The organism is Serratia sp. Je.1.23.a (assembly GCF_051129805.1).
Taxonomy (GTDB): domain Bacteria; phylum Pseudomonadota; class Gammaproteobacteria; order Enterobacterales; family Enterobacteriaceae; genus Serratia; species Serratia liquefaciens.
Genome location: NZ_JBCPSR010000003.1, coordinates 516529 through 574199 on the forward strand (window position 1 = coordinate 516529; position 57671 = coordinate 574199).

Consider the following 57671-nt stretch of genomic DNA (forward strand, 5'->3'; position numbering starts at 1 on the left):
ATCCAACAACGGCTGGGCGTAATAGACATTAGCCACGCTAAAAGCGCTGGCACCGGCCAGCAACAACACCAGCGAAGCCGGCAGCCGACTCAGTCCCCCCGCCTGAGATACGCAGATCGGATCCAGCGTTTTGTCACTCATCGTTTTCTCCAAAGTGGTTTCATTATTAAACCCAATGGACATTACGCGCAGAGGTTTTATAATGCAACCAGATAGTGTGGCAGGAGGGATAACGTGAAACGTAAAAGCCTGGAAGATGCGCCGTGCCCGGTGGCACGCACTTTGGATGTGATTGGCGACTGGTGGTCACTGTTGATTGTGCGCGACGCGTTCGACGGCGTGCGCCGCTTCAGTGAATTCCAAAAGGGGCTGGGGATGGCGAAAAATATCCTTTCCACCCGTCTGCGCACCCTGGTGGCACAGGGCATTCTGGAGATCGCACCGGCCTCAGACGGCAGCGCCTATCAGGAGTATATTCTCACCGACAAGGGCCGGGCCCTGTTCCCGGTGATCGTGGGCTTGCGCCAATGGGGGGAAGATCATCTGTTTGCCGAGCAAGAGGCGCATTCAACCTTGGTCGAAAGCGACAGCGGCCAACCGATCCCGCGCATGACGCCGACCGGCAGCGTCGGGCAAACGCTCACACCGCTGAATACCCGGGTGGTAAAGGTGGGTGAAGAGTAAAATCACATTAGTTGAACCTACAGCCGCTGAGACAGATGTTTGGCTGGAACGCGGCTTTGGAGCAAAACTGCAAGAATGGTAATTTCGCTGTTTGCTGTAGCGTAATAAATCATATGGCTGAGATAGGGAAAGCTATAAACACCGGTCCCTGGATCCTCGACTCGATGCTGCCCAATGCCTGGTATTTCCGTCAGGTTGGTTAATCCTTGGCGCAGTCTTACAAGGTAATCTCTGGATTGCTGTATGCCCCAGTTGCTCAATGTGTAGTCGCGAATCTCCCGGATATCGCTTTGCGCCTCACCGGTCAGTCGGTAACTGGCCATTTATCCTTTATCCTGCTCCAGCAGTTCAGAGAAAAACGTCTCGCCATCAACGGTATTGCCGATCGCCATATCATGCTGGGAGCGCTGAATCTTCATTTGTAACAGTTGGAGTTTCATCGCTTCAATTTGCTCGTAATCTTCGGCAGTCACCGCAACGGGCTTGCCATTACGGGTGATTTGTACCGGTTCACGCTGAGCCTTAAGCAGCAAATCGCCAAACTGGGTTTTGGCTTCATTGGCTGTCAGAATATGCATTTTCATTACCTTTCGACTGAATCGTTCGATTCGCTCATTCGATTTCTTGAGCAAAAATTATTCACACGATTTTATTGGGGGCGATCTTTCGGTTTACGCATTACCCCATATGCCCCTTCGCAAGGCCTCAAGGGTTACTGTATAGTCCGCGTTTTACGGGGAAATCATGCTGACTCAATCATCCATTCGCCTTAATAAATACATTAGCGACAGCGGCATCTGCTCTCGCCGCAGTGCCGATCGTCATATCAAACAGGGCAACGTTTTCATCAACGGCAACGTAGCCGCCGTGGCCGCTCAGGTATTTGTCGGGGACGTGGTGCAAGTTAACGGCCAGCGGATTGAGCCACGTAATGCGGAAGATTTGGTGCTTATCGCGCTGAACAAGCCGGTGGGCATCATCACCAGCATGGGAAAGCACGTGCAAAATAACATCGGTGATTTCGTCAATCACAGCAAACGCACCTTTCCTATAGGCCGTCTGGACAAAGATTCCCAGGGGCTGATTTTCCTGACCAATCACGGCGAACTGGTCAATAAGATCCTTCGTGCCGGCAATAACCACGAAAAAGAGTATCTGGTTACCGTCGATAAGCCGCTGACCGACGCGTTTATTCAGGGGATGAGCGCCGGTGTCCCCATCCTGGATACGGTGACGAAAAAGTGCCGGGTGGAGAAAATCGCGCCGCAGATGTTTCGCATCACGCTGGTTCAGGGCCTTAACCGCCAAATCCGCCGTATGAGCAAATACTTTGGTTATCACGTCACCAAACTTGAGCGTGTGCGCATTATGAATGTCGATCTGACAGGATTGCCGCTGGGCGAATGGCGAGATTTGACCGGTGACGAAAAGAACGTGCTGTTTAAGCTGATTGAGCACTCATCTTGCGAGGATGTTCGCCTGCCCGTTTCGCTAGCGCCTGATGTCAGCGAAAATCTCGACACGGAGTGAAGGTTTTCTGGAGCAGAGATATCGCCAGGCAACCAGGTAAAACTGCAAGTTGCCCAACGACATCTCAAGACCAAAGGCCCTTTTCCTCAGTGAATCAGAACGACCATCTGATATTGGCATTGACCGAATTGACCTGGGTATCAGAACCGTACTGCCCCTGATAACCGAGAGCCAACGTAGTGGAACGCGACAGCTTCACGCTCACCCCCACATCCGCCACCAGCAGATTGTCATCTACCGCCTGTCCCTGCGTGATAAATGCGTCGCTGCCGGCAAATGCCATGCGCGATGACGTATTTTTATCGCCGTAAGCGTGCTGCCAGCCTAATGAACCGTAAAGGCTGACGTTTTTCGGCAGTTCGGTAGATCCCCGCACGCCCAACGTTGAATAGAACGTATTCATCGTTTCATTACGGACGCTCAGCGCCGCTGCCCCGCCTTTCTCCTGGAAGTTATCGGTATGCAAACGGATATAACTCAGGTTGACGAATGGCTCGATATTCGCATCCAACTGACCAAAACGGTAACCCGCTTCGGTGAACGCCAGCAGCGAGTCTGCGTCATAGTCCGCCTTGAGCCGATCCGAGTAATTGCCGAAATTAACGTTGCGCTCATTTTCGAGTCGGTGCCAGGTATAGCCCAGCGCACCGCGCAGGGAGAAGGCATCCTGCTGCCCTGCAGCGTACAGACCCAGGTGGTAATTATCGCTGTCGGAACTGGAGCGACGGCTATCGACATCATAGTCGCCACGGCTATAGCCTACGTATCCCCCAACGCGGATACTGTGGTCAGCGAGTTTCCGATCGGCGCCTAACAGGAAACCGCTGGTGTGGCCGTCCAATTTCCCAACGTTGTCATTACCGCTGTTTCTCATCCAGGAGCCGAACGTCTGTCCCCAAACGCCGTTATTTTCAGCCTGAGCCGGTTGAACCAACGTCATCGCCATCGGTGGAACAGGCAGCGCATCATTATCAAATACGCGAAGCATGCGCTGATTCAACACGTTGAGCAGCATGCTACTGCCGGCGATCAGGTTAGACTGAATGGACGGATAAACTTCACCGGACAGTTGATTGAACGCCTCGCGCGCTTCCGGTGCGCTCAACAGCAGCACAGAGTTATACAAGGCCAGCGAAGGACCGCTTTGCGTTAACGTCGAGAGCGCACCGGCGGTATTCCACTGATTGCTGCTTTGCGCGACCGTTTGGAAAATACCAGGCTTGCCGCCTTCACCTGGCTTGCCGCCCTCGCCTGGGTTACCGCCTTCGCCTGGGTTACCGCCTTCGCCTGGGTTGCCACCTTCACCTGGGTTGCCACCTTCACCTGGGTTGCCACCTTCACCTGGGTTGCCACCTTCACCTGGGTTACCACCCTCGCCTGGGTTACCGCCCTCGCCTGGGTTACCGTCCTTTTGTGCAATCGTCAGATCCACGGCATTGGTGCTGTGGTTAAGCGCAACGTCCAAAAATGCAGATTTTGAGACGGCTTCAGCAAACCGACCGTCAATCCCGCCATCTGAAGTCAAAATGCGATAGCTTTGGCCGGTTTGATAGCTGGTTTGCGGATCCAACGCGGTCACCTGCACCTTGGCCTGATCGCTGATGGTGGTTTTGCCTGAAACGACCAGTTTGTCGCTGCTGCCATCACCGGCGATATCGACGTCATAGAAGGATTCACCCAGGAAATTCAGATAGCGTTTCAGCGTCAGGGTACCGATGTTGCCGTCGCCAGGGGAAATATGGCCGCCGGACTGGATTTCAGTCTGCCCCAAGGTGCCGTTGCCGCCCAGCATCCCGCCAGCTTTGATTGACGCGGCGCTGCTGTAACCCAGACCATTGCTGACATCGGAACCGGCAGTGGCGTTCAGGATCAGCGTGCCGCCATTCTCGGCGCTCAGCGTCTGCACATCGAAAACGTTGTCTTCTTGCTGCGTATTGATGTCGCTGGCGATGGTGATTTTGCCGCCGCGTGCGGTGACATTCGCCTGGAGTTGAGTCAGGTCGCCGCTCAGCGTCGTCTGGCCGGCCGTGTTGATGACTTCGCCTTCGCCGACCATCTTGTTGCGGAAATCGTAGTTATCTGAGTTGTGATTAAAGTAAACGTAGCTGCCGAACAATCCGCCACGCAGATTGACCACCGTTTGGGCATCGACAGTACCCGCACCACCCGCCGCGCCGAGCGTAGGTTCGGTCAAGCCGGTGCCGGTATCCATGTTGCCGCGGCTGCCGATAATCAACGCGCCGCGGTTAGAGCCGGACCCGGTATCCCCCAGCCGCAATTCGTTGCTGCCGGCAGAGAATGAGCCGCCATCAACAACCGACAGCACCCCGTTGCCATAATCCCCAACGTTGACATTGCCCGCACTGGTAAAGCGTGAGCCGTTGCCGGCGATGTAAAGCTCTGCGGTTTTTCTTGAGCCTGAAACACCGGCAATCTCCGCGCTACCAACGTTGACCGCACCGCCGTTCAGCACGTCCACATCGCCATTGGCGGTGAGCGACTGGGTGATATTCCACAGAGAGTTATTACCGGTCACCGTGGCTTTGGGGTTGAGCTTGTCAGCTTCATCGGGGCGAAAACCGCTGTCGATTCTGGCGGCGGCCGTGGTGGTCACTACCCCGCCATCTTCAATCAGCAAGGTTGAACGTGCGCCCTGTCCGAAGCCGAGACCGAGTCTCTCACTGATCACCTGGGAACCGGCCCCTTTGACATTAAGATGGCTGTCATACCCCCCGGTGGTGCCGACGATAATCTCTTCCGCCGTCGCCAATCCTCCCTCTTCTACCCGTAACGTCCCCAGCCCCAGATTCAGACTGCCGTGCATAACGGATTGGTCATTGATCGCATTTAATACGGCATTTGGTCCTTTGACCGTGACCAGGCTTTCGTATATCTGGCCATTAGCACGACGGCCAATATTGACGTTATAGGCATTGATTTGGCCATTATCGATCAACAGGTTTCCACTTTGATTACGGCCGACGTAAACATCCCCGGTGTAAGTCAAAGATTCGGTAATACGTGATTCACCATCAAAAATAGCATCATCGGCACGCGCCACGTCGGCTGGGCCAATCAATATCAACGGTGCGGAAAAAAGTGCGAGGTAAACTTTCGAAAGCGGTTTTCTTACCGCTAAGTTATGCGATGTTTTATCTTTCATGTTTTCTCTCCGGCCCAATTATCTGATGCCATCAAAGTTATTATTTATATGAAAAACTCAATGCATTAGAGGATGCGCGGCGCGTTTTGCGAGAACACAGGCTGATTTGTCATCGAGACACTAGCTTATTGCCCCCCAGCGCTAACGTCTCGATGCCAAAATTATGGGGACTGCGGATCGGTATTGATCATCCACCCTCGCTAAACGCGTCAGGTGAATTATTTATGCGTAACGACCGGGGTACAGCTTGGTGTGCTTAACGACGGGGCTGAACCTAAAATACCCGGCATCATCATCGAGGAACAGTCAAAGATTCGTCCTTTCTCCGTAGTGGCACGGTAAGAAAGTTTTTGCCCGCCAAGGGCGTCGGGTTGGGCACCATTAACATTGGTGACGGTAATTTCATCCGATGAACCCAGGCCCAGCATTTTGGCCGTTTCCGCCTGCAGCAACGGTATTGCCTGATCGGTTTTCAATGTGGAACAGCCAGCTACCAGAAGCGTAACGGTTAATGCGATAAGTGGTTTTCTCATAAATTGTCCTTTGTAACCAAACAGTTCCAAATGCTGAATGGCTTTATGTTTTACCTTATCAAAATCCCTGAATAATATATTTCCCTTTCCTAACCGAAAAAACCCTCCTAAAGTAGGGAGGGTAGAAAATAACAAGTCGTCAGACCAATCTGATAGGTTTTAGCAAAAGGAGATACCCTTGGGGCAGGATTATGCGTTGGTCGTTGATGACCATCCGTTGGTGGCAAGTGGCATCGCCAATTTCCTGAATACGCACTGTCGATTTAAACACGCCTACGTGATGACAAACGAGGAGAGTTGTTATCGACATATTCTGGAAAATGGCGCCCCGCGTTTAATCGTCATCGACTTTTGGTTATCCGACGGCACGGCATTAAAATTACTCAAAGAGATCAGGCAGCTTTACCCACAGGTAAGATTATTAGTGGTCAGCGGCGATGAAAATAATGAAATAGGCCAAAAGGTACGTGATGCCGGAGGCCATGGTTTCGTGCTCAAAAATGAGCCGCCAGAATTATTCGCCAAAGCCGTTGCTGCGCTGTTAGAAAATCAAAGCTGGTTTCCTATGGATAATCTATTGGAGGCTTCCAGTGCCAAAAACCATCTTCAAAACTTCAATTTAACGCCGCGACAAATTGACGTTTTGACCATGATGATGCGCGGTTTTCCCAATAAGAGAATAGCCTCTCAGCTTGCTATTTCCGAACCTACGGTTAAAGAGCACATCAGCAATATCCTTAAAAAAATAGGCGTAAACAGTCGGGTAGAAGCTATTACGTTACTGCATGGCAGGCAGGGGCCGTCCGAATGAAACTACTTCAATCTTTACAAGATGATGGCATTTCGTCGCACGCGCAAATCCGATTATTGAACAATACGTTTATTCGATTGGTCTTTAGTTTCAGTGCTGTGCCCTGCGTCGGCATCCCCTTTGCTATTTGGATTTATTTACTGGGTGAACCGCTGTGGCCGATAATCAGCTGGATAATAGTGTATTTATTCTGCGCTTTGGCTATCCGATTATGGCACCAAAGATATCAACGCGAAGCGGAGAAAGAGGATGCGGGCGTTATTCTTAACCGCTGGCTCCCACATATCAACAAAGTCGCCTTCGTACATGGGATAGGTATATCCTCATTATATTTAATAACCCCACAAATAAATAATTTCGATTTTTTCCTGTTATTAAATATCAGCATCGCGGCCATCGTCGCGGCGAACGCGACCCATTTGACGCCCATCATCAGTACCTTTACCCTGTTTTTCTTTGCCTGCTGGGGCATGCTTAACGTTGGCATCATTTGGCGTTTAAACGACGTCATGCTCATTGTGTTGATGCTCAACCTGCTTTACGGGTTCGCCATCTACCGCCACGCATTGAGTTCTCATCAGTTTTTTATTCAGCAAGCCCGTCTCGAAGAGAAGAGCTCTCGCCTTGCGGAGCAATTCCGCCAGGCCAAAGAGGAGGCGGAACAAGCCCTGCTCGATAAAAACCAGTTTCTGACCACCGCCAGTCACGACTTGCGCCAACCGGTACATGCCATGGGTTTCCTGATCGAGGCCATCATCCATAAAAATCGCGATGCCTCTTTAACCCCCCAGCTGTTGGATCTGCAGCAGAGCGTGCGCTCCGTGCACCTGATGTTCAATTCTTTGCTCGATCTCAGCAAGATTGAGTCCGGCAACGTCAGTACGGCGACCACCTATGTCGATATTGGAACCCTGCTTGACTCGGTGATTACCCTGTTCCGTGAAGAAGCGAACAGCCGGGGATTATCCCTGCGGACATGGCGCCCCAAGCGACGCATTGCCCTGATGGGCGATCAATTGCTCATCCGACAATCACTGATTAACCTGATACAAAATGCGCTGCGCTACACCCAGAAAGGCGGCGTATTGATTGCCATCCGCCCACAAAAGGGAGAATGCCTGATCGAAGTCTGGGACACCGGCGTGGGCATCGCCGACGAAGAGAAAGGCAAAATCTTCTCCCCCTACTATCGCCCCGAACTGGCGTGGAAAATCGATAGCGCCGGTCATGGGTTAGGCCTTGCGGTAGTGGCCCGCTGCGCCAAATTGATGAAGGTGAAATACGGCATGCGCTCCGTGGAGGGCAAGGGATCGCATTTCTGGATGCGCTTTGCCCTCTATACCGGCGAAGTCAAAGCGCCAGAAAACCTCAACGCCTATACCCACAGCCAGATCCCTACCCGCTATGAGTCATTGAGCGGCGCCTGCCTGGTGGTGGATGATGATCCGCTGGTCACCTCCGCCTGGTCGAGTTTGATGAGTACCTGGGGGATCACGGTGCGCTGCGCCGCTTCCGCCGAGGAGGCTTTTGCGATTATCGACGCAGGCTTCACCCCCTTCGCCGTGCTTTGCGATCAACGGCTCCGCTCCGGTGAAAGCGGCTTCGATATATTGAAAGCGCTGTTCGAACGCCTGCCGAACACCAGCGGCGCCATGGTCAGCGGGGAATTTAACTCCCCCATTTTGCAAGAGGCCGAACAGGAAGGTTATCTGGTATTAAGAAAGCCGCTGGAACCCGCGAAGCTGCATGCCTTGCTGTCGCAGTGGTCATCCTGCTAGCCGGCGCCAGGCCTGTTCGGGGCTGTACCCTGCCGACGTTGCATTTCCGGCATCGGCAAGATTGCGGCTGAGGCTGCCGCTTAGGCACCAAGATTGCGCAGCAGGCCTTCGAGGTTGCGCTCACCTACCTTGGTTTGGGCGCCCGCCTTCAGTCCGCCCCGAATGCGTCTCTCCGCTGCAGGGCGTTCAAAAAGCCCCGCCCAGGCCTCATGCTCACGATAAAAACCTTCCCGCAGATCTGCCGCCGGCATCGCCTGCTTGGCCGCCGCGATAACCCCTTCGGGCAGTGCCGCAATGTTGTGCGCCAGGCGTTCGACAAAGTCGTCGAGTTCGGATGCGGGCAAGGCGCGGTTAATCCAGCCATAGCGCTCTGCGGTCGCCGCGTCGATAAGATCGGCTCCCAGGATCACTTCAAGCGCGCGACCACGCGTCATGCGGTTCGTCAGGTATTGCGTCGCGCCGCCACCGGGCGTAATGCCCATCAAGGCTTCGCATTGGGCCAGTCCTGCCCGCCCTTCGGCGGCAAAAGCCATGTCGGCCGCCGCAACGAATTCTGCGCCGCCCCCACGCGCCAACCCGGCAAGCTTAACGATAGTCACCTGGGGCTGGCTGCGCAGCAACTCACCGAATGCCTGGAACGGGTTGAGCCCTTCCGGCGCATTACGCGCCAGCTCATCGAAAGCATGCGGTTCATCGATTAAGGTCATGTCGACATGAGCAATGAAGAACTCCGGATCCGCACTCTGGAAAACCAGCACGCGAGTATCCGGGTCGCCACGCAAGGCACGCAGTAAGCGGCTGATTTCCGACATCAAAGCCACATCAAGCACGTTGACCGGCGGATTATTGAGGGTGATCGTCAAGACCCCCTTTGCGTGAGACAAGCTGAGTTTGCTGAAATCGGTATCTTTCATGTCGATGTCCTTGTTTGTCAGGCGTATCGGCGCTGGACTTTCGCGCCGCTGATCGAATGGTATACTTTGCATACCTGGCGTCAATTACGCACTTGAAGCATCCCAGGGATGCTGGAGGATACCGATGGAGACGAATGAAACTGTCTACCGCGCTGACTGCCCGAGCCGAATCATTCTCGACCAGATCGCGGACAAATGGTCAATGATGGTGCTGGAGGTGCTGCGTGAGCCGAGGCGCTTCAATGCGATCAAGCGTCGCCTTGATGGCGTCACTCAACGTGTGCTCACCCAGACGCTGCGCAAGCTGGAGCGTAACGGCATGGTGAACCGCAAGGTTTTGGATGGGCGGGTGCTCGGCGTCGAGTATTCGCTGACGCCGCTCGGCCAGTCATTGCAAGGGCCGTTCTCTATTCTGTTTGAGTGGACTATGGGGAATATGGAGGCTATTCAGGACTGCCGGCGCAGATATGATGAGCAAAACCAGCAGCTTGAACAGTGAGGCTCCTGCCTCACTTTTCCTTGCGATGAATGGCCGCGTACATCCAGTAATCACCCGGCGATAACCGAAACTCTAGAAATGAGAGGGAGGCGATCAGAGGTTGCGGAATATTCCCGAGATCAGCGTCCTGGAAAGCAGAGAAGTCGGGTCAGCCCACTCCATCAGCACATCGAAATGGTTGCAATGGGGCACCTCGAGCAGATCCGTTTCCGCACCGGCCGCTTTATACAAAGAGGCAAAGGCTTCGGACTGCCGCTTGAAGCCGGGCGGATCGCCTTCAGCCCAGGCAACGGTGATGGGGCACCCCGGCGCAGGGATGTGACGCATCGGGCTGTAATCGGCCACGCTGGTGTCGGAGAGTGCCAGCCATGCCTGCACGGGCGTCTTCATCAAAGGTGCGAGTTCAAAAAGCCCGCTGATGGGAAAAGCAAACTTCACCACATCGGTCGGCACGCCAAAAGCTACATGCCAGCCTGGTGCTAATAGTGTTGCAAGCAAATGGCCACCAGCAGAACTGCCACCCAGCGAGATCCGTTGCGGATCCAGCCCAAACTCATGTCCCCGCCGCCAAATGAACGCCACGGCACTGCGTACGGCATGGACGATGTCACCGATGCCGGCTGCCGGCGCGAGTGGATAATCTATAACCACCGTGGCAATGCCATTTGCCGCTAATGTGCCCGCCATCATCGCGGAATCTTCTTTCGACAGCGCTCGCCAGTATCCCCCGTGAATAAAAAGAAAAACGGGCAGCAGCGGCCCGTTTCCATTCACCGTTGGCCCATAAATATCCAGAGCCTGACCACTTTTCTGGCAATAGGTGATATCAAAATGGAGGCCATAAGCCAGTTTCATCTTTTCAGACTGCGAGCGATAACGCGCCATTTCTTTGGCAAAGCCATCGACACCTACCGTAGCGCGTGCATCGTAATCCTCATTGAGGCGTGCCGGATCCATAAACACTTCGTCTGCCAAAAGCGTCATTTTTCAACCTCCCTGATGAATACCGCCATATCCCAGCGGCTGCGGACAAAAAAAGTGGTTAGTCCCGGCCCCGTTTCTCGGGCCGGAGCAATGATCAGGCCAAAGTGCCCGTCGGCAGGCTTAATGCCGTTTTCATACGCTCTGCGCCGATCTGCTCGCAGCGTCCGGTGATACGCAAAACGGCCGATCGAACGTCGTCTGGCCACAGGTTCATATGCCCCATGCGTTCCGCCGTATCTTGGGTATGTTCGGTCAACGGCCTTTCCTGCGCTTCCCAGGCTGCCAGCGCCGCCGGAATATCCCGGTTATTTTCCAGACTGACCGCCAATCCAAGAGCATTCATCAGTGCGCAACCGCCCCCTTGGCCGAGGTAAGGCGGCATCGCATGGGCTGCATCGCCGAGGATCGCCACCTGCCCTTTGCTCCAGGCCTTGAGCTTCAGCACCTCAAACGCATCCCAGCGGCCGGCCTCGCCAAAACGTGCGATCAGGCCGGAAAGGTGTGGGAAGGATTTGCGCCAAAGTGCCGGGGCAATCGGAAGCTGATAGGCACCCACATCGTCCTCAGCGCAGCACAGTGCAACATAAAGATCGGTCGCGCTGGCGGGCGTATAAAGGATCCGCCTCGTGCCTGAAAAGTACTCAATGTAGTTCGAACGATCTGCAGGCGGTACGTCATCGTCATCACGCTTCAACATCATTCTGACCGCGCCATAGTACAGCGGCTTGCGGTACATCAGCAGGTCCAGAGACTCTCTCACCCGCGAGTTGATACCGTCAGCGCCGATCACCAAATCGGCTGACAGCGTTCGCTTGTCCGCCATCAGCAGCTTTCCATCCGGTGTCGCCCCCACCGCCTCGGAATCGCTGACAATTTCAGCACCGGCGCGGCGAGCCGCATTGAGCAAAGACAGCAGCAGCCGCTCGCGCAGGATGGTAACCAGACGTGGGGCACCACTGCTGTTGATCGGTATATCCTCCATCGTTGCGTTGCCGTGATCCCGAGTCTGGAATACGGCCCCTTCGTGTGCCCCCACCATAGCTTCGTCATAGGCTCCAATCGCCTCGAGCACACGCAGCCCATTACTCCAGATATAGATGCCCGCACCAAAGGTGCGCAGGTTTGCCGAACGCTCATGCACTCTCACGCTCCAGCCACGCTGAGCCAGCGCCGCCGCCGCCGTAAGCCCGGCGATACCTGCCCCAGCAATTTCTGCATGCAGTTGCTTCATACCCTCTCCTCAGCCCCGTTTGTTTTTGATCGTACCCGTCGTTAAGAACCCGCCTGTACCGCAAACAGATCCTTTCTCCTGGTCATGCAGAACAACGCCAAAGCGGCAATTAATGCGGGAATCGCCATCCAGTAGAAAAAATTCTGCAAATCACCAACCACGGTATACAGCCAAGAGCCAAGATAAGCCCCCGTGATGGAACCCACATGACCCACGCCGATCCCCCATGACACTCCGGTCGCACGTGCCGTGGTGGGATAAAGGCCAGCGCTCAAAATACTGATGTTGTTCAATGCTCCCGTGAGGGTAAAACCCACGAAAAAAACGCAAACCAATAAATGGGTAGAACTGCCGAGCTGGCTGCCGGTAACCAGCAGCGCGACCGAGGCCAATAAGGCTAAAGGAGGAAGTATTTTGGCGATACCGATTCGATCGATGAGAAGTGCTGTGATGATGCCACCGATCATGCCCCCCAGCGGCAGCATTGCGGCAACATATAAGGCCATCCGAGCGTCAAACCCGCTGCTGCGCAATACCGTGGGTAGCCAATTGCTCAACAGGTAGAACGAGAATAAGCAGCAGAAAAAGGTCAGCCAGAGTAGCAGCGTACGCTCGGTTCGCCCTTCAGAAAATAGCGCCGCCACGGGAGACAGCTGCAGGTTTTTTTCGCCGGGCTTTCTGTCCATACCGTCGGTAAAGATTACGTCCTGCCACTTCCTATGGCCGCCAATCCGCTCGACGATCCGCAGTAATTTAGCTCTCTGTTGCGGCCTGTTGGCCAGGAAACAGATCGACTCAGGGAGCATGAAATACAGCACTGGCAGCATCACCAAAGGAGCGATACTGCCCACAAAGAGCAGGCCTCTCCAGCCCAGCACCGGCAGCAGCAAGTCGGCCACCCAGCCGCCGAGCGCCATACCCAAGGTAAAACCGGAAAAGCTCAAGGTGACCAGCAACATGCGCCAGCGAATGGGCGAATACTCTGACACCAGAGTAATGCAACCGGGCAATACGCCGCCTAGTCCCATGCCAGTCAGCAACCGCAGTGCCACAAGCACGCTAATCGATGAGGAAAAGGCATAACCCAGGGTGCCTAAAGCGACGATAACCGAGCAGATCAGCAACACCGTTTTGCGCCCATAACGGTCCGCCGCGGGGCCACAAATGAAACTGCCGAGTAACATGCCGAACAGACCTGCCGCGAAAGCCGGGCCCAACTCGGCGCGATCAATCCCCCATTCTTGAGCCAATTCAGGGGCGATATAACCCATCGCGCTGGCATCCAGACCATTAATCATCAATACAATAAAACACAAGAGCAGCGTCATTATCTGCAAACCGCCAAGCGGGCTTTGATCGATAATGTCGGTGATGGATTGTTTGTTCATGGCAAAAATCCTCTTTTCTTGTTTTTGTATTACCTTGCATCATGAAAAGCACGCCACCACCGGCAGGAAGGCCCGGGATTAACCGGTGAATGAAATGGCACCAACATACTGATTAGTAATAATTTACCCTCTGCCAGTTCCGAAGCTTATGCATACCCTGGTGTTTTACTGGGTAGCGCTGCAGGAGCAGGTTTTCCAGAGAGCAGGGATTGATCGAGTATAGGGCTGTGCTGATATCAGGGAATAATCAAAAAAGGGATCTTTGGTATAACCAAAATGAATACAAGGAGGCGCGCAAAGGGAATATTTCGTGGGCGTCGGAAAAAAGAAAACCCCCGCACAGCCTAGCCGCAACGGGGGTTTTAAAATCATCACTGATAGTCAGTGATTAGCGGTTCATCATTCCCACTCTATTATCAATAGAAAAACAAAAGTCAATATAATCATATCGATATAAATTACAATAATTTATATACCATGAAAAACACCATCCCTTGAGAGATTTTAACCTCCCGAAAGCCGCTTCCATACTTTCAAATAGTCTTCGCCGGACAGCGAGGAATTATCAGGTTTCAAACGCGCCCAATCGTCCGGTTTCAAAGACTTCAGATATTCGCTGGCTTTTCGAGGTGACAGAGTATTTTCCGCACTAGCTGCAGTTCGAGCCCTAAAGTCTTCACCGGCGCGTTCAGCAATACTGCGCGGAACGCTGTTCATGCGCATCAACACGCCTTCTTCGGTTTTCACACCATGGTAAAGCATCGCTGGGAGGTTATTTAATCTGCGCTTTTCTTCGTCTGTCATGGCTTCAAAATCAAGCCCTGAAGTTGGCATTTTGCTTAATGCCGACAACCCCCAAGCTCCATTATTGGCCAAATCTCTATAAACCGCTCTGCAAGCTTTAGATATTTGATCTGTAAGGCTATCACCTTCAAAGTAAGTCTTCGCTATAGATTCAATGGAGCTACCTGTTACCCAAGCCTGGGTAATATCAGCAAGTTTCCGATGACTATTCCCCTGTCCTTTACTGATCTCTCGTAAACTTTCTTGTAACTGCGGAACCCTAAGCATAATCCCCATCAAGCTTGGCAGCACAGACTTCGATTTATCACCAAATAGACTCGAAGGCTCCCAATCTGCAAACGTTAACTTGTTTTCAAGGTTATTCAAATCCAATAAAGTTGAACGAACCCCCTCAGGAGAGAAGCCTGTAACATCTGCAAGAGAAGCATTTTCTGGATGCTCAGCTAACTTTCTAACATATCCTTTGGTAGCTTCAAGAAGCGCATCAGCTTTCTCTTGCGAGGCTTTATCAGCTTTAGCGCGAAGAGAACCAAACCCGTAGGTATTTCGCAATAATTGTTCTGCTTCACCAATTACAGCGTCCAAGTTACGTTTTTCATTCCATAAATGAGCAATATAGCTTCTGAAGTCTGCCCATTGTTCTTGCTGCATAACCCAAGATAAGTTTACTAATTCCCCCGCAGCTTGAAGATCATCGAGCATCTCTTCCAATCGGGAAACTAACGATGCGGTTGCATCACTAACATATTTCCGGATCTCATTCGGCTGTGCACCTGCTGCAATACCGATTACGCCTACGCTATCATGGCCGATACGCCCAGCTCGACCAGCGAGGTTCCAAAATGCCCGATGCGACATTTCATTGCCGTAAGGCAATTTTCTCGTCGCAAGAAAAACTGATGAAACAGGGAAGTTAAGCCCTTGTGCAATGGTTGTCGTTGCACACATCACTCGAATATGGCCTGCTTCTGTAAGCCACTCGATTAATGAAAGCGCCTCAGCGGGTAAACCTGCATGATGTACAACAACACCTTTTGACAGCATATTAATTAGCTCAAAATCCTCACTAATCTCAGCCGCAAGAAAACGTTGAACCAGTTTAATGTCTTCGTGCACCTGCACAAAAGGTTCAAGCTCCGCAGCAACTTTACGAGCAATACTCCAAGCATCAGGAATCGTCTGTGCTACAGCAATACTGGTACCGCGCTTAGAAAACACTTTAGCCATAGCAACAGCCTGTGTTGCGAGCCCCTTAGCGCTAGAGTACGTCAGTTTTTGCAGAGGGCGGTTACCATCTACATTGTGGATTCCTTTAAGGTGAATCGTACGTTGAGTGGTCATCAACGTTTCAAAACTTAAATTCCAATCACCACGTTTTTCACCTTTATGAATATCAAATAGACCAACAATTCTCTCATTTTGGTTGCCAAGCAGAAGTGCCCAAGCTGATACTTCGGCCACGATCAGCAGCGAGCCATTGAGCTAAATCGTTAGCATTTGGAACAAATGGCATCAAGAGTAAGAAGTTTGCCCGAGGTGATTCTTGCTTAATCGTTGCAAGCAGAAATTCAATACGTAAGCCACGAGACTCATCTTCAATATTGTGAGCTTCATCCATCACAACCAGAGCCAATGGGCGCGCGACTTTTTTGTTTCTCATCACCAACTGAAGTTTCTCAGGTGTTGCAACCAAAACCTGAAAAGCACGTGCTTCACCCAAAAGCGCTTCTTCAAAAGCATCGACTTCAATCGCGCCAGTTAACGGCTCAACTTGAATACCTAATGGGCCAAAATCTTCACGTAATCGTCGGGTAATTTGCGAAACTAAAGCGCGAGTTGGCGCAACATAGGCCACCCAACCATCATCCTGATCAAACTGATTCAGCGCTTGCAACATGCGGAACTGTGCCAGCGCTGTTTTACCGCCGGATGTAGGCAAATCAACAATTACCGCTCTGCTGGCTTGATCGAGTAAACCTTGCTCTTGCAGTGCAGCTCGTTGCGGCGGTAACAGTTCAAATAAGCTCTTGTGCTTAGTCACATGGGAAACAAAGCGTGTCACACGGGAGTTAACCGTATGTGCCACCCACCATAAAGAGCCAGCGACCATTTTTCGGCTTGCGACATGTAACCAGCGTAAAATCATTTCGAGCTGCGGGTCTTTAGCGGCTTGTGCCGCTTTTTGCGCCGCTTCAAAATGCTGATCTAACTGCGCATCGATCGCTACCGGTTCGCCTTGCAGCATGTACACAGCTAAACGCTCTGTTACTTTGGCCCAATGATAAAGCGCCACTAAACGCATGGCGATGCTTTGCGCCTCTGCACCTTGGGTTTGTTCTAGTAACGCTTTTTCGTAGTTTTCTTGATCGTTTCGTAAGCCAAGCACAATCTCTGAAATCTGATCTAAATCATCCCAGCGGTTTTTACGAAGCAGTCGCAACCAACAATCAAAAATTCGGTAAAGCAAACGCTTATCCCAAGTAACACCTGCCACACTGGGTACTGCTACTGTACTGTTCTGCTCTTCAAACCATCGACGTAAATCGGTCCAGCGATCGGCGCAGTAGGCCAAACCCGACACATGCAAAACATGAAACAAGCGCTCCTCATTGTCATCAGGTACGGGTAATACACGATAAAGCCCGAACGCTCGAAACGCGCCAGCTTGTGCAAGCTATCGAATATTTTTATTGTCCTGATTGGCAACAGGGTGCAACAAAGCGCCAATGCCTTCGATCGCGGCCAACTCATACGCCGTTGCTACTTGCTCTAACAAGTCACTGTCAAACTCAGTTGCCGCATGTTCAAGTATATTACCCAGCGCCATATCAACCAAGCGCCGTTCAGCCATTTTCATCGCTGTATCACGCCGCTCAGCGCTAATGGACTGAACAGCCCAATGCTGATCTACCTGTAGTAAGTGCTCTTGTGAAAGCGTCATGACGCCTCCTGCATAGCCGCTTGAGCACGAGCAGACAGCGTACCAATCATGTTAAGGGGAAGGTATAAAGCGTACATTTCAATATCAGTTTGCACTGGACAATCGGCCGCCAGTGCTTTTGCTCGGCCAGCAATATCAGAAGCGCTTGGGGCAATATCGCGCACCAAAACACCATAAACAGCAACGTCTGTCGTGTTCGAGCTCAAATAGCGTTTGGCAGCGCTTTTAAACATTGGTTCCCACGGAGCTCGCACCGCATGGAGTCCTAAATAACGTAAGAGAGCATCTTTTACTTGGCGATTATCTCGTAGCCCAAACAATTGGGTTCCCAAGCTGGTCATCACGCTTGGCGGCGCTTTATTCTCTTCAGACGTTTTAACTTCACCAAATGCAAAACGGTAGGGAAGCTCAGCATCGTTAACAGGCTGAAAACCAGTCAAATCGCAACCAGCCGGACTTGCATTAGGGTTTTTAAGATCACGTCCTGTTGGCCACGGAAAAATACAATTGCCTTTATCTGCCACAAAAGCTTCGGCAACAGCCTCTCCCACTCTCCAATTATCTGGTACGGTTTCATCAATCAGCGCTTGACGTAAACCCTCTTGCTCAAATTCCGTGCTCACGACACTGCCAAGTAATTCCTGAAGCTCATCATTGCCTGCGGTATCTAGCAAAATATGCTTTACGGGGCCAGCTAGCATCTCGCTCACGTGGTCATCCTGATAAGACAAACCATGAGCAATCACGGGCTGGGTGCCAGCATCATAAGCAAGCGTCGGTGCAGGCATAGACATTAAACCAATTCTCCCTTAAAGGCTTTATCTAAAATTGAAGGCATAAGGGCCTCTAGCTCAGTTGCATTTTCTGATTGAGCTTGTTTAATTTTTTCAACATAACTTTGCAGTTGATTAAACCGAAGCTGCTTATCGTAATCGGGTACCGGAACCTCGATATTTTCAAGCTTTTTAAGTCCTAAAGTTCTATTCCTTCCGGCACCTCCAGGGGATGCTGCTTGTATTTTCTCTAGCCCCTCGGTCGTCAGAAAATAAAAGCAAAGGAAATCGGCTGTCACCACTCCTGATTTAGGTAAACATGTTATAAAACGATGCGAACCGACACGGCCTTCATCTTCTTTCTTAACAACCGCAATCGCACCTTCCCAAGCAAAAACATTACTGAACACCAAGTCACCGGAAACCATTTGGTACAACTTTTTGGTGCCAACGTCCATTCCATCAAGAATTGGCTTGTGGAAAGTACCGTTACCAAAACAACGCACACCAAGCTCTGGGTACTCCGCATTGACGTCGATTTCAACTTTACGGCGCTCAAGAGGTGCCACTTTCGACATCGGCTTGTATACAGCGCCTTCAATTAATTTGTGAAAGGTACTACTCAGCATTGCTTGCGCATCTATTAACAAGGACTCTCTTAACTCGCTGATTAAACCTGATTTCAAAGACAGGTTTTCAATCTTGCTAACAATTTCATCCTGAACTGATAAAGGCGGCAAAGGAATATTAATATCGAGAAATTTCTCAGGTTTAATCCTATTTTTTCCGCTGGTACCACGAGATTTCTCGTCACATAAGTTCCAAAACCAACGAGTCTTAGTTATCCAAAAAAACCATTTCGGATTTATCTTTTCTTTATTAGGTAGAAAAAGGGGAAACTCACCAGAGCAATAGCAACCTGCAAGCTCAGGGGTAACGAGACTGACACTACCATTTCTTGCCCAAATTTTATTTACGATGATATCGCCCGATTCCACCTTATTTAGGAATTTATATTTCGTATCACCACCGTCGATGGTTTCACGCTCATAAGCACCTTCACCCCAAAGACGAACACCAATCTGCCTATAGCTTTGACCTGCTATTGGCGGTTCAGGTCTATCAATGCGTTCAGCGATACTACCTATCGGCACACAGTCCCAACCAAATTTCACAGTTTCTCTCCCAAAGAAGACTTTATCTCCTCCATCAACTGAGTAATTCTCTGCTCGGTTGTCAGCATTTTATCTATCAACTCACTAGGCGCTTTGTGCTGCATTGCTTCAAGACTATTTGGGTTCTTAATATCTAAGTTAACTGAAACCAACTTGCCGCTATCGTCATACTGGATAACGTCTTGTGCTTTCACTGACCAAGCTTGGGCATTTTCCACACGGCTAGCCCACCACTGTAAGCAGTCTTCAAATTCGAAATACTCCATTGGTTTAGTCTTGGTATATTTTTTTCTGCCTTCTGGTGTCGATATTTGGTAATACCAAATATCGTCTGTTGGGCCAGAACGATCGAAGAAGACTAAGTTGCCTGCAATATCGGTATAAGGCGCGAATACACCTTCCGGCAAACGAACAATGGTATGCAGATTAAAGTTCTTTAACAGCTCTTCTTTAATGCGTGCGCTGATACCATCACTGAATAACGTGCCATTTGGTACAACAACCGCGGCGCGGCCACCATTGTCAGCACCATGACCAGGGCGCTTGAGTTTACGCATGATCAACTGAAGGAACAGCATTGCGGTTTCGGCGGTTTGCATGTCTTCTGGGAAGTTACCAAGAATGCCTTTCTCTTCCTCACCTCCAAAAGGTGGGTTGGTTAAGATCACATCGACACGATCTTTGTCGCCCATCTCTCGTAGTGGAAAACGCAGGCTATTTTCTGGGTCAATTCTTGGATACTCCAAACCATGCAATAACAGGTTCATTTGTACCAAAAGGTAAGGCAACGATTTGGCCTCACCGCCAAAGATACTGCTTTCTTGCAGTACTTCTCGGTCTTCAACCGTTTTACACTGGCGTTCTAGGTGTTCGAACGCTTCAACCAAAAAACCACCCGTGCCGCAGGCTGGGTCCAATACAGACTCACCCAACTGCGGGTCCATAACCTCAACCATAAAGCGAACCACTGGACGCGGAGTATAAAACTCGCCGGAGTCACCAGCGGCATCACGCATTTCACGCAGCATGGTTTCGTATAAGCGGCTTAAGGTGTGCATCTCTTCAGATGAATTGAAATGAATGCCGTTTATTTTGTCGACGACATCACGTAACAAATATCCGTTGATCATGCGGTTTTGCATACCTTTAAACACGGTCGCAATCACATCTCTGCGATCACCACCGTTGTCACCTTGCAGGCTACGCAAGTAGGCAAACAAACCTATGCCACGGGTACCATCAGGTCGCATTGCTTCATCATTGTTAATAAAGGCAATCAGCTCGTCGCCGGTGATACCACCTTCAATTGCTGCCCAGTCTCGCCAGCGGTATGGCGCCTCAATTGCTGGCTGAAAGCTTTTTCCTTCTAGCACGGCTTCGGTTTCTCGCATTTGTTCTAAGTCGTCGAGAAACTTCAAAAACATGATCCAAGTGAGCATTGGCAGGCGATCGAGATCGCCATTTAAGCCTTTATCTTTACGCATTATTTGCCGAGACGATTTAACAATCGCACCTAATTGTTGGGCGGTGGTCATCGGCTGATCTGCTTTCTTTGTTCGTACCATAAATCGTATCGTCACTTCTGTTATTGCTGGCTATAGAGCAGCGTTTGTAATTGGTCCACGGCGGTTTTCATTTGCAATGCACCGCCAAAGAGATTGGCTATTTCCATCACATTGCCATATTCAGAAATAGGCGGTACCTGTAGCGAATCCGGAATACTGAATTGCTTGGGGCCGTGGTCGGTATATTTATCCAGTAAAGACGTTAAGATCGCGCGGGCCTCTGGGCCGTATTGATCAAAAAAGTCCGGTTTGTTTTTCTTCAAGTACTCAGCGCGCTCTTTTCTGGTTCGCAGCGGTACGTTGAATGCAATATGGCAAAGTAAATCCAATGGATCTGCATCGGTTTTACCCGACTCTGCGACCAAATCCTCAAACTGGATCCCTCGTTCTTGTAATTCGAGAATGATCTCTTCTCTCTTTAACGGATTAGCCCAGCTATCTTTTAGTTCGTCCAGTGAGGAAAAGAGGGTCTTTACCTTTTCTGCGGTGTAGTCGGTATATTGGATGACGCGAAGCTGTTTACCGTCTTCGTCTAGCTCATAGACCAAATGAGACGTAATTTTAACGCTGCCACCATCTACGTAGTACTTTCTCGGTTCGTGCTCCTCTTCATCATCAGCGCCTTCACCTTCAGTATTCACTTCGTATTCGCCCGTCTCTTCAGCAACCTCTAACTCTTCACTCTCTGGTGTTAAAGTGTCATCAACTACTTCTTCACCGTCTTCATCAATCACCACTTCATCTTCAATCTCTGGGTAACCGTCAAAGTCTGGATCAGCAAAATTTTGTGTAGCGGAGCCGGTATAATCAATGATGTTGAACCACAGCTTGCCGTAATCTTCGCGTAGGCGAGTACCACGGCCAACAATTTGCTTGAACTCACTCATTGAGTTCACAACACGCGCAAGAACAACATTTTTACAGGTTGGCGCATCGACTCCTGTTGTTAATAGCTGTGAAGTGGTCAGTATCACAGGTGAACTCGTTTCCAGCTCTTGAAAACGGCTGAGGTGCCCTTTGCCAATTTTCCCTTCTTCTGATGTCACTCGTGCAACGTAATCTGGATGCTTGCGTACAAGGTCAGAATTCAAGTTATTCAGCGCCCGTCGCATTTCATCGGCATGTTCTTGGTCGACACAAAACACGATCGTTTTTGCAAAACGATCGGTTCGCTTCATGAAGTCGGTGAGATGCTTAGCAAACGCATCTGTTCGAGCCTTTAACGCTATAACCCGTTCAAAGTCCTTGGTTTGGTATTCATTATCTGGGATTTCTCGTCCAAAGCGGTCTACATCGCCTTTGCTTGGTCGCCAACCTGCTGCATCGACTTCCGAAATGACTCGATGTACGCGGTATGGTGCAAGAAAACCATCATCAATACCTTGCCGCAAACTGTAGGTGTAGATTGGATTGCCAAAATAACGATAAGTATCGCGGTTATCTTCACGCAGCGGAGTTGCAGTCATACCAATTTGGAAGGCTGCCTCAAAGTACTCTAGAATTTCGCGCCAGTTACTGCTGTCGCGAGCACTGCCTCTGTGGCATTCATCAATGATGATTAGATCAAAGAAGTCTTGCGGAAATTCTTTGTACAAGCCTGGACGACGCTCATCACTGGCAATGGATTGATAGATCGCAAAATAAATTTCACGACTTTTAACGACTTTGCCACCTTCAATTTTGTGCCTTGCATCACCAAACGGGGTAAATGTTTTATCCTTTGGATCATCGACCAACACATTTCTATCTGCCAGAAATAGAATGCGAGGCTTTCTGTAGTCTCCCGTGCGATTCCAACGGGCACTCCACAGCTTCCAACTAATCTGAAAAGCAACGACTGTCTTACCTGTACCCGTTGCCATCGTGATTAATGATCGTTTTTTACCTTGAAGTACAGACTGTACTGCGCGGTTTATGGCAATTTGTTGGTAGTAACGCGGAGAGTAACCCGAAACATGGTGGTAAGGGGACAGCAAGGTATCAATATCTTCGTCCTTTAAGCATTCATCGCCACAAAGCCGCTTGAATAACTCATCAGGAGTTGGAAAGCTCGACAATAACTGCTCTTCACCGGTGGTGTAGTCAAACTCTAAGATCTCATGACCATTGGTTGAGTAAGCAAATTTTAGTCCTAAGATTTCTGCGTAATTTTTTGCCTGTTGCATCCCTTGGCCTACAGGGCTGTTTTCAGGTTTAGCCTCAACTACGGCTATAGGAAAATCGCGAGTGTACTTAAGTAAATAATCAGCTCGTTTTTGCTCTCCACGCTTAACTTTGTTGCCCTTGAACTGAACGCGACCATCGGTAAATGTGTACTGTTCAGTTACTGCGCTAGGATTGTCTTCCCAACCAGAATCTTTAAGTTTTGGCGTCACATAGACTCGGCAAGTATCCGCTTCGTTTAAGCCCATGCTATTTTTGTTCCTTGCTATCATCTGATGCACCACCAGATCTAACCCACTGATCCACCTCATCAGCTTTCAACTTCCAAGGCCGACCAATTCTATGCGCTGGCATTCCCTTTTTACTGATCCATGAGTACACAGTATCTTTGCTTACGCCAAGGTATTCGGCTATTTCTTCAACAGATAACCAGCGGTCTGAAGTCACAAGAGCACCAAAGGTTTGATGGATTAAAGTTAGAATCAAATTCTGACATAAAAATCGCAAGAGATAAATCAGCTCAAGTAAGATTAGAGCTGAACAGGGCTAAGTAAAGCGGCATTCAACAATCCCACCTGATTGGTCCTTTCGGCTAGATCTTTTTTCTCATCAATGCTGACCCAAACCTCAATTCGCTCTCGCCGTGGAAGTGTCCCACGCGAATGTGATAGATAGCGTCAATCACATTTTCACTCGCCATAAACCTTCCCTCTTTGGTGTAAATGTCGCGGAACGCCTGACAGCCTCGCAGAGCAAGATACCGTCGAGCCGTAAGCGAGTAAGGGACGTTGTTGGACTGGTACGAGCTTGCACGTACCGGTACAACACACATCTTGCCATCGAGTTAGGCGCTAAAATATGCATATCTTTGCAAAAGGTTGACACCCAGATTATCTGCGCATATTTTCGCATAAATAACCTAAGTTACGCATATAATATTATCAACATCATGCGTATACTTGCTTAACTATGCTTAAGCAGAGGTTATGATGATGGGAACACCAAAAGAAAAGCTTCCAGGTGCGGGAAGGGTAGCATTTTTAGCTCGCCTCGATGAATTCCGTATTCTAATTGAAGCCGGCTGGCCGATAACGGTCGTTTATGAACACCATGGTGGAGATAATACTGGCCTGAGCTACAGCCAGTTCGCTCGTTACGTCGGGAAATACATCCGCAAAACGGCTAATCGCGGAATCCAGCAGCCCACAATCCCTGAAGAAATAAAAATTCAGGTAGCACCAGCTTCAGGAAAAATTCAGTCCGGCGCCACCTCTACTAAACAAACTCCGATCTTTAAGTCACGGCCTGTATTTCAACATAATCCAAACGGTGGAAACGACCGTGATGATCTTATATAGCGTTTCTAAGAGTTAAGACTTTATAGCTGCATATCTTTTATCCGTGGAAACACGTACTACGAGTAACAGCTAATCTTCGGTTTATTTTATAGCGGATGTTTTTACAAATATCCGCTATATATTGGTTCTCGCCATGATGTAGCTACGACTAATACTTCACTACTGGCAATAATACGTACTATTAAGCTATTTCGTTGCTCTATTGACCAATCTCAATACCCTTTAGATTAATCACAAAGAGAAACCTTAACCCTAGTTAGGCTTCGCCATTAGTAATACGCACGGACTTGTGCCAACTATGAGTAACTACCTTTCAACAATTTTACGCCATTTCAGGAAGGTCATGATCAAGCACTGATTAACGGTTTATAGACTTCTTTGTCAACGGTGGGCATGGATATGCTTCAGACTCGACTGGCTTACCTGCTCGATACCAACTCCGGCGACTCATCCCAAGCGCCTCCCAAGGTTTTTGACGGCTCAAGGACGTACTCTCATAGGTCTGACGGTCTACCGCACCAGCTGCACGTCTACGCCCCTCCTCGCGCGCCCTATGACGCTCTGCTGCTTCGACATGGCTAACGATAGTCTTTAGCTGTCGCTGCTCATCAGCAGTGATTGTGAACAAATTTATCAGTGTGTCATTCTTTGGCGTGTAGAGAGGTGCATACTCTCGACCTCCGAAGCTGACCCGCTCCCCCGACTCGTAGGCTTTGGCCTTGCTGAAGAGAGTCATCAGCTCTTGAGAACGACAATTCCACTGTGGATTTAGCTCGTGGGCCAGTACCGTGGCTTCATGATACATCTGCCTACTGTTCGTCGCCCCGGATAGCAAAAGGAAGTTCAATCGCCAGAACAGATGTTGCATCCGACAGCCTTCGTTGACTCCACCGCGTAGCTCAGCAAGTTTACGCAGGTCTTCAAGACGATCCCATGCAAGCTGGCGGCCAGAAAATCCACGGAGATTGTCACCTTTACCACCGGGTACTAGAAGAAAAGCCTGAGACTTGCGTTTTCTCCTATCTGACTGTTCCTGCCGCTGCTGCTCTATTGCCCAACGGGAAGTTGGCAGCAGGGCCTCGGCCAGATACTCAAAGTTGTAGCGAATAGGTTGACCATTGATATCGTTCGTAATGTGAACAACGCGACAGACTTCACCACTCTTGCTATTGACTGTTTGGATAGTTCGCAGAACGCGGCTTGCGTCCTTTGCCATCGGATCAGCCCCAATATGGGCAAGGCGATCCACTAGGTAGCGCTGGCAAGCATTCCAGCGAGGCAATGCTTGACGCGGGATAGTACCGTTGAGTAGCCATTTCGCTTGAATACCGCGGCCACTGTAAATAAGGACAGAAGGTGTCGGGAGCCCTGCCTCAGTACAGAAATACAGCACCGACGTTGCCAGTTGGTCAGCCGTACGACCGGTAAGAAACGGTATACGGTAAGTGTCAAGATCTGTGAACAATAGTCCCAATCGAGCAAGATTCACGACCCGCCGATTGGGTCGAATAAACTCGGCCTGAGACATCCATGTATCGCGAGTTTTATCTGCCAAATTGAGAATGGTTGGCATGTCCGCTAATCGGTGTGAGGACTGGCGTTTTTCCCCACATACGTCAACCAGCAACGAAAAGAAACCGTTCCTGTTGCTATCATGATACATCTGCGCCTCATCTTGAGAACTGAATAGCGCGAGCTGAGAACATTGGTATTGGACGCAATTCGTTCTAATATGTAGCTGGGGTATGGGCCCTTCGTCGGGCCCTGTCTGCATTTTTCAGACTCCAATTCCGGGCCTGGGAGCAGGTCCGGAGTCCTTACATGCATTAATCCATTCTTCAACCTCAGCCAAATCCCAGACTACTTTTCGGCTGCTTATCGCAATGCGACGTGGGAACTTTCCTTTGAGTTCAAAATTGTAGATCGTTCGCTCACATAGCGGAATCATAGCTAGTAGCGTCTTTTTGTCGATAAGCTTTCTGGTTGTTGATACCTGCATATACTTGCCTCAATCAGTCACATTCGATATGTGCCTGATCGTGCCCGTACTTGCCCCTTGCTTCGACAATATGATTGGCTAAAATGGTTGACATGAAAAATAGATCAACCATCACCATTTGGAAGGAATGCGACCCAACGGTCGCAGATGCAATTCGGCAGTTTCAGGATAGCTGGGAGCCTTACTCCACAACATCGAAACGTTACCCCATCGTACGACTGGTAGAAAAAGTCATTGATCCAGCAGTAGTTATGTATATATCGAAGCTACCCTCTCATTATCGAGATCACATACCTGGAGCAGGTATTGGTATAGCATTTAGTAAAATCATCCGATTAGTCGGTTTTGAGGCAATGCTTCGCATACAGCAGCAATTGCTTAGAATTTTTATCATGACAAACAATACACAGTCTGAAAAAGACAGTCGATATGTCGCTACACTTGAAACGTTGATAGAGCTTATATGGGCTTGCAAGCTCAAGAAACCAGTGGTGCAAAATCTACTTGGTGTGAATGGACGACGCATAAGAGATTTTTGTAGATTTTGTGGCTCGCCTGCGGAATTAGCTTCATTTGCCAAAGCCGCAGAATCCACCAAAGCTTTGAGAGCAAGGGGCGATCAGCTTAAACCTGCATATTTAAGAATCAGTAAATTACGTGGAGTAGATGAAGAATTACACATGAGTAATCTGTACTGCCAGGAACATCGTCCAAGGCTGTCAGATAAAACGTGGAATCCCGTGTATAGAACAGCAAAACGCTCTTTAGTGCAATTCGATCTTGAATTAGCAAGAATAAGTCGACAATGCGCATCGCGTGGTACTCCAAAAGCAAAATCAGGTGACGAACTAGTTGACGGCTACATACACAACTACATGCTTGGCCAGACATTAACACTAGGAGAGGAAACAGAGTTACGGAACCTGGCGCGATTTATGGTGGATTCAAGATTATCTGACAGAAAAAAACAAATGCTCATGCTCAGATGGCTTGGTTACAATCAATCAGAGATTGCACGGAGACTAGGTATTAAACGCCAAGCGGTATCCAAAGCCATATCCTCAATTCCAGAAATATTTTTCTTGAGTCAGCCAAGACACATAATCAATAAAGGCTCACGTAGCTAAATCTGACTCATAAAACAAACATTTACCCATTTTTCTTGCACGTCCATTCGTCAATCATATCTGCCCAATCTTGCAACATTGCCCGACGTTGATCGCGATATTCAGCTTTGTTGTAGACGGCCCGTACTCCCTTTTGCTCATGTGCAAGACACTTCTCAATCCAGTCTGAGTTATACCCCGCTTCATGCAGCAGCGTACTAGCTGTACGCCTCAAGTCATGTGGCCCGAACTTGCTCAGCGGCTGCCCCTCTTTCTGTGCAAGCCGATAGGTAAGTGTCAGCACTTGATTGATTGTCGCTGTGCTCATCGGTAAATCTGAATCGTACCGGGAGGGAAAGACATAATCTGAACCACCGGAAAATGTCTTCAATGCAATGAAGAAATCTAAAGCTTGCTGAGATAAGAAGACTAAATGGGGATTACGACGCTTCATCCGCTCTTTCGGTATGGTCCAAAGGGCCTCACTGAAATTGATTTCGTTCCATGTTGCGTTGGTCAACTCACTTTTGCGAACCATGGTCAGTAATAACAGCTTAGCGGCCACTCTCACAGATGAGGAAGTACCGATGCGCCCTAGGTATTGATACATCAATGCGATTTCATCAGGCTCTAATGCGCGGTCACGTGGTTCAAATTTAGCGATGCTGGCGGGACGTACCAACTCAGCCGGATTATCTACCCTCTGGCCTCGCTCAATAGCCCATCGAAACACCTGCATCACAATTTCGCGAGAGTGTACTGCGGTAGCTGGGGCTCCTCGTTCCACGATTGCATCGGTCAGCGTACGCAGATCCTCATGATTAATTTCCACTAGTTTCTGATTTCCGAAATGTGGTTTGAGTTCGCGTTCGTAAACAGAGCGGCGCATGTCACGGGTCGAGTCAGCCATTTGATAGCCACGCAGCCACTTCTCAGCCCACGCATCAAACGTCTCGGCCCCTTTGGTGCGCGCCTTAGTTCGAGCTTTCTCCCTAGCAGGTGACTTACCTGCTGACACCATCTTTTTCGCCTCTCCTAAGAGCTCTCTGGCTTCAGCGAGTGTGATGCCCCCAACGCCATAACGCCCGAACGTAATAGTCTCCTGGCGGCCGTTGATTGAATAGTTGTAGCGAAATGAAATGGAACCTGCCGCGGTAACTGCCACATACAGGCCATCTCGGTCATTCACCTTATAGAGTTTTTCTTTCGGCTTAAGGTTACGCAGTTTGGTATCAGTCAGCATAGTAGTCACAAATCCCATATAAAAATACCATGCTTAAAAATCAATTCATATCTCATGAAAAACCCAGTAAATACGGGGTTATCGCGAGATTTAATACCATGACAAAACTTACTAAAATGGCATGGTATCAAGCGCCAAGCATGGCATTTTGCTAAATTAATACCCCGTACCATGCCATATATAAATGGTGCTTGGCAATGCATAAGATTGCCAGACACTGCCAGACACAAAAACAAAAAAGCCCGCAATTACGCGGGCCACAGGGAATTTCTTGCTAGTTAGTGCAGGACAATGCCGGACGCTAAATCATTCCCACTCAATGGTAGCCGGTGGCTTACCGCTGATGTCATAAACCACACGGGAAATGCCGTTGACTTCGTTGATAATGCGGTTGGAGACGCGGCCGAGGAAATCGTACGGCAGGTGCGCCCAATGTGCGGTCATAAAGTCGATGGTTTCCACTGCGCGCAGTGAAACAACCCAGTCGTATTTACGGCCATCGCCCATCACGCCAACCGAACGCACCGGCAGGAACACGGTGAATGCCTGGCTGACTTTGTTGTAGAGATCGGCTTTGTGCAGCTCTTCGATGAAGATCGCATCGGCACGGCGCAGCAGATCGCAGTACTCTTTCTTCACTTCGCCCAGTACGCGTACGCCCAAGCCTGGGCCCGGGAACGGGTGACGGTAAAGCATGTCGTACGGCAGGCCCAGTTCCAGACCGATTTTGCGCACTTCGTCTTTGAACAGCTCTTTCAGCGGCTCGACCAGGCCCAGCTTCATCTCTTTCGGCAGGCCACCCACGTTGTGGTGCGATTTGATCACGTGCGCTTTGCCGGTGGCGGAAGCGGCGGATTCGATCACGTCCGGGTAGATGGTGCCCTGCGCCAGCCATTTCACTTCAGTCTGCTTGCAGGCTTCTTCGTCGAACAGTTCAACGAACACGCGGCCGATGATCTTGCGCTTGGCTTCCGGTTCGTCAACGCCGGCTAACGCGCTCAGGAAGCGATCTTCCGCCGCCACGTGAACGATGTTCAGGCCGAAGTGGTCGCCAAACATTTCCAGCACCTGGTCTGCTTCATTCAGACGCAGCAGGCCGTTATCGACGAACACGCAGGTCAGGCGTTTACCGATGGCGCGATGCAGCAGCATTGCGGTCACGGAAGAGTCGACGCCGCCGGACAGGCCGAGGATCACGTGATCTTCGCCCACCTGCTCACGAATGCGCTCTACCGCATCTTCGATGATGGTCGCCGGGGTCCACAGGGCTTCACACTGGCAGATATCCAGCACGAAACGCTCCAGCATGCGCTGGCCCTGACGGGTGTGGGTCACTTCCGGGTGGAACTGCACGCCGTAGAAGCGTTTTTCTTCGTTGGCCATAATGGCAAACGGGCAGGTATCGGTGCTGGCAACGGTCACGAAGTCGGACGGGATAGCGGTCACTTTGTCGCCGTGGCTCATCCACACGTCGAGCAGCGGTTTACCGGTTGGGCTCAGCGCGTCTTCGATGCCGCGAACCAGTGCGCTGTCGGTGGTAATTTCCACCTGCGCGTAACCGAATTCACGCTCGTTGGAACCTTGCACATGGCCGCCCAGCTGCATTGCCATGGTCTGCATGCCGTAGCATACGCCCAGCACAGGTACACCGGCGGTGAACACGTATTCTGGCGCACGCGGGCTGTTGGTTTCGGTGGTGCTTTCCGGGCCGCCGGACAAGATGATGCCGCTCGGATTGAATTCGCGAATTTGCTCTTCGCTAACGTCCCAGGCCCACAGCTCGCAGTAAACGCCGATTTCGCGCACGCGGCGGGCGACCAGTTGGGTGTATTGCGAACCAAAGTCCAGAATCAGAATGCGATGCTTATGGATATTTTTTGTCATGTGAGGCGAATTCCAGCAACAGAGAAAAAGGAAAATCTAAAACGTTAGGACAGTTTCAGTCGGCGAGGCCAAACAGTTGGTGGTCGCCCGCAGCACAGCATGCGCAGTTGACATAAAGTCAATGAGCAATGCGAGCAGCGGACGGCGAACAAATGCGCCGGCCGCAGCCCCTGAAATTAACCCATGCGGTAGTTCGGTGACTCTTTGGTGATGGTCACGTCATGCACGTGGCTTTCCTGAATACCGGCGCCGCTGATGCGAACAAATTCAGCCTTGGTACGCAGGTCGTCGATGGTGGCGCAGCCGGTCAGGCCCATGCAAGAACGCAGGCCGCCCATCTGCTGGTGTACGATCGCTTTCAGCATGCCTTTGTAAGCCACGCGGCCTTCGATACCTTCCGGCACCAGTTTGTCGGCGGCGTTATCGGTCTGGAAGTAACGGTCGGAAGAGCCTTTGGACATCGCGCCCAGTGAACCCATACCACGGTAGGATTTGAACGAACGGCCCTGATACAGCTCGATTTCGCCCGGTGATTCTTCGGTACCCGCCAGCATGGAGCCGACCATTACGCAGGATGCGCCGGCCGCGATAGCTTTGGCGATGTCACCGGAGAAGCGAATGCCGCCGTCGGCGATGACCGGGATACCTGTCCCTTCCAGCGCTTCAACCGCATCGGCGATGGCTGTGATCTGCGGTACACCTACGCCGGTTACGATACGAGTAGTACAGATGGAGCCAGGGCCGATACCTACTTTGACCGCGCTGACGCCGGCGTCAGCCAGCGCTTTGGCACCGGCTGCGGTAGCCACGTTGCCGCCCACGATCTGCAGATCCGGGTATTTGGCGCGCGTTTCGCGAATACGCTGCAATACGCCTTCGGAATGGCCATGCGAGGAGTCGATCAGCAGCACGTCAACGCCGGCGGCGACCAGCGCATCAACGCGCTCTTCGTTACCTGCGCCTGCACCCACAGCTGCGCCAACGCGCAGACGGCCATGCTCGTCTTTACAGGCGTTTGGCTTGCGTTCCGCTTTCTGAAAGTCTTTTACGGTGATCATGCCCAGCAGGTGGAAGCTGTCGTCCACAACCAGCGCTTTCTCAACGCGTTTTTCGTGCATTTTCTGCAGCACGACTTCACGCGCTTCGCCTTCTTTCACCGTAACCAGACGCTCTTTCGGCGTCATCACGGCGGTAACAGGCTGGTTCAGATCGGTGACGAAGCGGACGTCGCGGCCGGTAATGATACCGACCAGTTCGTTCTCTTCGGTGACGACAGGGTAACCGGCGAAGCCGTTACGTGCGGTCAGCTCTTTCACTTCTTTCAGGGTTGTGGCAGGGGTTACGGCTTGTGGATCGGTTACCACGCCGCTTTCATGTTTTTTCACGCGGCGGACTTCTTCTGCCTGACGCTCGATAGACATGTTTTTGTGAATGAAGCCCAGACCGCCTTCCTGCGCCAGCGCGATGGCCAGGCCGGATTCGGTAACGGTATCCATGGCTGCGGACAGCATAGGGATATTCAGGCGGATATTTTTGGTCAGTTGGGTGCCGAGCTCAGCGGTATTAGGCAGAACCGTAGAGTGAGCTGGAACCAGGAGAACGTCGTCAAACGTTAGTGCTTCTTTCGCGATACGTAGCATGGGCAATATCTCACCAGAGTGGGCTGTGAAAAAGATAAAATATTGCCGCGGCATTATACAGAGCGTAATCGGTTGCCTCCAGCACTTTCTCACAAAAACTCTTGATTACCTTTTTCAGCCATGTAGTATCGACCAATTAAGTGCTTGTTTTGAAATTTGATCTGGGTCACATGTCGATACCTGTTTCGCCTTCCATTTTTACCGTAAGCCGCCTGAATCAGACGGTTCGACAGCTGCTGGAAATGGAAATGGGCCAGATTTGGCTCTCCGCCGAGATCTCCAACTTCTCCCAGCCGTCTTCAGGTCATTGGTATTTCACGCTGAAAGACGACCGCGCGCAGGTGCGTTGCGCGATGTTCCGCAACACTAACCGTCGTACTACCTTCCGCCCGCAAAATGGCCAACAGGTGCTGGTGCGTGCCAGCATCACGCTGTATGAGCCGCGCGGCGACTATCAGCTGATCGCCGAAAGCATGCAGCCCGCCGGCGACGGCCTGTTGCAACAGCAGTTCGATCAGTTAAAACAGCGACTGAGCGCCGAAGGCCTTTTCGACCAACAGTTCAAACAGCCGCTGCCCAGCCCGGCCAAACGCGTCGGGGTGGTCACCTCCGCCAGCGGCGCGGCGCTGCACGATGTGCTGCAGGTGCTGCAACGGCGCGATCCTTCATTGCCCATCGTTATCTACCCTACTTCGGTGCAGGGCGCGGAAGCCCCCCTGCAGATTGTACGTGCCATCGAAACGGCCAACCGCCGTGACGAGTGCGACGTGCTGATCGTCGGCCGTGGCGGGGGTTCGCTGGAAGACCTGTGGAGCTTTAACGACGAACGCGTTGCGCGGGCGATTTTCGCCAGCCGCATTCCGATTGTCAGCGCCGTCGGCCACGAAACCGACGTCACCATTGCCGACTTTGTCGCCGATCTGCGTGCGCCAACCCCTTCTGCCGCTGCCGAACTGGTCAGTCGCAATCAGTTGGAACTGCTGCGTCAGTTGCAATCACAGCAACAGCGGATGGAAATGGCAATGGACTACTACCTGGCGCAGCGCCAGCAGCAGTTCACCCGCATCAACCACCGTTTGCAGCAGCAGCACCCGCACCTGCGTCTGGCGCGCCAACAAACGCTGTTGTTCAAACTGCAACGTCGGTTGGAAGACGGCATGCAAAACCAACTGCGTCTGTCTTCGCGTCGCAGCGAGCGGGCTCAGCAACGGCTGGCGCAGATGCAACCGCAGGCGCGTATTCACCGCTACCAACAACGCGTGCAGCAACAGGAATACCGTTTGCAGCAGGCATGGGATCGCCAGCTTAACGGCCTGCGCCAGCGCTTCGGCGTCGCCTGCAGCCAACTCGAGGCCGTCAGCCCGCTGGCGACGCTGGCCCGAGGCTACAGCGTGACGCAAACCCCGCGCGGCGAACTGCTGAAAACCACCAGGCAGGCTCAGGTTGGCGAACTGCTGAAAACCCGCCTGCAGGATGGTTGGGTGGAAAGCGAGGTGAAAACCATCACCGTTGCCAAAAAGCCGCGCAAGAAACGCGCGGCCGAATAATCCCGTCATACTTGAAGCCACATCTGTGTTGGCTTCATCCGCTCACCCGAATCACTTACCTGAGTAAGCTCGTCGGGATGAACGTTCTTGCCGCCTTGATGCCACTCCAATTATTTAGGGTATAACTTTTACTACTCCAGCGTAAAACGGCTGCCCGGTACGCCGTTAATCCACAATTCTCGCGTCTCTCCAGTTGGCAAACTGCAGGCCAACGTCTGCCACGCCGGTTTGAACCGGCCTTCGGCAGTGATGTTCAGCATAATGCGTTGAGTGTCGCTGAGCATCTCCCAGCGCAGCCACAGCGCATCGCCCTGCTGCCAGCCATAACTTTCCCCGTCATCTTCGAATAACAGCCCAGAAGCGCTGCCACAGCCTTTGAGCGGATACAGCTTCAGCTCACGCCGATCGTCCGCCGTCACGTCAACATGCGCCACTCGCGACGACAAAGGTATCGCGGCACCGGCACGTACCAGCAGCGGCAAGCGCTCCAGCGGTGCTTCCAGCAGCACCGCCTGGCCGCCGCTGAACCATTGGCCGCTGTAGAAGCAGTACCAGCCGTCGCCGTTATCCGGCAGATACACCGGCCGCTGACGCTGCCCCTGCTCCACCACGCTGGCCACCAGCAGATCGCGACCCATCATAAAATCATCGGTTTCGTTCAGCGTGCGCTCATCATGCTCGTGGTCTAGGAAGGTCGGGCGCAGCATCGGTTCGTCGTCGACGCAGGCCTGCCACAGCAAGGTGTAGAAATACGGCATCAGCCGATAACGCAAAGCAATCGCCTCGCGCACTGCCGGCGTCACAGCAGGGTACATCCAGGGTTCGTTAACCGTGGCGTCGTCGTTCCAGGAGTGGATGGTGAAACGCGGATGCATCACGCCATTTTGCACCCAACGCACCAGCAGTTCGGCGTCCGGCCTGTCGCCGGAGAACCCCCCCACGTCGTGCCCGAGGTTGTACAAACCGGACAGACTCATGCCCAGCCCCATGCGAATGTTGTAACGCAGGGTTTGCCAACTGGTACGGTTATCGCCGCTCCAGGTCTGCACATAACGTTGCATACCGGCACAGCCGGAGCGTGAAATCAGGTACGGCCGCAGCTCAGGAGCAAAGCGCTGCTGCGCCTCCATCGAGGCGCGCATCATCAGCAACGGCATCACCGGGCGAATATGTTTGATGGCAATCGGCCGGCCAAAACCGTGGCAACGCGCCTCGCCGTCCCACACTTCATATTCGTTATTGTCATTCCAGGTGGAATCGATGCCCATTTCCAGCAGTTGCTGAGTCACGCCCTGCTGCCACCAGTGCACTGCCGCCGGGTTGGTGAAGTCCAGATGTGAGCCTTCGTCGTCCCAAAAGCTCGAACGCTCCGGCCTATCGCTTTCTGAATCGCGGATAAACAGCCCTAACTGCGCCGCCTGTTGATACTGCGGATGATCCTGCAACAGGCACGGCTTGATGTTGGCCGCCAATTTCAATCCGGCATCGTGGAAAGCCTGACTCAGCTGCTTGGGTTGCGGCACCTTGTCGTAGTTCCAGTTGAACACGTAACGCTTGTTGCCGATCGAGGTATAACCCGAGGACAGCTGGAAGGAGTCACAGGGAATGTCATGTTGGTGACAAAGCTCAATAAACTGCTGTAGCTGCTGTTGAGCATCCGGCGCGTCGGTGTAATGCATGGTGGATCCGCTGTAGCCCAGGCTCCATTTGGGCCCGAAGTGTGTCTTGCCGGTCAGGCGTACAAACGCCTTGGTGACATCCAGCACCTTTGGCCCGAGGAACAGGTAATAATCCAAATCCCCCGCCTCGGCCTGATAGCGGCGATAGGCCAGGTGGTAATTGTCGATCTCGTTACCCAAATCCAGCCAGCAACTGCTCAGGTTGTCGTAAAACAGCCCAAAGCTGGCCTCTTCTCCACGGGTGATGGTGAAAGGAATGTGCTTGTACAGCGGGTCAGTGCTGGCGGCGTTGTAACCCATCGCATCCAGATTGCGCATTTCAAAACGGCGGCCGCTGCGCTCCAAATCACCGGCCTTCTCGCCCAGGCCATAATAGCGCTCGGCGGCATGGCGACGTTGATAATGGGCCACGCCGTCACCGTGCGGGTTAAGCAAATAGGCGCTGGTGGGCCGATCGGCTGCCAGCGGACGCCATTCACCGGCGGCGTTACAGTGTTCCCATTCCAGCCACAGCGGCTGATGCACGGTCACGCGCAGCGCAGAGGTGGTCAGCACCAACCGATCCTCATGCTGCTGCAAGTGGTAACCCGGCAGGCTGAAACCAGCGACGCTCAGCCGGTCGCGCCCTTCCCAGGGCACGTCGGTCTGTGGCGCAATGCTCCAGGTACGATCCAGCGCCAGCTCTCCGCTGCGCTTGATCAACACGCGACACAGGTGGTTTTCCAACACGTACAGGCAAAACAGATGGCGTTCATCGACCAGCAGTTCAATACGATCGGCATACTGTCCTGCCAGAGTCCAGTTTTTTAAGGTTTTCATAGGCATCCAACTTAACTATTGAGTGTTTTTTTACCGCCGCGTTCGGCGATCAAAGCAATCAGGAACAGGGCGCCGATCAGGTCGAAGAAGCCCATGGCGATGAATAAGGGGTTAAAACCGACGGTGTCGGAGACCGCACCGATAAGCAACGTAAACAGGAAGCTGGCGATCCAGGCGCTGGAGCCGCGCATGCCGTTGACGGTCGCCATTTGGTTTTTATCGAACGACTCCACCACCAGCGCGCTGAGCATGCAGGAGATCACCTGGTGCCCGAAGCCACCTATCGAGATCAGGGCGATCGCCACGTAGGGATCTTTGGTGATCGCCACAAACGCCAGCGAAACCATCATAAAGGCGCCCGTCACCGAGCTGGCGACCACCGAGTTGACGCGGCTGCAGCCGAACCATTTGCGGTACAGGGTGGTGAGATAGCCGCTGGCGACGCTGCCGATGTCCGCCGCCAAAAACGGCAGCCAGGCAAACATGGCGATGTGCTTTAAGTCCATGCCGCGCTCGGTGGCCAGGTACAGCGGCACCCAGAAACTGAACACTGCCCAGGCCGGTTCGGCGAGAAAGGCCGGAATGGCGATGCCATAGAACTTTTTGTTGCGGCACAAAATCGCCAGCGACTTGAGAAACGGCAATCTGGGCAGTTCCGGCTCATTGTCTTCGCGGATCAGATCCAGTTCCTGCTGGCTCAGATTGGGGTGCTGCTGCGGCGAGTGATAGAACAACCACCACAACACTACCCAGATCAACGCCAGCGCGCCGGAGAACAAAAAAGCGCCCTGCCAGCCAAAGGAAACGTGGGCAATCACGATAATTGGCGGAGCCAGCATGGCGCCAATAGAGAAACCGACGCCCGCCCAACCGGCGGCGATCGGCCGCTCCTTTTTAGGGAACCAGTCGGAAATCGCCTTGGCGTTGGCCGGCGTGGCTGCCGCTTCCGCCCCGCCCATAAAGAACCGCAGGATAGCCAGTTGAACCCAACTGCCCGCGCCGGCATGCAGCATGCAAACAACCGCCCAGATACTGGCGCAGATCAGAAAACCCATCTTCAGGCCAATAACGTCGATCAGCCAGCCGCAGATCGGCTGAAATACCGTATAGGCCAGTTGGAACGACGCCACCACCCAGGAGTACTGCTCGGTGGTCATGTTGAGGCTGGTTTTCAGTTCAGGTGCCAGAATGCCCAACGAATTACGGGTGATGTAGTTGACCGTTACGCCCAGTAAAAACAGCGCCAACATCCACCAGCGCAGCGATTTGAACTTGCGCCGGCCGGTATCGGCGACCCTTTGATTAATTTCAACACTCATCTGTCTTCTCTCCACGACGGCTGCCCGGTGCAACAGCGCGCCTTTTGGTAGGGTACGTTTTGGTATCGAAGGTATGGGCCGTGGAAAACTGCGGTATGTCTGACAAAGACCAACGCATCACGATCACAACCACATGATTTATTTTCGTTTTATTTATAATTCAGTCCATTAATTGGACTGATAAATCTATAAAGTTGATATACCAATTCAGACTAACCAGCCGGAAGCGTGAGCGAAACGAGGTTTTTTGCAAAAATTCTCATGCATAGAATAAAAGCTCGCCATAATGGCGACAGAAGCCTGACAGTACGCTGAAAAAACACCGTGAAAATATTTTCATTACCGAATTTGAAGGAGATCACAGAATGAACGGAAAGCTGAAAATACAGGAAATTGCCCGGCAAACCGGGCTGTCGATCAGCACCGTTTCACGTGTATTAGCCGGTAAGTCCAATACCAGCGTCGAAGCTCGCCAAAAGGTGTTGGCCTGCGCTCAACAGAACGGCATTCTGCAGGGCATTTCCAGCGGCAGGCTGATGCTCAATAACGTGATGGTCTTCGCCCCCCAGCGCGCTTTTGATGTGCGCACCGATATCTTCTACTACAAAGTGATCCAGGGGATCTCCGCCGCATTAGCTGAGCATGAAGTGCGGATCCGCTATTGTGGGCTGGAAGAACTGCACAGCGACGGCGCGTTGTTTCTGGAAAAAATGAGCGATCCGCAAACTCAGGCGGCGCTGATTATCGGCATCGACGACGAACACATTCACCAGTTGGCCGCCGACCTGAATAAACCCTGCGTACTGATTAACTGCACCGACCGCCAGATGCGGCTCGACAGCGTGTCACCCGATCACCAACTGATTGGCGAGTTCTCCGCCAACTATCTGATGCAACAAGGGCACAGCCATATTTTGAATCTGCAATGCCTGCGCCGCCACACCATGGAACTGCGGCTGGCGGGTATTAAACAAGCCTATGCGCGGCACAATATCGCCTTTGACGACGGCCGCCATCTGGTGACAACTTCCGGCTTCGGCAGCGAAGAAGCGGAGCAGGCGCTTACCACCTTTATCAACCGGGTGAGCCACCGCTCGCAGCTGCCAACGGCCATTCTTGCCGGTGGCGACTACATGGCGGTCGGCGCGGTCAAGGCGCTGAACAAGCTGCAGCTGAGCGTGCCGGGGGATATCTCGGTGATGAGCACCGACGGCTTCAATCTGGCGGAAATTCACGACGTGCCGCTCACCTCGGTGCAGGTACCGCGCGACGAGCTGGGTTATGAGGCGATCCAACTGCTGCAACGCCGCATGCTGCGCGCCGATGCACCGCCTTGTAACCTGCTGCTACACGGCAAACTGGCGGTACGCGCCTCTGTCAAACGCATCAGTCCCCATAAAACCAGCCCGGCGGTCAGCACCCATGACCACCGCCTTTACGATGTCTGAACTACACTTAGTGGCAGAATATTTATAAATACCCGATAGCTTGAAAGATGAGGGCTAAATTTTTTGCCTAAGGAGAGCCACTATGCAGACCCTGACAGCACGTTCAGTCATTCCCCCTTATATGCTGCGCCGAATCATTGAACACGGCAGCCTACCGCAGCGCGACTGCGCATTGCACACCCTGAACCATGTCCAGAGCCTGCTCGGTAACAAGCCGTTGCGTGCGCCCGGCGCGAAAACCGCCAGCGCCGGCCAGGTTATTCGCGATATTTACGACGCCGAAAACGGTACCCAACTGCCCGGAAAACAGGTGCGTAATGAGGGCCAACCCAGTAACCACGACGTCGCAGTAGATGAAGCTTACGACTACCTCGGCGTGACCTACGATTTCTTCTGGCAGGCATTCAAACGTAATTCTCTGGACAATCGCGGTCTGCCGCTGACCGGCAGCGTACATTACGGCAAGGAATACCAAAACGCCTTTTGGAACGGCCAGCAGATGGTCTTCGGCGACGGTGACGGCGAAATATTTAACCGTTTTACCATCGCCATCGACGTGGTTGGCCATGAACTGGCGCATGGCGTTACCGAAAGCGAAGCAGGGTTAATTTACTTCCAGCAGGCTGGTGCGCTGAATGAGTCGCTGTCCGACGTGTTTGGTTCTCTGGTTAAACAATTCCACCTCAAACAGACCGCGGATAAAGCCGACTGGCTGATTGGCGAGGGACTGCTGGCGAAAGGCATCAACGGCAAGGGCCTGCGTTCCATGTCGACCCCCGGTACGGCTTACGACGATCCGCTGCTGGGGAAAGACCCGCAACCGGCCAGCATGAAGGACTATATTCAGACCAAAGAGGATAACGGCGGCGTACACCTTAACTCCGGCATTCCCAACCGCGCTTTCTATCTGGCAGCTAAAGCACTGGGGGGTTTTGCCTGGGAAAAAGCGGGCTATATTTGGTACGACACGCTTTGCGACAAGACGCTGCCGCAGGACGCCGACTTCGCTACCTTTGCCCGCACTACGGTAAAACATGCGCAACAACGTTTCGACGGTGACGTGGCGGATAAGGTGCAGCAGGCCTGGCATCAGGTGGGGGTGGAATAATGAAACCCTTGCCGACGCTCAATCAGGACACAGTCATTGAGCTGGCACGTGAAGGCGGCTTCGCCTTTATTCCCAAACTGGCTGGCCAGCGGCGCATTGCGCTGGCCGATATTACGCCGGAACAGCGGCAACGTCTGAATCAACTGTTGAACCAGACGCTGCCCTACGCGCAAGAGGAGGGGCAGCCAGGTTCTCCCGGCTGCGGCGACCAGCGCTACTTCCGCGTGCAAATCAGCTATTACAGCCAAACATTGAGTAGTGAAATCGTGCTGCTGATACCGGAAACCAGCGCCCCGCAGGCATTGATCGACCTTTGGAAAACCGGTCAGGTCGATGAGTGAACGGTTCTAAAGTTAGGGACGCAACGGCGAGTTAATCAGGGCGAATTTATTCGCCCTCTACCCAAGGTATATAGCTGAACAACACGCGCTTTTTCGATATCAGCCCATGACCGTTTTGGCACAGATAATCTACCGCGCCGCAGGCCTTCAATTCTTGCAGCGGCTGCCGGCATTCCGGACACTCGGCCAACTGGCGATAATCGCGGTGACAGGCTTCGCAATGATAGTGACCCTTCACCCACTGCATTGCCTGGTGACATTGCGGACATAGCGCTTCCATAGACTCTCCCGAGTTAAATTACGCCCCATGAGCGTAAGAAATAGATCCCCAGCGCGGTGGTGAAAAACGACCCGACGGTGGTGATGGCGATAATGTTCGCCGCCAGCGTGGCATTGCCGCCCATGGCGCGCGTCATGACATAACTGCCGGAGGCGGTTGGCGTGGCCGAGAACAGGAAGATAATCCCCAATGCCGCGCCCTGGAAACCGCATAGCCAGCCACCCAACGTCATCAATATCGGCACCAGAAACAGTTTGGCGCTGGAGGACAGCGCCGCCACGTTGGACGAACGGAACATGGCGCGCAAATCCAGGCTGGCACCGGTGCACAGCAGCGCCAGTGGCAACGACAACCCTGAGATATAGCTGCCGGTTTGCCGGATAACCTGTGGGATTTCCAGCCCGGTCTGGGCGAACAGCAACCCACACACCAGGCCGATAATCAGCGGGTTAGTGACGATACTGCGCAACAGCGACAGCCGGCTGATCTTCTTACCCTCTCCGCCCTGCAGGCTGCGGGTCAGGGTCACCACCGACAGTACGTTAAACAGGATCACCGTGACCGTCAGGTATAACGACCCCAGCGCAACCCCTTCGCTGCCATAAGCGGTCATGGCATATGCCAGGCCGACGATGGCGGTATTGGCACGAAAGCCTCCCTGTACAAAGACGCCGCGCTCACGCGGTTCTTTCACCAGCCAGACGGCGGCTATCTCCAGCAACAGGAAAGTGGCGACGGTGCCGACCGCACCGTAGATCACCAGCGACAGGTTACCCAGCAGCTGCGGATGATTGGTGGCAATGCTGAAGAACAGCAAGCAAGGCAGCGCCAGATTGAACACCAACCGCGTGGCGCCATCAATAAAGCGGTCGTCCATCATCCGCCAGTGGCGTAGCAGCACGCCCAGCAACATCATTAACAGATTGGGTACGGTGACGCTGAACGCAAAACTCCAGGTTTCCCAGGACATGGTGTTCCTTCAGGCTGACGGCGGTAATCTTCAGATAATAAAACGATTTCGGCGCAATAAAAAAGGGGCGCGGTATGGTTACCGCGCCCCTCGTACTGATTATTTGCTTTTCTTCAGGTGGCTCATCAGGCGTTTACGTTTACGCATCTGGTTCGGCGTCAGCAGGTTGCGCTTGCCGGCGAACGGGTTTTCACCCTCTTTGAACTGGATGCGAATTGGCGTACCCATCACCTTCAGAGAACGACGGAAGTAGTTCATCAGATAGCGTTTGTACGAGTCGGCCAGATCGGTTACCTGGTTGCCGTGGATCACCACAATCGGCGGGTTGTACCCACCGGCGTGCGCGTATTTCAGCTTCACGCGGCGGCCACGCACCAACGGTGGCTGGTGGTCATCGGCAGCCATCTGCATGATTTTGGTCAGCATCGAGGTGTTCACGCGACGCGTCGCGCACTCGTAAGCTTCCTGTACCGATTCGAACAGGTTACCCACGCCGCTGCCGTGCAAAGCGGAAATAAAGTGCACACGGGCGAAGTCGACAAAGCCCAGGCGTAGATCGAGCATCTCTTTGACGTGCTCACGATCTTCTTCGCTCATGCCATCCCACTTGTTGACCGCAATCACCAGTGAGCGCCCACTATTGAGGATAAAGCCGAGCAGCGAGAGATCCTGATCGGAAATGCCTTCGCGCGCATCGACGACCAGCAGCACGACGTTTGCGTCTTCGATCGCCTGCAGGGTTTTGATTACCGAGAATTTCTCTACGGTTTCCGTTACCTTGCCGCGTTTACGCACCCCGGCGGTGTCGATCAGCACGTATTCGCGCTCGTCGCGGACCATCGGGATATAAATGCTGTCACGGGTGGTGCCCGGCATGTCGTACACCACCACACGCTCCTCGCCGAGGATACGGTTAGTCAGTGTGGACTTACCAACGTTAGGACGGCCAACGATTGCCAGCTTGATCGGCAAATCTTGCGGGTTGAAGTCGTCTTCCGGCTCTTCTTCCTCGTCTTCAGGCAGTTCACCTTCTTGCTCGGCCCAATAAGCAGCGTTAGCCTCTTCTTCGGTCAGCTCGACTTCTTCCGGTTTTTCACCGACAAACGGCACCAGCACGTGTTCGATCAGCTGCGCCACGCCACGACCGTGGGAAGCGGCAATCGCATGCACGTCACCCAGCCCCAGCGAGTAGAAATCGGCGGTGGCCATGTCTGGATCCATGCCGTCGGTTTTGTTGGCGACCAGGAAGGTGGCTTTCTGGCGGTTGCGCAGATGCTGGGCGATGCCCTGATCGGCAGGCATCAGACCGGCGCGGGCATCGACCATAAACAGCACGATGTCTGCTTCTTCGATCGCCAATAGCGACTGGCCAGCCATGCGGGTTTCAACGCCGTCTTCGGTACCGTCAATACCCCCGGTATCGACGATGATGAATTCATTGCCCTCAACTTCTGCACGACCATACTTGCGGTCTCGCGTTAGCCCGGGGAAATCCGCCACCAGCGCATCGCGCGTATGTGTTAAACGGTTAAACAAGGTGGATTTACCCACATTCGGGCGCCCAACTAGCGCGACGACAGGTATCATTGTGAAGCCTCATTACTTAATAATCAATGCGTTACTGCACTATGGATAGACACCAGAAGTGCAGCTTATAAAATACGAAACGGCCCCTGAACACTCAGGAGCCGTTTTCCCCTTCATCTTTCGCGCCACAGCGGCGTTGTCTGCGCACCTTCGCCCCGGTCACTTAGTTCACTAAGCTCCCGAGGACTCATGCGCTTGCCGCCTGGCTGCAACCCGAAAGCTTTCGGGTGCAAGAAGGGTCACGACGAGCGGCGTTAGCGGGTGAAAGCGTAAACTTTTCCGCCCTTCGCCTGGATGACCAGCTTATCGCCGGCTACCATCGGCGCAGACAGGAAGCCGGAGCTATCCACTTCCTGCTGGGCAACAAAACGGCCGTCCGTGGTGTTAATCCAGTGCAGGTAACCTTCGGAGTCACCGGTCACCAGGTAACCATTATACATCACTGGCGGGGTCAGGTTGCGGTGCAACAGCTCGCTCTGCGTCCATACGGTGACGCCACCTTCGGTGCTCAGCGCTACCACGCGATCGTTCTGATCGACCAGGTAAATGCGGCCTGCATCAACGATAAAGTCGTTTACCGAGCCCAGTTCACGTTTCCACAAAATCTGGCCGGAACGCAGATCCAGCGCCGTCAGGTTGCCATTGTAACCTAATGCGTAGACAACGCCTTCAACAATCACCGGCGTAGTGTCGACATCGTTCAGACGATCGATTTCGGTCGCGCCGCTAGGCTGGGAAATACGCTGCTGCCAGATCAGCTGACCTTGCTGCATCAGCACGGCACTGACGCGGCCGTTATCACCGCCGACAATGGCTGCGCCAAAGGCAACGGCCGGAGCAGACTCGCCGCGCAACGACAGCGAAGGCATATCCAGGTTAACCGTCCACTTCACTGCGCCATCAGATTCATTCAGCGCCTGCAATTGACCGTTAGAGGTATGGATCAGTACCATGCCGTCGCTGATCACCGGACGCGAAATCGCTTCACCGGCCACCTTGGTCTGCCAGGCGACCTTACCGTCAGCGGTGTTCAGAGCATAAACAACGGCTTTCTCGCTGCCGACATAAACTTTGTCGCCCGCAACAGCCATACCGCCCGACAGCAGCGCCGGCAGGTTGCTGGAGAAGAAGCCGGTCTTCTCGGAGAGATCAACCTTCCATTTTTCGTTACCGCTATCGGCATCCATCGCTTTCACGAGACCGTGGCGATCGGCAGCATAAATAGTGTTGTCCTGGAAAGCAGGACGCAGGTGAGAATAGAACTCACCGACGCCGTCGCCGACCGAGGTACTCCACGCCTTACTTGGCGTGAACTGATTTTCAACTTTCGGCAGCGGCGACATGGTAACCACGTCTTCTTCACTGTTGAACAGTGAGCAACCACTCAACAAGGCAACGGAAACCAGTCCGACCAAGAGTGTTTTACGCAATTGCATGGGAATTCCCCTTAGCTGGACAAGTTATTCAATTTCATGCGCAGCAGAACCTGCAGCGCCTGAGAAGCGTTAGACTCAATGCCTTTGCTGTACGCCTCGCGCGCACCTTTGGTGTCGCCTTTGGCCAACAGCACGTCGCCGCGCGTATCCTGCGCCATCGCCGCCCAGCCTTCGCCTTTCACGCCATCCAGCGTTTTCAGCGCTTCATCCAGCTTTTTCTCCTGCAACTGCACACGGGCCAGACGCAGGTTAATCATCGAAAGCAGGTTTTCATCTTTGGTCTGGCCCTGAGCCAGCACCAGCTGTTGGTCCGCTTTGGCAAAGTCGTTCTGCTCAACAAAATGCTTCGCCAGTTCCAGCGAGGCCAGCACGCCGTAGCTGTTGCTGTTGGCCTGGGCGAACTTCTCCGCAGCGGCCACGTCGTCCGGTTTACCGACCGCCAGACGATCGCTGGCTTCCTGATAAGATTGGGACGCAATCATCATGTTGGAGTTCTCGTGGCTCTGCCAGTAACGCCAGCCGACCAGGGCACCAATTCCGAGCACCACGCCCACTGCCAGCGCTTTGCCGTTTTCGGCAAAGAACCGACGCACGGCGTCGACTTGTTCGTTTTCAGTGGTATAGACTTCCACGGTGTCCTTCTCCTTAACCTAACATCAAAGCCAGACGCACAGCGACTTCGCTCTGCGCCAGCGTTTCTTGTTCACCACTGCGCAGGTCCTTGACGACCACCTGCTCGGCTGCGACTTCGTTCTCGCCCAGGATCAAGGCAACGCGCGCGCCCCATTTATCCGCACGGGTGATCTGCTTCTTAAAGTTACCGCCGCCGTAGTTGGTCATCAGTTTCAACTGCGGCGCGGCATCGCGAACACGTTCAGCCAACTGCATCGCCGCGCTCTGCGTACCGGCACCGGAAGAGATCACGTACACGTCAATGGTCGCCGGAGCTTTAAACTCTGGGTTGACCGCCTGAACCAGCAACACCAAACGCTCCAGACCCATCGCGAAACCGACTGCCGGCGTTGCACGACCGCCCAGTTGCTCGACCAGACCGTCATAACGGCCACCGGCGCACACCGTCCCCTGAGCGCCCAGACTGGTGGTCACCCATTCGAATACCGTACGGTTGTAATAGTCCAGACCGCGCACCAGGCGTTCATTGATGGTATATGGGATACCTGCCTGGGCCAAAAGTTCACACAGGCCTTCAAAGTGGGCTTTGGATTCTTCATCCAAATACTCGGACAGGCGCGGCGCATCGTTCAACAATGCTTGCACTTCCGGATTTTTGGAGTCCAGCACGCGCAGCGGATTGCTGTACATGCGGCGTTTGCAATCTTCGTCCAGCTTGTCTTGATGCTGTTCCAGGAACGCCACCAAAGCATCACGGTAATTGGCGCGAGCTTCCAGTGAGCCGATGGAATTCAGCTCCAGTTTAACGTGATCAGCGATGCCCAGCGCTTTCCACCAGCGGGCGCTCAGCAGGATCAGCTCGGCGTCGATATCCGGGCCCTGCAGGCCAAACACTTCGGCACCCAGTTGGTGGAATTGACGGTAGCGGCCTTTTTGCGGACGCTCGTAGCGGAACATCGGACCGACGTACCAAAGACGCTGCTCCTGATTGTACAGCAGACCATGTTCGATGCCGGCGCGAACGCAACCAGCGGTCCCTTCCGGACGCAGCGTCAGGCTTTCGCCATTGCGATCGTCGAAGGTATACATCTCTTTTTCTACGACGTCGGTCACTTCGCCGATCGCGCGTTTGAATAACGGGGTCTGCTCTACAATCGGCAAGCGGATTTCGCTGTAACCGTAGCCGCTCAGCACCTGCTTGAGGATGCCTTCAATACGCTGCCATAATGCCGTTTCTTCCGGCAGGTAGTCGTTCATGCCGCGAATGGCTTGAATGTTCTTTGCCACGTGAGTTCTCTGTCCGTTGTCTATAAAAATGAACCCGATTATAGGGACTTTGCCGTCCCGTATTCAACGCGAATGCAGAGTTCTGCTCCCGGGTTCATAAACAAGCGGGCTAAAAAGCCCGCCGTATCGGTATAATGCTTATTTTTCCAGCAGGTTGACCGAGATGCGATTGCTCTCATCCATCATCGACGCCTTGGCGCGAATTTTGGCTTCCAGCTGGTCAATCATCTGCTCGTTGTCGAAACGATCTTTCTGGCGCACGCCGTCTTCGTAGAAGCCGCTCTTTTTATGGCCGCCGGTAACACCCAGCGTGGACACCAGCGCTTCGCCCGGCCCATTGACCACGCAGCCGATAATCGAAATGTCCATCGGCGTGATGATATCTTCCAGGCGCTGTTCCAGCGCGTTCACCGTACCGATAACGTCAAACTCCTGACGTGAACAGGTCGGGCACGCGATGAAGTTAATGCCGCGAGCGCGGATACGCAGCGACTTCAGAATGTCGAAACCGACCTTGACCTCTTCCACCGGATCGGCCGCCAGCGAGATACGCAGGGTATCGCCAATGCCTTCCGACAGCAGCAGACCCAGGCCAATCGCCGACTTCACCGAACCACTGCGTGCGCCACCGGCTTCGGTAATGCCGAGATGCAGCGGCTGATCGATACGCGCCGCCAGCAGCCGGTAGGATTGCACCGCCAGGAACACATCGGAAGCCTTGACGCTAACCTTGAACTGGTCGAAGTTGAGGCGATCGAGGATATCAACGTGGCGCATGGCGGATTCAAGCAGGGCTTCCGGCGTAGGTTCACCGTACTTTTCCTGGATGTCTTTTTCCAGCGAGCCGCCGTTCACCCCGATACGGATTGGGATGTTTTTATCGCGTGCGCAGTCCACAACTGAACGGATACGCGACTCGTTACCGATATTGCCCGGGTTGATACGCAGGCAGTCTACGCCGTATTCAGCCACCTGCAGCGCAATGCGGTAATCGAAGTGGATATCGGCGACCAGCGGCACGTTGACCTGTTGCTTGATCAGCTTGAATGCCTCGGCGGCATCCATGGTGGGGACTGAAACGCGGACGATATCGACGCCGACGCGCTCCAGCGCTTTAATCTGATTGACCGTGGCTTCGACATCGGTAGTACGGGTGTTAGTCATCGACTGCACAGCAATCGGCGCACCATCACCAATAGGCACATTGCCGACGTAAATTCGCGTTGATTTTCGACGGATGATGGGCGATTGGTTATGCATTACTTACTCTCCATTGTTGCTCTGACTTAACGACAATGGCCGCGCAATTACTGCGCGGCAACGGTCAGACGAGCAACACGGTTTGACTTAACAAACCGGCTTAAATCAACCGGCTTACCTTGATATTGAATCTGTACTGCGGCCGGTGCGCCAATGGTCAGTTTATAAGGCGCGGTGCCCGCCAGGCTCAGCTTACCGCCGTTCTTCTGGCTACCGCTGTACAACGTTTTGCCGCTGGCGTCAGTCACCTGCAACCAGCAGTCGGCGGTGAAGTTCATCACCAGCGCGTTAGGATCAACCGCCGGTGCAGCTACGCCCGCATCTGCAGTCGGCAACGGTGCGGTTGGCGCCGCAGGCGTTGTCTCAGGCAACGTGGTTTGGCTTGGTGAAACCACCGCAGGCTGCTGCGCGGTTGCACTGCCGGTCACGGCCGGAGTCTGTGATTGCTGTGCTGCTGCGCCCGCACCGGTGTCAACCGGTGTGGAGCCATTTTCAGCCAAAGGTGCGCTGTTGTCGGCATTGCTGTCGGTCAACGGTACGGATTGGCCTTCATTGTTCTGTGAAAGCTGGGCAGAAGACTGATCGGCCATAGTGGCGATCTCTTCCTGTTGGGCCTTGTGATTTTGCCACCACCAGGCACCGGTCAAGCCGACCACCACGAAAACGATCAACCAGGTGAAGCTCATCAGCCAGCCGTCGCGTTTTTTACGGCGCTTGCCCAGAGAGAAGCTTTGCATCGGAGCCACTTTCGCGACCTTCAACGGTGCCTGCTTGGCCAGCATCGGCAGCAATTCATCCTCTGGCAAACGCACCAGCTTGGCATAAGAGCGGATATAACCACGCACGAAGGTTGAAGCCAGGTCTGCGGACAGATTGTCTTCTTCAATATCGCGCACGGTAGACATTTTGAGGCACAGGCGTTCTGCAACGGCCTGTTGACTCAACCCGAGTTGTTCACGGGCCTGACGCAGACGTTCGCCTGTCGTCATTGATACGGTTTTATCTTGGGAGGCTTCAGTATTCATTAGCTAAGAACTGCTGGTACTGTTTGGATTGTGGAAAACTTCGCGATAACTGCTTGCCATAACGTTGCACGCTATCTTGGCGCCCGGCTAACGCGGCGAAACGAATCTGTAACCATAAGCTGTCGGCGCTGGCCGGCAGAACATGTTGATAACTATCCAATAAAAGTTGCGACTGTGCGCGCTTCCCTTCTCCAAATTGCTTTTCTGCCTCCACCAACAGTGGAGTGCCCTTGTCCGGATCGATCTTCAAAGCACGTGTTAACAAAATACGTGCCTCGTCGTTTTGTCCGGCTTTGAGAAAACAGTAACCTGCGTTTTCCAGGCTGTCGGCAACCTGACCGTAATCCGGTGCCACGGCTGCTGCGCTAAACTGCTGTTGTGCCGGTACATACTGCCCTAAACTGCAAAGAAACGCACCGTAATTATTCAGCACTGTGCCATTGTTCGGCGCAAGTTTGAGCGCCTGCTGATAACGCTGTTCAGCCGCGCTGTTCTCGCCAATCCGCTGCTCGTAGAGCGCCATACCCAATTGGGTACGGTAATCCTGTGGGGCGGCGTCTGCCGCTTTCTCCAGATTCTGGCGCGCGGCGTTTAAATCGCCCTGCTTCAGATATTCCAGACCCAGTTGCAATCGCGTCTGACTGGCTTCAGGCAGCGCGTCTTTTTCTTCCGGCGCTGAACCGGAACAACCGGCCAGTAACCCGGCCGCCAGCAACGTACCCCACAGAATCAGCTTCATGCCTGCATTCATTTCCTTGTCAGATGTTACCTTGACGTCTTTTCACATAACAGACTGTAAGATAACAAAAATCATGCTATAGGATTCAGACCGCACGCACGGTGATAGGTTCCCCGGCCATTTTCTTTTTCAGGGTACGCTTGGTGCGGTCGATCACTTCACCCGCCAGTTGCCCGCAGGCGGCATCGATATCGTCACCACGGGTTTTACGAACAATAGTCGTAAAGCCGTATTCCATCAACACTTTGGAAAAACGATCCACGCGGCTGTTGGAGCTGCGGCCGTAAGGTGCGCCCGGGAACGGGTTCCATGGGATCAGGTTGATCTTGCATGGCGTGTCCTTGAGGACTTCCGCCAGCTGGTGTGCGTCGTCGGTGCTGTCGTTGATATGATCCAGCATCACGTACTCGACCGTCACCCTGCCCTGATTGGCGTTGGATTTTTCCAGATAGCGGCGTACCGCAGCCAGGAAGGTCTCAATGTTGTATTTGCGGTTGATCGGCACGATGTCATCGCGGATCTTGTCGTTCGGCGCATGCAGCGAGATCGCCAGCGCGACGTCGATCATATCACCCAGCTTGTCCAGCGCAGGCACTACGCCCGAGGTCGACAGGGTCACGCGGCGTTTTGACAGGCCAAAACCGAAATCATCCAGCATGATTTCCATCGCCGGCACCACGTTGGTCAGGTTAAGCAAGGGCTCACCCATGCCCATCATCACCACGTTGGTGATCGGGCGCTCGCCGGTGACTTTCAGTGCACCGATGATTTTCGCCGCACGCCACACCTGGCCGATGATTTCCGACACGCGCAGGTTGCGGTTAAAGCCCTGCTGAGCGGTCGAACAGAATTTGCATTCCAGCGCGCAACCCACCTGGGAAGAAACGCACAGGGTCGCACGGTCGCCGTCCGGGATATACACGGTTTCGACCTGCTGATCGCCCACCTTGATAGCCCATTTAATGGTGCCGTCGGCTGAGCGTTGTTCTTCCGCCACTTCTGGCGCACGGATTTCGGCGACGCTTTGCAATTTATTGCGCAGGACCTTGTTGATATCGGTCATCTGCTCAAAATCATCGCAGCAATAGTGGTACATCCACTTCATCACCTGATCGGCACGGAAGGGTTTCTCGCCCATTTTGGCGAAAAACTCACGCATTTGCTGACGGTTCAGATCCAGCAGATTAATTTTGGCCACAGCCGGTTTTTCCGCGTTAACGGATTGAGTAGTCAGCGAATTATTTTCAGACACGATGTGCTCGGACGTGATGGGTTCTAACATAATTGATCTCTGGCCTCGTTGTTACACTTTATGGCGCGAAAGAGTGGAAAGTAAGTGCGTCGCTCAGCCCATATAAATCGGGCGACGGCGCTAAAAGCGCGCCCCTGACAAGATGACTCATCAGGGGCGCGGCATTGTACAAATTTTAGTAGTAGCTTTCCACGTCTGAAAGGCATTCAGGGCATTTTTATTGTTTCAGCCAGTGAATGCCATACTTCAGCGTCGAAATGACAGCAATTAACGCGGGCAGATTTCGCTTTCGTTGAAGAAGTAAGCGATTTCGCGCTGAGCAGATTCTACTGCGTCAGAACCGTGCACGGCGTTGGCAGTGAAGCTGTCCGCGTAGTCAGCACGCAGGGTGCCGGCCAGAGCGTTGTCTGGGTTGGTTGCGCCCATGATGTCACGGTTGCGCTGTACTGCATTTTCCGCTTCCAGAACCTGAACCACGATCGGGCCAGAGGTCATGAATTCAACCAGACCATCGAAGAATGGGCGGCCTTTGTGCTCAGCGTAGAAGCCTTCGGCTTGTTCGCGAGTCAGACGCAGCATTTTGGATGCGATGATTTTGAAACCGGCACGCTCAAAGCGAGCATAGATTGCGCCGATGTCGTTGTTAGCTACAGCGTTTGGTTTAATGATGGAAAAGGTACGTTCTACGGTCATGATGGCCTCTGTATAACTTCCAAAACAGGCCGGTCTGAAAACAGGTGCCGGCCTTCTCAAGTGGCGCAGATTATATGTGTGCCGTTAACGCTTGCCTACGGGAAAATCAACATTTCATTAAAAAATTATTATCCTGATTCTTCACTTTGCGGCCCAGAGCACAGGTTGTACGAACTCATACGGACCGAGTCTCAAAACGCGCTGCCGTTACCGACCCTTCCCTGCTTCACAACGAACTGCCATGCCGATCACAGTGCGTGGCACTCTGGGTTGAGTTTATGACTATATTCTTTTAAAACAAAAAGATAATAAAAATCATCCAGACTTGGCTCCGCCCACTTCGGCAGCCGCGAAACCAGCAGGAAATGATATGGCCACCATGAAAGACGTTGCCCGACGCGCTGGCGTTTCCACCGCCACCGTCAGCAGGGTGATCAACAGCACCGCTTATGTTGAACCCGTCACCCGTGAACGCGTTGAAAAAGCCATGCGCGAGTTTAACTATCATCGAAATGCCGCCGCGCTGGCGCTGGCAAAACGCAGCGGCAATATGCTGGGGTTGCTGACCGGTAACCTCGACGATCCGTTTTTCTCGCGACTGGCCCGAGGCGTGGAAGATATCACGCGCAAAGACGGTGTAAAATTGATGGTCTGCAGCGGTGGCCATCAGGCCGAACTGGAGAAAAACGGCCTGGATTTTCTGATCAATCAAGGCTGCGAATCGATTGTTGCCCACGTCACCCGCATGAGCGATGCCGATATTCTGCGCTATGCCGCCCACACTCCGGCGATGGTGGTGATCAACCGTTATTTGCCCGCCATCGCCAATCGCTGCATCTGGCTGGACAACGTCAGCGCTTCTCAGGCTGCCACCCGAATGCTCATCGAGCGCGGACACCGCAACATTGCCTGCATCACCACAGATCTGCCGATCGATGACCGCAAGCAGCGTCTCGAGGGATATCGAACCGCGATGGCCGAAGCCGGGATTGCGGTGCCGGGGGACTGGATCATCAGCGTCCCCTTCAATGAGCAAGGGGGCGAAGCAGCGGCAGAGAAAATCCTCTCCAGTAAGCAGGCTTTTACCGCCGCGCTGACATTCAACGACGTAATGGCCGCCGGCATGATGCGCACCTTTCGCCAGCGGCGGATGAACCTGCCCGAAGATATCTCGATTGTCGGCTTCGATGACGTTGCCCTGGCAAAATACCTCCACCCGCCGTTGACCACCGTGCATTATCCGATTGAGAAAATGGCCCGACGCGCGGCCAATTTGGCGCTGCAACTCAATTCAGGCACCGCCGTTACGCCGCAGAACAATCGGTTTTCCGCTGAGCTGATCCTGCGGGACTCGGTGGCCTTTGTGGAAAAAAAAACCATTTGAAGAAAACAAGGCCGCCAAGTGAGAGATCACTCACATAACGCGTCTTCATGTAACCGATTACATCGCCAATGGCCCGTGCTCACACCTCATTCACTGCAAATTCATTAGGCTTGCGTCACTTCCCCATCCTTAACCGGAGTTGTAAATGAATGACAAAAAGAAGCTCAACCTGGGGTTAGCGATGCTCCCCATTGTGGCCATGCTGTTGCTGCTTATCATAGGCTACGGCCAGTTGGGACTGCGGATCGAACCGCTGCTGCTGGCTTCCGCCGGCATTGCCGCTGCGCTGGCCTACTGGCAGGGCTACCGCTGGGACGACATCATTGATTCCATCGTCGCCAAACTGGCCAAAGCCATGCCGGTGATTATGATATTGATTTGTGTGGGCGGGCTGATCGGCACCTGGATGTTCAGCGGTACCATTCCTTATATGGTTTATTGGGGGCTCAAACTGATCAGCCCTCAATATATCCTGATCGCCGCGTTCTTCATTACCAGCGTGATTTCCGTGTGTACCGGTACATCCTGGGGGGCAGCAGGCACCGTCGGGGTCGCGCTGATGGGCGTAGCCGCCGGGCTGGATGTGCCATTGGCCGCCGCCGCGGGCGCCGTCGTTTCCGGGGCCTATTTTGGCGACAAAATCTCCCCATTGTCCGACTCCACCAATTTCGCAGCCATCGTTGCGGACACCGACCTTTACAGCCATATCCAGCACCTGATGTATACAACGCTTCCGAGCTTCATTTTAGCGGCGGTGGTGTATCTTATTGCCGGACACACCAGCGCCGTCGGCAGCGTGGCTACACCGGAAAAAGTCACCGAGATCGTGACGGCGCTAGAGAGCCTTTATCACTTCAACCTGTTGCTAATCCTGCCCCCGTTTCTGGTGCTGTGGGGCGCAGTGACCAAACGTCCGGTGATCCCGGTCATGCTGGCAGCCTGTGCGCTGGCTATCGCCATCGGCGTACTTCTGCAGGGGTTCAGTCTGCAACAAGGCTTAAATGCGCTGATGGATGGTTTTAACCTTTCAATGTTTGCCACTCAAGGGCACGGCATCAACGGTATCGTCGAAGATGTGCCTCGCCTGCTCAACCGGGGCGGTATGTTTTCGATGATGAGCACCATCCTGCTGGTCTTCTGCGCCTTTTCCTTTGCGGGCGCATTAACCCTGACCGGGGCATTGACCGTCATCATCAATCGGCTGCTGAAAGTGGTTCACACTACCGGCCAACTGATCGCCGCAACGGTTGCAACCACCATTCTGGTCACCGGCGCCACCAGCGACGGCAAATTGGCGCTGCTGATCCCCGCTGAACTCTTCAAAGGCGCCTATCGCCGCATGGGCCTGGACAATAAAAACCTGTCGCGGACCGTAGAAGATGCAGGCACCGTCATCGAACCGTTAATCCCGTGGACCGCCGCAGGCATTTATATGGCGACCACCCTGGGGGTCAGCACGCTGGATTTGCTGCCCTGGGCCATTCAATGCTACGCCGCCGTAGTATTCGCCCTGATTTACGGATTTACCGGTTTCGGCATTGCCAAGATACAGCCACAGCAAGATTTACAGCGTAAGGAAGCCTGACGTGAAACAAACCGATTTTAACCAGATCATCAACCGCCACCACACCGGCTCGGTGAAATGGGACTTTATCGACCGCTATCTGCAGCTCGATGAAACCGATCTTTTGCCGATGTGGGTGTCCGATTTTGACTTTCAGTGTCCGCTGGAAGTCCGACAGGCGCTGCATCACCGCGTTGAACACGGCATATTCGGTTACAGCGAACGCGATGACCAGTATTACCAGGCGGTGATGGATTGGTTCTCAAAACGGCACCAGTTGCCTTTGCAGCGGGAGTGGTTCACCTCCATCGAAGGCGTGGTTCCCGGTCTGGCGATCCTGATCCAACTGCTAAGCCAGCCCGGAGATCCGATCGTGATCCAGGGGCCGTACTACGGATCTTTTGCCAAGATCGTTACCCTGAACGGCAGAGAGGTGCTTGAAAATCCTTTAGCCCTCGGCCCGCAAGGCTATCAATTCGACTTCGATCATCTGGAGGCGTGTTTTGAACAGCGCAAGCCCCCGTTGCTGCTGCTGTGCAATCCGCATAACCCAACGGGCCGGTGCTGGACCCGCGACGAACTGACGCAGTTGATGACGCTGTGCAGCCGCTATGGCGTAACGGTTATCTCCGATGAAATCTGGGCCGATCTGCTGCTGCCTGGCGAGACCTTCACCTCCGTGCTGCATCTGGACGAGAGCTGGCAAGACCATGTGATTTCTGCGACGTCCGCCAGCAAGAGCTTTGGCCTGTCGTCACTGCGCATCTCAAACTTCCTGATCCCCAACGATCAAACCCGAAATGCGTTTGTCGAACGCCTCAATGCCCATGGGTTGGATGTCTTCAATGCGCTGTCGATGACCGCCGCCACGGCCGCCTATCAGCAAGGGGAAACCTGGCTTGCTGCTCTGCAGCAATATCTGGCAGACAACCGGCGCTGGTTTGAACAGGCCTTAGCCTATGCCGCCCCCTGGTGCAAAATGACCCGGGCCGAAGGCACCTATCTTGCCTGGCTGGATTGTCGCGCTTTGGGCCTGGATGACAATGCGCTTCAACAGGCGCTGATCCACCAGTCAAAAATTGCTGCCTCCATGGGCGTCAGCTTTGGCGAACAGGGAAAAGGATTTATCCGCCTCAATCTAGGCTGCCCGCGTCAATATCTTGAAAGCGCCATTGCAGGGCTTGCGCGATTAAAACCGTCGCTTTGAGCAGCAGGAAAAAGCAAGCGCTACCGGCAGAATGCGCGCCGGTAGCGAAAAGCAGGATTACTGGGTTTTATCGGTCGAAGGAATGATATTACGCAGCCAACTGCCCCAACGGCGCTGGTAGAAGGGTTGGGTATGGGTGATCAGGTAATGGCTGACCCCACGCTCCTTTTCAGAGACCAGACAAAAATCTACCGGCTCGTCGTTGGGCGCAGTTTCGCTGGCAACGCTTCCGGCTTCGTTGATCAGCGCTTCAATTTCCGCCGGCTCACCGTCCACTTCCAGTCCGACCAACAGATTTGGTTTTTCGTCGACCGCCTGATCGTGCATCAGTGCCAAAAACGCACGGCGCACCGGCTTGCGTTGACTGAAAAGCGTGGTCAAGGCATCGACCATCGCCGACGGGTACTCCTCCGGCTGACCCAACAGGATCTGGGTATCCTTGTCGATATAACGTTCCGCCGGTTTGGCTACGCCACCGGTAGCCAGCAGCATTGCCACTTCTTCAGGATAAAACTCTTTGCCGTACTCGGCCTTAGGGTTGAGGAACAGATCCGCGCCCTGAGTGATTTCGAACAATACCCGCGCCGGCATGGCGATAAACGGCTGTTCGTCTTCAACGGCCTTTTGCAGCGCTTCTACCGAGCTAAAAAACGGAATGATGCTGCCGCCGTCCTGTTTTTCCCAGTGCTGAATATTCACCGGCGTATCGGCGTTCAGCGTGATGTCACCGCCATGCTGTACCTGTTCGCTGTCACCGAGGATCAACACCGTCGCGTCGAGCAACTCACGGAAAAACGCCGGGCGATGGGCCGGCTCGGTCACCGCCAGCTTCAGCAGGCGTTCAAGTTCGTTTTCGCCTGTGGCGGTATCGTGATGGTGAGAACTCATGACAAACTCCAGCAATCAAATAACGGGGCCCAGCATGCTGGGCCCCGACAATAAAACGACGTTCAAGCCGCCCGCCAAGGCGGGCATGCCATTATTTGGCTTTGCTCAGCAACAGGTTGGCCAGGGCACGCACACCCAGACCGGTCGCACCGGCAGACCATTGATCCACCGCGCCCTTACGGTAAGTGGCGGAGCAGTCAATGTGCAACCAGCCTTTCTGATAATTCTGCACAAAATGCGACAGGAATGCAGCCGCGGTGCTGGCACCAGCAGTGTAGGCCGGACCGGCAATATTGTTCAGTTCAGCAAAGTTGGACGGCAGCTGGCTGCGGTGGAACTCAGCCAACGGCAGGCGCCAGAAAGGCTCTTGCTCGGCAGCCGCGCTGGTCAGCAGTTCCTGTGCCAAAGCATCATCGAAGCTGAACAACGCATGGTAATCGTTACCCACCGCCGTTTTCGCCGCACCGGTCAGGGTCGCGCAGTCGATGATCAACTCAGGGTTTTGTGCAGAAGCATCGATCAGTCCGTCAGCCAGTACCAGGCGCCCTTCCGCATCGGTGTTCATAACCTCAACGGTTTTGCCGTTACGATAACGGATGATGTCGCCCAGTTTGAAGGCGTTACCGCTAACCATGTTATCGGCGCAGCACAGATAGAGTTTCACGCGCTGTTTCAGACCACGGGCCGCCGCCAGCGCCAGTGCGCCGGTAATGGTGGCCGCCCCGCCCATATCCGCTTTCATGGAATCCATAAATGCACTTTGCTTCAGGCTGTAGCCACCGGTGTCAAAGGTGATGCCTTTGCCCACCAGGCAAGCAAATACCGGCGCTTCCGGGTTGCCGGTCGGGTTGAAGTCCAGTGCCAACAGCACCGGTGAACGATCGGAACCCCGGCCCACGGTGTGAATACCGGCGTAGTTTTGCTCGCGCAGATCTTCACCCTTGGTAATACGATAGCTGACGGCATCGCAGCCAACGTCACACATCAGATCAACCGCACGCGTAGCCAGTTGTTCCGGCCCCAGCTCTTCCGCCGGCAT

Annotated in this window: 51 protein-coding genes (2 of these 51 only partly in view); 14 read left to right on the top strand and 37 right to left on the bottom strand. The window is 53.2% G+C overall.

The window, feature by feature from the left end:
- Positions 1 to 141: the 5' end (the start) of an MFS transporter gene (locus AAZT04_RS14680; protein ID WP_129941442.1), read on the bottom strand. 1092 nt of this gene lie to the left of the window's left edge; the window shows 141 of its 1233 coding nt (coding positions 1–141); it begins with the start codon at positions 139 to 141; its stop codon lies off the left edge, out of view.
- Positions 142 to 234: 93 nt separating this feature from the next.
- On the opposite strand from AAZT04_RS14680, the gene AAZT04_RS14685 reads away from it, so the two are divergent.
- On the top strand, positions 235 to 684 hold the full coding sequence (locus tag AAZT04_RS14685) for a winged helix-turn-helix transcriptional regulator (protein WP_020828124.1): 450 nt from the start codon (positions 235 to 237) through the stop codon (positions 682 to 684).
- A gap of 17 nt (positions 685 to 701) precedes the next feature.
- Here the strand turns inward: AAZT04_RS14685 and AAZT04_RS14690 are convergent, their stop codons facing one another.
- Both AAZT04_RS14690 and AAZT04_RS14695 read right to left on the bottom strand, forming a co-directional pair.
- Positions 702 to 1007: a type II toxin-antitoxin system RelE/ParE family toxin gene (locus AAZT04_RS14690; RefSeq protein ID WP_262259513.1), complete on the bottom strand. Its 306-nt coding sequence runs from the start codon at positions 1005 to 1007 to the stop codon at positions 702 to 704.
- On the bottom strand, positions 1008 to 1262 hold the full coding sequence (locus AAZT04_RS14695) for a type II toxin-antitoxin system Phd/YefM family antitoxin (protein WP_048762739.1): 255 nt from the start codon (positions 1260 to 1262) through the stop codon (positions 1008 to 1010). It lies immediately after the preceding gene.
- A gap of 166 nt (positions 1263 to 1428) precedes the next feature.
- Between AAZT04_RS14695 and rluF the strand changes: the two genes are divergently transcribed.
- Positions 1429 to 2214 carry a 23S rRNA pseudouridine(2604) synthase RluF gene (gene rluF / locus AAZT04_RS14700; protein WP_115058273.1) on the top strand — a complete coding sequence of 262 codons (786 nt, stop codon included), beginning with the start codon at positions 1429 to 1431 and terminating at the stop codon, positions 2212 to 2214.
- A gap of 94 nt (positions 2215 to 2308) precedes the next feature.
- On the opposite strand, the gene AAZT04_RS14705 is transcribed toward rluF, so the two are convergent.
- The gene (locus tag AAZT04_RS14705; protein ID WP_434680642.1) at positions 2309 to 5377 is read right to left on the bottom strand and encodes an autotransporter outer membrane beta-barrel domain-containing protein; all 3069 of its coding nucleotides are present in this window, start codon (positions 5375 to 5377) and stop codon (positions 2309 to 2311) included.
- A 218-nt stretch (positions 5378 to 5595) separates the two neighbouring features.
- The gene (locus AAZT04_RS14710; protein ID WP_041414827.1) at positions 5596 to 5910 is read right to left on the bottom strand and encodes a lipoprotein; all 315 of its coding nucleotides are present in this window, start codon (positions 5908 to 5910) and stop codon (positions 5596 to 5598) included.
- A 178-nt stretch (positions 5911 to 6088) separates the two neighbouring features.
- Between AAZT04_RS14710 and AAZT04_RS14715 the strand changes: the two genes are divergently transcribed.
- Both AAZT04_RS14715 and AAZT04_RS14720 read left to right on the top strand, forming a co-directional pair.
- The gene (locus AAZT04_RS14715; RefSeq protein WP_129983491.1) at positions 6089 to 6721 is read left to right on the top strand and encodes a response regulator transcription factor; all 633 of its coding nucleotides are present in this window, start codon (positions 6089 to 6091) and stop codon (positions 6719 to 6721) included.
- The gene (locus AAZT04_RS14720) at positions 6718 to 8499 is read left to right on the top strand and encodes an ATP-binding protein (protein ID WP_434680645.1); all 1782 of its coding nucleotides are present in this window, start codon (positions 6718 to 6720) and stop codon (positions 8497 to 8499) included. Before AAZT04_RS14715 ends, AAZT04_RS14720 begins: the two co-directional genes overlap by 4 nt.
- A gap of 80 nt (positions 8500 to 8579) precedes the next feature.
- Here AAZT04_RS14720 and AAZT04_RS14725 read toward each other — a convergent pair whose 3' ends face one another.
- Positions 8580 to 9413 (bottom strand): enoyl-CoA hydratase/isomerase family protein, encoded by an 834-nt coding sequence (locus tag AAZT04_RS14725; RefSeq protein ID WP_434680647.1) that lies wholly within the window; start codon positions 9411 to 9413, stop codon positions 8580 to 8582.
- Positions 9414 to 9537: 124 nt separating this feature from the next.
- Between AAZT04_RS14725 and AAZT04_RS14730 the strand changes: the two genes are divergently transcribed.
- Complete coding sequence (locus AAZT04_RS14730; RefSeq protein WP_020828133.1) at positions 9538 to 9912, top strand: winged helix-turn-helix transcriptional regulator; 375 nt, start codon at positions 9538 to 9540, stop codon at positions 9910 to 9912.
- 93 nt (positions 9913 to 10005) lie between these two features.
- On the opposite strand, the gene AAZT04_RS14735 is transcribed toward AAZT04_RS14730, so the two are convergent.
- The 11 genes from AAZT04_RS14735 to AAZT04_RS14785 form a co-directional block, all read right to left on the bottom strand.
- The gene (locus AAZT04_RS14735) at positions 10006 to 10896 is read right to left on the bottom strand and encodes an alpha/beta hydrolase (protein ID WP_020828134.1); all 891 of its coding nucleotides are present in this window, start codon (positions 10894 to 10896) and stop codon (positions 10006 to 10008) included.
- Between the two features lie 94 nt (positions 10897 to 10990).
- Complete coding sequence (locus AAZT04_RS14740; RefSeq protein ID WP_434680649.1) at positions 10991 to 12127, bottom strand: FAD-dependent oxidoreductase; 1137 nt, start codon at positions 12125 to 12127, stop codon at positions 10991 to 10993.
- Between the two features lie 41 nt (positions 12128 to 12168).
- Positions 12169 to 13515 carry an MFS transporter gene (locus tag AAZT04_RS14745; protein ID WP_129983495.1) on the bottom strand — a complete coding sequence of 449 codons (1347 nt, stop codon included), beginning with the start codon at positions 13513 to 13515 and terminating at the stop codon, positions 12169 to 12171.
- 504 nt (positions 13516 to 14019) lie between these two features.
- Positions 14020 to 15780, bottom strand: a complete 1761-nt coding sequence (locus AAZT04_RS14750; protein WP_434680651.1) for a hypothetical protein — start codon at positions 15778 to 15780, stop codon at positions 14020 to 14022.
- Positions 15734 to 16918, bottom strand: coding sequence for a DEAD/DEAH box helicase (locus AAZT04_RS14755; protein WP_434680653.1), 1185 nt, complete (start codon positions 16916 to 16918; stop codon positions 15734 to 15736). The genes AAZT04_RS14750 and AAZT04_RS14755 overlap by 47 nt, the downstream gene beginning before the upstream one ends.
- Before the next feature lie 75 nt (positions 16919 to 16993).
- The gene (locus AAZT04_RS14760) at positions 16994 to 17260 is read right to left on the bottom strand and encodes a hypothetical protein (protein ID WP_434680655.1); all 267 of its coding nucleotides are present in this window, start codon (positions 17258 to 17260) and stop codon (positions 16994 to 16996) included.
- Entirely contained in the window at positions 17257 to 18054 is a 798-nt protein-coding gene (locus tag AAZT04_RS14765) for a hypothetical protein (protein ID WP_434680657.1), read from the bottom strand. Before AAZT04_RS14765 ends, AAZT04_RS14760 begins: the two co-directional genes overlap by 4 nt.
- Complete coding sequence (locus tag AAZT04_RS14770) at positions 18054 to 19208, bottom strand: restriction endonuclease subunit S (RefSeq protein ID WP_434680659.1); 1155 nt, start codon at positions 19206 to 19208, stop codon at positions 18054 to 18056. The genes AAZT04_RS14765 and AAZT04_RS14770 overlap by 1 nt, the downstream gene beginning before the upstream one ends.
- Positions 19205 to 20743: an N-6 DNA methylase gene (locus AAZT04_RS14775; protein ID WP_434680661.1), complete on the bottom strand. Its 1539-nt coding sequence runs from the start codon at positions 20741 to 20743 to the stop codon at positions 19205 to 19207. Before AAZT04_RS14775 ends, AAZT04_RS14770 begins: the two co-directional genes overlap by 4 nt.
- 50 nt (positions 20744 to 20793) lie before the next feature.
- Positions 20794 to 23184: an EcoAI/FtnUII family type I restriction enzme subunit R gene (gene hsdR / locus AAZT04_RS14780; protein WP_434680663.1), complete on the bottom strand. Its 2391-nt coding sequence runs from the start codon at positions 23182 to 23184 to the stop codon at positions 20794 to 20796.
- A 1-nt stretch (position 23185) separates the two neighbouring features.
- Positions 23186 to 23383, bottom strand: a complete 198-nt coding sequence (locus AAZT04_RS14785; protein WP_434680665.1) for a helix-turn-helix domain-containing protein — start codon at positions 23381 to 23383, stop codon at positions 23186 to 23188.
- A 539-nt stretch (positions 23384 to 23922) separates the two neighbouring features.
- Between AAZT04_RS14785 and AAZT04_RS14790 the strand changes: the two genes are divergently transcribed.
- Positions 23923 to 24294 carry a TraK family protein gene (locus AAZT04_RS14790; protein WP_434680668.1) on the top strand — a complete coding sequence of 124 codons (372 nt, stop codon included), beginning with the start codon at positions 23923 to 23925 and terminating at the stop codon, positions 24292 to 24294.
- Positions 24295 to 24652: 358 nt separating this feature from the next.
- Here the strand turns inward: AAZT04_RS14790 and AAZT04_RS14795 are convergent, their stop codons facing one another.
- Both AAZT04_RS14795 and AAZT04_RS14800 read right to left on the bottom strand, forming a co-directional pair.
- Positions 24653 to 25957 carry a replication protein gene (locus AAZT04_RS14795; RefSeq protein ID WP_434680670.1) on the bottom strand — a complete coding sequence of 435 codons (1305 nt, stop codon included), beginning with the start codon at positions 25955 to 25957 and terminating at the stop codon, positions 24653 to 24655.
- 114 nt (positions 25958 to 26071) lie between these two features.
- Complete coding sequence (locus AAZT04_RS14800; protein ID WP_434680672.1) at positions 26072 to 26293, bottom strand: helix-turn-helix transcriptional regulator; 222 nt, start codon at positions 26291 to 26293, stop codon at positions 26072 to 26074.
- 83 nt (positions 26294 to 26376) lie between these two features.
- On the opposite strand from AAZT04_RS14800, the gene AAZT04_RS14805 reads away from it, so the two are divergent.
- Positions 26377 to 27420 carry a LuxR family transcriptional regulator gene (locus tag AAZT04_RS14805; RefSeq protein WP_434680674.1) on the top strand — a complete coding sequence of 348 codons (1044 nt, stop codon included), beginning with the start codon at positions 26377 to 26379 and terminating at the stop codon, positions 27418 to 27420.
- A gap of 22 nt (positions 27421 to 27442) precedes the next feature.
- Here AAZT04_RS14805 and AAZT04_RS14810 read toward each other — a convergent pair whose 3' ends face one another.
- The 3 genes from AAZT04_RS14810 to guaB form a co-directional block, all read right to left on the bottom strand.
- Positions 27443 to 28642 carry a tyrosine-type recombinase/integrase gene (locus AAZT04_RS14810; RefSeq protein ID WP_434680676.1) on the bottom strand — a complete coding sequence of 400 codons (1200 nt, stop codon included), beginning with the start codon at positions 28640 to 28642 and terminating at the stop codon, positions 27443 to 27445.
- A 306-nt stretch (positions 28643 to 28948) separates the two neighbouring features.
- Positions 28949 to 30526 carry a glutamine-hydrolyzing GMP synthase gene (gene guaA, locus AAZT04_RS14815; protein WP_020828137.1) on the bottom strand — a complete coding sequence of 526 codons (1578 nt, stop codon included), beginning with the start codon at positions 30524 to 30526 and terminating at the stop codon, positions 28949 to 28951.
- Between the two features lie 176 nt (positions 30527 to 30702).
- Positions 30703 to 32166 (bottom strand): IMP dehydrogenase, encoded by a 1464-nt coding sequence (guaB, locus tag AAZT04_RS14820; protein ID WP_020828138.1) that lies wholly within the window; start codon positions 32164 to 32166, stop codon positions 30703 to 30705.
- Positions 32167 to 32336: 170 nt separating this feature from the next.
- On the opposite strand from guaB, the gene xseA reads away from it, so the two are divergent.
- Positions 32337 to 33713, top strand: a complete 1377-nt coding sequence (gene xseA, locus AAZT04_RS14825; protein ID WP_260629690.1) for an exodeoxyribonuclease VII large subunit — start codon at positions 32337 to 32339, stop codon at positions 33711 to 33713.
- Positions 33714 to 33844: 131 nt separating this feature from the next.
- On the opposite strand, the gene AAZT04_RS14830 is transcribed toward xseA, so the two are convergent.
- Complete coding sequence (locus tag AAZT04_RS14830) at positions 33845 to 36211, bottom strand: TIM-barrel domain-containing protein (protein WP_392455404.1); 2367 nt, start codon at positions 36209 to 36211, stop codon at positions 33845 to 33847.
- 11 nt (positions 36212 to 36222) lie between these two features.
- Positions 36223 to 37530: an MFS transporter gene (locus AAZT04_RS14835; RefSeq protein ID WP_020828141.1), complete on the bottom strand. Its 1308-nt coding sequence runs from the start codon at positions 37528 to 37530 to the stop codon at positions 36223 to 36225.
- A gap of 365 nt (positions 37531 to 37895) precedes the next feature.
- Here AAZT04_RS14835 and AAZT04_RS14840 point away from each other — a divergent pair, with 365 nt between their 5' ends.
- The 3 genes from AAZT04_RS14840 to AAZT04_RS14850 all read left to right on the top strand — a co-directional run bounded on the left by AAZT04_RS14840 (position 37896) and on the right by AAZT04_RS14850 (position 40427).
- Entirely contained in the window at positions 37896 to 38978 is a 1083-nt protein-coding gene (locus AAZT04_RS14840; RefSeq protein WP_020828142.1) for a LacI family DNA-binding transcriptional regulator, read from the top strand.
- An 82-nt stretch (positions 38979 to 39060) separates the two neighbouring features.
- The gene (locus tag AAZT04_RS14845) at positions 39061 to 40086 is read left to right on the top strand and encodes a M4 family metallopeptidase (protein WP_349525835.1); all 1026 of its coding nucleotides are present in this window, start codon (positions 39061 to 39063) and stop codon (positions 40084 to 40086) included.
- A complete protein-coding gene (locus AAZT04_RS14850) occupies positions 40086 to 40427 on the top strand; it encodes a protealysin inhibitor emfourin (protein WP_046372907.1) in 342 nt (113 codons plus the stop codon). Before AAZT04_RS14845 ends, AAZT04_RS14850 begins: the two co-directional genes overlap by 1 nt.
- Positions 40428 to 40473: 46 nt before the next feature.
- Here the strand turns inward: AAZT04_RS14850 and AAZT04_RS14855 are convergent, their stop codons facing one another.
- From AAZT04_RS14855 to ndk, 11 genes are all read right to left on the bottom strand, one after another.
- Positions 40474 to 40707: a zinc ribbon domain-containing protein gene (locus AAZT04_RS14855; RefSeq protein WP_349525836.1), complete on the bottom strand. Its 234-nt coding sequence runs from the start codon at positions 40705 to 40707 to the stop codon at positions 40474 to 40476.
- Between the two features lie 13 nt (positions 40708 to 40720).
- Positions 40721 to 41677, bottom strand: a complete 957-nt coding sequence (locus AAZT04_RS14860) for an AEC family transporter (protein WP_020828147.1) — start codon at positions 41675 to 41677, stop codon at positions 40721 to 40723.
- A gap of 99 nt (positions 41678 to 41776) precedes the next feature.
- Complete coding sequence (gene der, locus AAZT04_RS14865; RefSeq protein ID WP_020828148.1) at positions 41777 to 43264, bottom strand: ribosome biogenesis GTPase Der; 1488 nt, start codon at positions 43262 to 43264, stop codon at positions 41777 to 41779.
- Between the two features lie 254 nt (positions 43265 to 43518).
- Positions 43519 to 44700 carry an outer membrane protein assembly factor BamB gene (gene bamB, locus AAZT04_RS14870; RefSeq protein WP_046372905.1) on the bottom strand — a complete coding sequence of 394 codons (1182 nt, stop codon included), beginning with the start codon at positions 44698 to 44700 and terminating at the stop codon, positions 43519 to 43521.
- An 11-nt stretch (positions 44701 to 44711) separates the two neighbouring features.
- The gene (locus AAZT04_RS14875; RefSeq protein ID WP_046372904.1) at positions 44712 to 45332 is read right to left on the bottom strand and encodes a YfgM family protein; all 621 of its coding nucleotides are present in this window, start codon (positions 45330 to 45332) and stop codon (positions 44712 to 44714) included.
- A gap of 13 nt (positions 45333 to 45345) precedes the next feature.
- Positions 45346 to 46620, bottom strand: a complete 1275-nt coding sequence (gene hisS / locus AAZT04_RS14880; RefSeq protein ID WP_020828151.1) for a histidine--tRNA ligase — start codon at positions 46618 to 46620, stop codon at positions 45346 to 45348.
- 138 nt (positions 46621 to 46758) lie between these two features.
- Positions 46759 to 47880, bottom strand: a complete 1122-nt coding sequence (ispG, locus tag AAZT04_RS14885) for a flavodoxin-dependent (E)-4-hydroxy-3-methylbut-2-enyl-diphosphate synthase (RefSeq protein ID WP_020828152.1) — start codon at positions 47878 to 47880, stop codon at positions 46759 to 46761.
- 47 nt (positions 47881 to 47927) lie between these two features.
- A complete protein-coding gene (gene rodZ, locus AAZT04_RS14890; protein WP_129983501.1) occupies positions 47928 to 48905 on the bottom strand; it encodes a cytoskeleton protein RodZ in 978 nt (325 codons plus the stop codon).
- Positions 48895 to 49644 (bottom strand): type IV pilus biogenesis/stability protein PilW, encoded by a 750-nt coding sequence (gene pilW / locus AAZT04_RS14895; RefSeq protein WP_041414833.1) that lies wholly within the window; start codon positions 49642 to 49644, stop codon positions 48895 to 48897. The genes rodZ and pilW overlap by 11 nt, the downstream gene beginning before the upstream one ends.
- A gap of 85 nt (positions 49645 to 49729) precedes the next feature.
- Complete coding sequence (locus tag AAZT04_RS14900; protein WP_020828155.1) at positions 49730 to 50926, bottom strand: bifunctional tRNA (adenosine(37)-C2)-methyltransferase TrmG/ribosomal RNA large subunit methyltransferase RlmN; 1197 nt, start codon at positions 50924 to 50926, stop codon at positions 49730 to 49732.
- A gap of 237 nt (positions 50927 to 51163) precedes the next feature.
- Positions 51164 to 51589, bottom strand: a complete 426-nt coding sequence (gene ndk, locus AAZT04_RS14905) for a nucleoside-diphosphate kinase (RefSeq protein WP_004952077.1) — start codon at positions 51587 to 51589, stop codon at positions 51164 to 51166.
- Positions 51590 to 51959: 370 nt separating this feature from the next.
- Here ndk and AAZT04_RS14910 point away from each other — a divergent pair, with 370 nt between their 5' ends.
- The 3 genes from AAZT04_RS14910 to AAZT04_RS14920 all read left to right on the top strand — a co-directional run bounded on the left by AAZT04_RS14910 (position 51960) and on the right by AAZT04_RS14920 (position 55744).
- Positions 51960 to 52973 carry a LacI family DNA-binding transcriptional regulator gene (locus AAZT04_RS14910; protein WP_261157363.1) on the top strand — a complete coding sequence of 338 codons (1014 nt, stop codon included), beginning with the start codon at positions 51960 to 51962 and terminating at the stop codon, positions 52971 to 52973.
- Positions 52974 to 53118: 145 nt separating this feature from the next.
- A complete protein-coding gene (nhaC, locus tag AAZT04_RS14915; RefSeq protein ID WP_434680686.1) occupies positions 53119 to 54558 on the top strand; it encodes a Na+/H+ antiporter NhaC in 1440 nt (479 codons plus the stop codon).
- A gap of 1 nt (position 54559) precedes the next feature.
- Positions 54560 to 55744 carry a MalY/PatB family protein gene (locus AAZT04_RS14920; protein WP_434680688.1) on the top strand — a complete coding sequence of 395 codons (1185 nt, stop codon included), beginning with the start codon at positions 54560 to 54562 and terminating at the stop codon, positions 55742 to 55744.
- A gap of 57 nt (positions 55745 to 55801) precedes the next feature.
- On the opposite strand, the gene sseB is transcribed toward AAZT04_RS14920, so the two are convergent.
- Together sseB and pepB are read right to left on the bottom strand one after the other, a co-directional pair.
- The gene (gene sseB / locus AAZT04_RS14925; RefSeq protein WP_020828159.1) at positions 55802 to 56632 is read right to left on the bottom strand and encodes an enhanced serine sensitivity protein SseB; all 831 of its coding nucleotides are present in this window, start codon (positions 56630 to 56632) and stop codon (positions 55802 to 55804) included.
- A 91-nt stretch (positions 56633 to 56723) separates the two neighbouring features.
- Positions 56724 to 57671 carry the 3' portion of an aminopeptidase PepB gene (gene pepB / locus AAZT04_RS14930; RefSeq protein WP_044554573.1) on the bottom strand. The gene runs 348 nt beyond the window's last position, so 948 of the gene's 1296 nt are visible here — the last part of the coding sequence; its start codon lies off the right edge, out of view; the stop codon is at positions 56724 to 56726.

Coding starts and splice junctions, on each gene's coding strand:
- AAZT04_RS14690 (WP_262259513.1), bottom strand. CDS start 1,007: ATGGCCAGTTACCGACTGACCGGTGAGGCGCAAAGCGATATCCGGGAG.
- AAZT04_RS14695 (WP_048762739.1), bottom strand. CDS start 1,262: ATGCATATTCTGACAGCCAATGAAGCCAAAACCCAGTTTGGCGATTTG.
- rluF (WP_115058273.1), top strand. CDS start 1,429: ATGCTGACTCAATCATCCATTCGCCTTAATAAATACATTAGCGACAGC.
- AAZT04_RS14705 (WP_434680642.1), bottom strand. CDS start 5,377: ATGAAAGATAAAACATCGCATAACTTAGCGGTAAGAAAACCGCTTTCG.
- AAZT04_RS14710 (WP_041414827.1), bottom strand. CDS start 5,910: ATGAGAAAACCACTTATCGCATTAACCGTTACGCTTCTGGTAGCTGGC.
- AAZT04_RS14720 (WP_434680645.1), top strand. CDS start 6,718: ATGAAACTACTTCAATCTTTACAAGATGATGGCATTTCGTCGCACGCG.
- AAZT04_RS14725 (WP_434680647.1), bottom strand. CDS start 9,413: ATGAAAGATACCGATTTCAGCAAACTCAGCTTGTCTCACGCAAAGGGG.
- AAZT04_RS14730 (WP_020828133.1), top strand. CDS start 9,538: ATGGAGACGAATGAAACTGTCTACCGCGCTGACTGCCCGAGCCGAATC.
- AAZT04_RS14735 (WP_020828134.1), bottom strand. CDS start 10,896: ATGACGCTTTTGGCAGACGAAGTGTTTATGGATCCGGCACGCCTCAAT.
- AAZT04_RS14740 (WP_434680649.1), bottom strand. CDS start 12,127: ATGAAGCAACTGCATGCAGAAATTGCTGGGGCAGGTATCGCCGGGCTT.
- AAZT04_RS14745 (WP_129983495.1), bottom strand. CDS start 13,515: ATGAACAAACAATCCATCACCGACATTATCGATCAAAGCCCGCTTGGC.
- AAZT04_RS14760 (WP_434680655.1), bottom strand. CDS start 17,260: ATGACGCTTTCACAAGAGCACTTACTACAGGTAGATCAGCATTGGGCT.
- AAZT04_RS14765 (WP_434680657.1), bottom strand. CDS start 18,054: ATGTCTATGCCTGCACCGACGCTTGCTTATGATGCTGGCACCCAGCCC.
- AAZT04_RS14775 (WP_434680661.1), bottom strand. CDS start 20,743: ATGACCACCGCCCAACAATTAGGTGCGATTGTTAAATCGTCTCGGCAA.
- hsdR (WP_434680663.1), bottom strand. CDS start 23,184: ATGGGCTTAAACGAAGCGGATACTTGCCGAGTCTATGTGACGCCAAAA.
- AAZT04_RS14790 (WP_434680668.1), top strand. CDS start 23,923: ATGATGATGGGAACACCAAAAGAAAAGCTTCCAGGTGCGGGAAGGGTA.
- AAZT04_RS14795 (WP_434680670.1), bottom strand. CDS start 25,957: ATGTATCATGATAGCAACAGGAACGGTTTCTTTTCGTTGCTGGTTGAC.
- AAZT04_RS14800 (WP_434680672.1), bottom strand. CDS start 26,293: ATGCAGGTATCAACAACCAGAAAGCTTATCGACAAAAAGACGCTACTA.
- AAZT04_RS14805 (WP_434680674.1), top strand. CDS start 26,377: ATGGTTGACATGAAAAATAGATCAACCATCACCATTTGGAAGGAATGC.
- AAZT04_RS14810 (WP_434680676.1), bottom strand. CDS start 28,642: ATGCTGACTGATACCAAACTGCGTAACCTTAAGCCGAAAGAAAAACTC.
- guaA (WP_020828137.1), bottom strand. CDS start 30,526: ATGACAAAAAATATCCATAAGCATCGCATTCTGATTCTGGACTTTGGT.
- guaB (WP_020828138.1), bottom strand. CDS start 32,166: ATGCTACGTATCGCGAAAGAAGCACTAACGTTTGACGACGTTCTCCTG.
- xseA (WP_260629690.1), top strand. CDS start 32,337: ATGTCGATACCTGTTTCGCCTTCCATTTTTACCGTAAGCCGCCTGAAT.
- AAZT04_RS14830 (WP_392455404.1), bottom strand. CDS start 36,211: ATGAAAACCTTAAAAAACTGGACTCTGGCAGGACAGTATGCCGATCGT.
- AAZT04_RS14835 (WP_020828141.1), bottom strand. CDS start 37,530: ATGAGTGTTGAAATTAATCAAAGGGTCGCCGATACCGGCCGGCGCAAG.
- AAZT04_RS14840 (WP_020828142.1), top strand. CDS start 37,896: ATGAACGGAAAGCTGAAAATACAGGAAATTGCCCGGCAAACCGGGCTG.
- AAZT04_RS14845 (WP_349525835.1), top strand. CDS start 39,061: ATGCAGACCCTGACAGCACGTTCAGTCATTCCCCCTTATATGCTGCGC.
- AAZT04_RS14850 (WP_046372907.1), top strand. CDS start 40,086: ATGAAACCCTTGCCGACGCTCAATCAGGACACAGTCATTGAGCTGGCA.
- AAZT04_RS14855 (WP_349525836.1), bottom strand. CDS start 40,707: ATGGAAGCGCTATGTCCGCAATGTCACCAGGCAATGCAGTGGGTGAAG.
- AAZT04_RS14860 (WP_020828147.1), bottom strand. CDS start 41,677: ATGTCCTGGGAAACCTGGAGTTTTGCGTTCAGCGTCACCGTACCCAAT.
- der (WP_020828148.1), bottom strand. CDS start 43,264: ATGATACCTGTCGTCGCGCTAGTTGGGCGCCCGAATGTGGGTAAATCC.
- bamB (WP_046372905.1), bottom strand. CDS start 44,700: ATGCAATTGCGTAAAACACTCTTGGTCGGACTGGTTTCCGTTGCCTTG.
- ispG (WP_020828152.1), bottom strand. CDS start 47,880: ATGCATAACCAATCGCCCATCATCCGTCGAAAATCAACGCGAATTTAC.
- rodZ (WP_129983501.1), bottom strand. CDS start 48,905: ATGAATACTGAAGCCTCCCAAGATAAAACCGTATCAATGACGACAGGC.
- pilW (WP_041414833.1), bottom strand. CDS start 49,644: ATGAAGCTGATTCTGTGGGGTACGTTGCTGGCGGCCGGGTTACTGGCC.
- AAZT04_RS14900 (WP_020828155.1), bottom strand. CDS start 50,926: ATGTTAGAACCCATCACGTCCGAGCACATCGTGTCTGAAAATAATTCG.
- ndk (WP_004952077.1), bottom strand. CDS start 51,589: ATGACCGTAGAACGTACCTTTTCCATCATTAAACCAAACGCTGTAGCT.
- AAZT04_RS14910 (WP_261157363.1), top strand. CDS start 51,960: ATGGCCACCATGAAAGACGTTGCCCGACGCGCTGGCGTTTCCACCGCC.
- nhaC (WP_434680686.1), top strand. CDS start 53,119: ATGAATGACAAAAAGAAGCTCAACCTGGGGTTAGCGATGCTCCCCATT.
- sseB (WP_020828159.1), bottom strand. CDS start 56,632: ATGAGTTCTCACCATCACGATACCGCCACAGGCGAAAACGAACTTGAA.